The sequence below is a fragment of the Paenibacillus sp. MER 99-2 genome (assembly GCF_023714095.1).
GTDB lineage: Bacteria > Bacillota > Bacilli > Paenibacillales > Paenibacillaceae > Paenibacillus.
In genome coordinates, this window is the sequence record NZ_JAMAUZ010000015.1 from 1 (window position 1) to 57671 (window position 57671).

Sequence of the window (57671 nt, forward strand, 5' to 3'; positions counted from 1 at the left end):
AATTTTACCGTTTGTTTCTTAAATTCTTCATTGTATCGTTGCCGCTGTTCTCCCATGTGGACACACCTCCGTTAGCCTTATTATCCTTCTGTCCGTTAACGGGTGTCCACTTTTTATTCTAGTTCCAGTATAGATAGCAATCAGCACGTTTATCTTCCACTAGTTAAATTAGAATTGAATTCGACCTTAAATCTACTTAAATATCACTTAATACTTTCTTCGGTTTCAACGTCTCTTCAATCTCCTTCGCCAAGGAGCGAATCACATCTTCTATTAATTCAGAGCTATCGACTTCAGAAGCCACATCCCCTATAGCATCCGTAATTCTCTGATAGAAATCCGCTTCACCCGTTAGCCGATACCAGAATTCGTCCCCAATAATGACCGGGTACTCAGCATCAATAACTTTGTAGTGATTACTTAGATCCTCACGAGTACCGTAGAAAACACCTACGATCAAATCCTCCGTACCCACATTCAATTTATTGGTTCGAGCAAGGTTCTTAACGGCTTTGAAATGACCTTTGATCGTCTCAATATCATCTTTATTGATCGTATTGGGTCCGGCTTTGATCTGGCAGTATTTCTTCCGTCCATCCACTTTATCTATGAATTCAATATCAATACCCGATGTAGTCGAGGCGAACCCTTCCAACACTTCACTACAGAACTTCTGAAGCCGATCTCCAAAAATAGTATTAATGGATGTCCCCAACACACGAGGATATACTAAGGCTCTAGCGATACTCACCGGGTCATCCTTCCCTGTTAGAAAGCTTGCTTTATACTTATCTAGAAAAGGATTCAGATTGAATTCTTTTAATCTCCGAAGTTTCTCCGTATTCTTTTGATGACTAGGTACAATCTCTGCTTTGAAAAAGTCCTTCGCCTTCGTTATTATCTCCCTCAACGTGTCATCGTGTAGTTTCAGTTCACTCATCTGCTAGATTGCCTCCCTGATATCCGAAGTTCATATAGCATCATCCTACCATTTCCTTCCGTATCGGTCACTATGCATCTTATGCGTTACTCACTCCACCCACATTAAGATCTACGATGATATCTGTCTGATTGCCTTTGTGAACTAACTCCTGGTACAGTCCTCCAGCCGCCAGAAGCTGCTCATGACTGCCACGATCCACAATTCTTCCCTGATCTAATACGATGATTTCGTCTGCATTCTGGATTGTCGATAACCGGTGAGCAATGATGATTGTCGTTCGCCCGACCATTAATCTCTCCAACGCTCCCTGCACTAAGCTTTCCGACTTCCGATCTAGAGCAGCCGTTGCTTCATCTAATAGAAGAATTGGAGCATTCCGGAGAAGTGCTCTGGCGATAGCAATTCTCTGCTTTTGTCCCCCTGATAAAAAAGTTCCCCCTTCACCGATGTCTGTCTCGAATCCGTCTGGCAGTTCCAATATAAAATCAAGCGCATTGGCATCCTGTGCCGCAGACCTAATCTCGTCCTCCGTGGCATTCAGATTGCCATTTGCGATATTCTCACGAACCGTGCCACTGTATAGGATGTTATCCTGAGGAACAAGAGCAAAGTAACTTCGCAATTCCTCCAGTTTCATTGACTGCGTATCCGTATGATTGATTCGAATCTGACCTTCATTTTGCTGGAATAGCCCTAACAACAATTTAAAGATCGTCGACTTTCCTCCGCCACTAGATCCTACAATTGCAGTCACTTGCCCTGGCCGTACAGCGAATGAAATCTGATGTAATACGGGATGACTCGGGTTATAGGCAAATGTGAGATGATCTACCTCCAAATACGCAGGTTGCTGATTAATCGTCTGCTCAGGCAACTCTGTATACTCATGCTTCTGATCCATTAATTTGAAAATACGATCCGCCGCCCCAAGGGCTTGTTGTAGATCTCCCCAGAGTGAAGCCATGCCTGTAAATGGCCAAGTCAGGTGATTCAGGAGCTGGATAAATGCGATTAATCCGCCAATCGTCATTGAGCCATTCGAGACAAAGAGAGCCCCCATAACGAATGTGATAATAAAAGAAAAATGTCCTACCGCGATGGCTGTAGCGGACAGCGAAGCATGAATGCGCCCGCCTTCAACCTCCAAGCGACTGATGTCCTCACTGCTCTTATGGAATCTGCCGAACAATTTTTTCTCTAAGCCGAAGGTTTTGAATACAATACTTGATCCAAAAATTTCCTGCAGAAGAGATGTCATTTTCCCGACACCGGTCTGGAGTTCCTGTGAATTTCTCCTGAGGGATTTTCCATATAATGCACCGATTAGTACGGTCATGGGACCGATAATTACACAGATTAAGGCTAGTTGCCACTGGATCGTTAACAGATAGACAAAAGCTAAGATGGCAAGTAACGGACTGCGAACGAGATCAATAATCGTATCTGTGCATGCACGGCCAATCGCTTGGTTATCACTGGTCATGCGGCTCAGCAGCTCACCTGAATGATTCTCGTTATAGTGTGATTCAGGCAAACGAAGTAATTTTTTCAATGTGTCGAGACGAATACGGTTACGGATCTTGGAGGATACTCTGGTCTTGAAGTATGTATCGACATAGCTGTTAATCACATTAAGCAGAAGAATAATGACACCAGTTAAGGCAAGGGACTTCCATAAAACCTGACCATCGGCGACGGCTGCATTCGTTACTTGGTTCAGATACCAAGCCATCCCCAGATCCAGCCCTATACCCAGAATCATCGTGAAAAATAGGATAACGTAGCTACTCTTATACTGTAGGGAATAACGCATTAAACGCCAAAACGTGTGTTTCGGTTTCATATGATCCACCTTTCTCATTTTGGATTATAACTAGTCGAGAATCCGTATAGAATCCATTTGGAATCCATAGGGAGTCTCATTGGAGTATATATTATTATACAATTCCAAATATTTCAATACGTATTATTTCACCCGTCCTTGACAACATAGCTGAATTGAATGAATATGAAGAGGACGATGACTTATTTAATACACATAAGATGTACATGTACACATAACAAAGAGAGCCACCAAATATTTGGGAATACAGCGTTCTCTTAATGGAGATGATAGAATGGCAGACTTAGAGAAAGTCAGCATTAACCTCGGGCCTGTTGATTTGGGGCAGATCGACCTTCTGGTAGATCAAGGGTATTATACGAACCGTACCGATCTGATTCGCATAGCAATTCGTAACCAATTGGATAGTCATGCAGCTGATCTGAAGCAGTTCAGAGAAGAGTATTATTATGTGATGGGAATTATGGATTTTGATCGCGAACGGTTGGAAGATGTTTTGCGGAATGGAGCCAAGCTTAGTATCAAAGTCATTGGTGGATTAATTGTTTCGAAGGATGTATCGCTAGAATTAGCCCAAGCTGCATTTGGTAAAGTGAAGATTTACGGAATCATCCGCGCTCCCGAGAACATCAAGAAATTTTTGCGTCAGTTGCATGAGGAAGGTAAGGCATAATAGCAAAAAAAGAGCCGTTAACGCACCAGCTATCATCTAGCGAGTGGTTAACGGCTTATTGGCTTTACAACTTCTTATTTCCCCTCAAAGTACTGAACAATCTCATCAGGGGTCGTTGCTTTCAGTACGATTTCATTTTTCTCAAATACAAGTATGACTGGATAGGTGCTGAGATCAAATATTTTGGCATAATCAAATTTCTGCTCCACACTAACATCATAGAAGTTAATATGTTGAATCGGTTTATCCGCCCTTACGCTTGTATTAATATCTTGTATTTTCTTCAGCAAACCCTCGACAAATTCACGATCAGAATCTTGGTTAGAGAACACGATTACCGAGACATCATTCGTTTGACCGTTTACCAAATAATCGATGGCCTTCTCTTTATCATTCTGACCACAACCGGAGATTAGAAGCATTAACGCTACAGCAAGTACGAACCATTTTTTCATATTACATATCCTCTCTTGGAAAGCAATGAAACTCCCGAATTATCAACTTATTAACTGGGGGCACATCGATTCTTTCTCTTCCTCTTTGTCTTGTCCATTCTCAACATATTGAAGAATTTCCTTTGGTTCATGGAAGTGATTCAGAAGCTCATCCCCCATCTTCCCCCTTCAACAGATGAAATATCCATTTCCACATTATAATATATGTTACAATTATACTATTATGGAATAAATCACTTTACAGGAGAAGCTCGGAGACTAATCGCTGCCTCCACCCGAATCACTACCTCCGCTGTCATTCCCTGAGCTATACGAGCTATCGTTATCATATGAAGATGTATAGGTACCACTGCTGCTTGCACCACTCGTTTTGTGATAGTTAGCTTTTCTATTTCTTTTTTGGGTACCATGTTCGAATAAACCAACCTTATAGTTCAGACGTTCGTATGGATATTCGGCAGCCAACAATGGACGATATTCGCCCCGGAGAGATAGAACCAGCAGGAGCAAAGGCGTTGCCGATATGTTCTTAGATACCGCCGCCCTAGGTGTTTTCTTCTGCTCCTTCTGCAGCATCTGTCTAATCTCCGGTTCGAATTGATTCTGGAGCTGAGTCCAATCCGTTTTTCGGCTACAACGTGAGCCAATTCGTAGTACAAGAGCGGTCTGCAACACTCGTTCCAGCGACCCCGCTGCTTCTCCGAGCCGTTCCGTAGGTATTCCTTTTTTATACTTCCTACGCCAGCGGTGCAGTGATCTTGACCATTCATGAGCCATAGGTGCAATCTCTCGTCCTGGGAGAAACAAGCGAACGAATAACATGATTATGATTGCGGTCAGCACATCGGATCGAAATGCAAATTCAACGCCCTCCATCAATACAGTCGTCATGAATAAACTAAATACCGCAAGCTGGAACACCCAACGTACATACACACGCCTCCAACTCAACAGCCATAACAGCAATGCTAGGCTTAATCCAATAATATCAGCTATACCTAATCCATCTATCTGACCTAAAGCTACAACGAGTATAAAGAGAACCGGGTAAAGAATTCCTACCAATAATCGGAGTAATACTGGCGTTCGAACGATGCCTTCCCATCCTCTTGATTCACGAATCTGTGCCACCCATCGCCCTAGCCTTTTGTTGTCCAGCTTCTCTCTTTCACGGTAATAATACAAGTTCTCGGCACTTTTACTTTCCTCTGAGCTGGGACCAGCTAACGTATCTAGACGGAACTTCTGTGCTCCAAAACCATGTTCTCCAATAAACCATTGGATTAATTCACCTTCGTCTGGCATAATCTGACCGATCTGCTTCGTCTTCTGAAATTCCAACGTCACATTAGGCGCATATTGATCATCTTGATATCGTCCTTTGGTTGGTATAACGCGGAGAGATAATATCCCTGAACGGGTAAGAGCAAATAATGAAGCAAGGGTGTCTCGTAGGCGCATTTTACCTTTGTTGAACACATAAACAAGAAAAAGTGGCTCAGCCTGTTCAATCTCTTCATCGGTATAACTGCCCTTGGACATTCGATTTCGAATGGAGAGCAGTATTTGCAATACCAACACCGCTAGAATCACCCATACGAGCTGAGTTCCAATACGTTGAATCCAACCTTCTTCAAATATTCTTTCCACCGCATATCCCTCCTCCTAGCCTCCATACCAATGAATACTCTGGTGAATGCGACTCTCTAAAGCTCAATCATTGCTGACTTCAAATTCTTATAAAATTGCTGGGCATCTGCATAATCTGGTAACCCAGCCACTTGCCCATCCCCAAGCTCAAGAATGATCCATGAACCATCCGTAAGTTTGGCGAAATCCATCGTAAAGAAACGACTTTGAATCGTGCTCGCTATGCCCATGAACGAATCTAATTGAGCGACAAAGTCCTGATCCTCTCCTTCATCCCAATAGTTCGACACGTACAGCGACTTGCCATCTAGGACAAAGACTCGCATCTCTTGGGACAAAGGCATGCCACTCTGCGGATGATTCGATAGGAATGCCAGCTGGGCGTATTCTCTGAATACCAGCCCTTCATTTAAGTCAGAGCCTTGTCGTTCAAGGAAGGTCTGAACCACTTTTTGCACGTGTGCCTGATCGGATGCATCTGGGATATAACACGCTTCATGCCATTCATGCTTTCTCGATTTCACATAATCCTTGACCATAATAGGTGCTGTGCCAAACGTCTGGACTGTGTCCCTAAGCCAATCTGCCGACTTGTGCATCTCAGACTGATGAATCCACACGGAACGTGGGGTGTATTGCTTAATCAGATCATAGGAATCAGGCAGATAATGACCATGCTGATATTGCTCAGGTGTATTAATGAGATAGAGATTGATTGAAATAAGCGCATTGTACAGCGTCTCATATTCACTTGGCTTCATCATCCATCCACGGTATATCGTCAGGGTTGGCTCTATCGCGGCAGCTAGATTCTTAATTGCCCGCTTCGGCTTGCCATCCACGAGCAGTGACTCCAAGTGAATTAGACCCACATCCAGACCTAGCTGCTTCGCATATGTATACTCTTCCTCATAACTCTCATCCACTTTCCGCTCATCCAGCGGAGAACTGCAATATATTATTTTCACCTTAGTTTATCTCCTTTCAAACATGTAACACCAATATATTCCTATTAGTTTAACATATTATCTTTTCAGAGCTGCACGTATAACTTAATACCTCTAACTAACGTTATAACTTTATTACTGAAAAAATTTAAAAGAATTGAGGCGTTATCATGCGCGCAAACCTTAGCCTAAGAACGTTGGCAACTGCTACATTAATTACATCTATTGTACTCGCCGCATTTACAGATGGATCACAGGTTCTAGCGGCTGACTTGCCCCATACAACACCAACAGCTACATATGACGCCAAAACAGGCTCGACTTTTAATCAGAGCACCAACCCACTTCACTATACAGCCATCGAAGGAGCTAACCATTATACAGTTGCCTTACGAAGTGATGGATCAGTATGGACATGGGGCCGCAATCTTTTTGGAGAGTTGGGTGTTAGTGAGAACATTCGCTATCGCCATACGTACAGCCCTATTCGCATACCGAAGCTGGACAATGTAATCGCTATTTCAGCTTCTGGCAGTGGTAATAACGCGGCTGTGCAAGCGGATGGAACCGTTTGGGAGTGGGGTGGTGGCAGAATGCCTACTCAAGTGAAAGGTATCACCAACGCGAAGGAAGTTATTACAGATGCGTATTCATCGGCCGCTCTGCTCCGTAATGGAACTGTATGGACTTGGAAAAGTCCGGTTTATGGTTCAAATGTAGAACTTACACGGAAACCTCAAGTCATCAGCAGTTTAACCAACATAATTCAAATTGCAGCTTGGGGTCAGGATCTGTATGCCGTGAAAAAAGATGGTTCGGTGTGGAAGTGGACTGAGTCCAACCAACCAGGTACATCACCGTCTGTACCCACGAAAGTGAAACAACTATCCCAGATCACCTCTGTTACACCTACAGAAACCTCTCTTCTTGCTCTCGATAAGAACGGCAAGGTCTGGCGTCTAGATGATACAGGTAAAAAAACGAGTTATTATCATGAACTGGATGTTAAGAAGATTGATGCTAATTCAGGATATATACTGTTACTGACTATAGACGGATCTGTATACACCTATGGACGAACTGTAACGGGAAAAGAGGGCAAGGTGAATCAACTCTCCAATATTACAGATGTTGCAGCAGGTTACTCTCACAGTCTGGCGCTTTCCACTGAGGGAAGCGTATGGGGATGGGGTGCCGATAAATATCAGGAGGCCGGCGCACCTGCCACTTCATCAGGTGGAATGGTATACAAACCTGTACAAACTCCATTAGGAACAGATGTATACCTTAACGGAGAACGCTTCGAATCCATTTATGGTGCTGTTGTTACTTCCCAGACTGTACAGCTTCCTGTCAAAGAAATAGCAACGGCGATTGGAGCGAGGTTTGATGTACGCAAAACACAAGGAACGATTGATTCCTATATATTGAACTATAAAGGTCGAACGATCATACTTTATCCTAATATGACGCTAGCAAAGTTAACGTATGACGAAGTTACGGCAGTGAAACAAAAAGAAATTTCACTACCCGAACCGATAAATAATTATACTGGTGCAACGACGGTACCTTATGAAGCATTTGAAGCTTTAGGCTTGCAGGTGTCATGGGAAGCCACCAGAGGCATGATGACCATTGAAGATACAGAGAACACAAATACTAACGAACAATAATCTATCAACAATAAAAGATAACAACACTACCGCTACTACGAAAAGTACATTTAATACGATAGAATTCAGCATCTATATGGTGAAGTTTTCAAACGATACATCATCAAATTAATACTAGTTCTCCAATGATACAGCCCAGCAACAGATCGACCCAGCATCATGATCGATACTGGGTCAACTGTTGATCATATTCTCTAATCATTTAATCCTTTACCTTCAAGGATTGGCTTCACATACTTTTCAACCCTGGAGGCTCTCGTCTTCGATTGTTTAGCGTCCGAGAAATAAAAGAGGTATGCTCTTTGTCTCCCAGGTGTCAGAGCTTCAAATGCCGTTTTCAGTTCAGGCATTTTATCGAACTTTTGTGAAAGCTCCTCTGGAATGGCATACTCTGCCGTTTGCTTCATTTCAACCTTCTGTCCGGATTTTTCAATCTCAACCGCCTCATGGATATATGCTTTTATGAGGTGTTCCATCTCATCTATTTGCTTAACATTCGTAAATCGAATTTGGCGTGCTGCCTGTACATTATTTGTCTGTTGAATCAGAATCCCATCCGTATCCTTCAATAGCGCTCCCTTATGAAACAAAAGCGCACAGTATTCTTTGAAGCCATGGATGATCACCACGTTTTTGTTCTGGGCCGTGTAGCATGGATGCATCCACTTATAATCCTCGGTCAACCCACAGTCCAAAATAATCTCCCGGAGTCTCACCGATTCTTCCTTCCACGTCTTGGCTTTGCTTAAATACTCATCAACCTTCGGATTAAGTCTGCTGTCGGTCATCAGGACTACCCCTCTTCATCTTCATAAGGTACGTTTTCCTTACTTTATCATGAGTTCAAAAAAACACAAAGAATCCCCTTCAAGCGAGCGTCCTATACTTAAAGGAAGCCATTTAAAGGGGATTACTCTACTGCTCTACTTTAGAAGGATTTTTAATCCTCCTTTTTTTCTAGGAAATCAATAATGTCTTGAGGCTCGCTCGATTCCATGATGACCTTGTTGTGCTGAAAAACAAGAATTCGAGGGTAACTCTTAAGTTCGAAAATCTTCTCGTAATTGTAATTCTGGTCATCATTGACGTTAACCAAAGTCACATTTGTTACCGGGTTCTCTTGTCTAACGTTGTTATTCAGTTCATCCAGACCTGCCTGCAGTTCTCTAACGTACTCTTCTTCCCAGTCACGTTCTCCAAACATAACGACAGATATTTCATTCTCGCTGTGTTGTGTACGTAGCAGATGCTCGGTAGCCCGTTCCACGTTGTTTTTACCGCAACCCGCGATAAATATTACAAGCAACAATGAAAATAAAGTCTTCTTCATCACTCAAAACGGAACCAGCCAAAGTCAAACTGACTGCCTGGCAGGAAGATAAAGGTCACCTTTTGCACACCTGTCACCTGTTCAAGCTCAAACACCCGTTCCTCATACCCCTCTGACTGTGTGAACTCGACAAGCTGATTGATCTGCCCATCCGAGCCTGAGAAACGAATATGAATCGTGTTTTTGTCGATAGGCGAATGACCGCAGATCACAAGTTTGGACGTGCCGGCTACCGTAAAGTCCATATGATCGAACTCTAACGAGACATTGTTTCCGATTCCCTCAACCGATTCATCTTGAATCGTAAACGTATCTCCATACAGCTGGTCACACGATGCAGCGGCATTCTGCTCAAAGGCTCGGCTTTGGCGTTCAAAGGTAAAGCCCTTGATGTGAATTTTCTGCTTCAGTACAAAACAAATCGATGTAATTCCACGCAGCCGTTTGGATAACGTATACGTGTCTTCCTGGTACACATTCCATCTGGATTCCTTCTGATATACCACGTCGGCAATCAATGTGCTTCCCTCTTCACCAGGCATACCTTCCCAGATCTGCAACGGGTATTCCTCGTTAGATAGAGCAAAGATCGGAATTGTAATGGTATCCGAGCCATATGCACCGAAGTCGATATTGCGGAAGCCCACATGCGTCTCCCCATCTCGGCTCGTCGCTACACCACGTTCGTTTCCATTGCCCACGTCGCCCTTCGAATAATCATAGAGCCCACCGGAGATAAAAGCGTATGGATCGTGATATGCCGTTCCTAGCCCCGTGGCGGTGAATTCAAGCTGGGAGATCAGTTTAATTTTGTCCGTGCCGTTCTTACTTGTAGCCCGAAGGCGGAATGCACCATCTCCCAGCGCAGTGACCTTCACTTGACCTGCTTCATCCGAATTCTCAACCGAGTCCGAATCGAGCAACTCTACTTTTGAAATGTTCGATTCAATGCCTGCATCATTCACCACAGACCATTCGATATCTCGGTACGATGTATTCTCCGGGTATAACTTCGCTTGCACCACCATTGCTGGCGTTGAAGGGTCTAATAACTGTCCTGCTGGGCTAATCATCTCAATTTTGCGCAAAGGAATCTCGTCTGCTTTTCCGGTATGGATAGCCTGATCCTCATTGCGCTGGAAAACAGCGTGTACTTTCGTATCCTGAGCATTTATTTCTTGTACATTGATCTCCGAAACAGCAGTCTCTGAAACATTGGTTTCTGAAGCAGCGACACTTTCAGCCACATGAACAGCTTGGAACTCAGCAGATGCCCCTACTAGCCCTTCCGACGACACCTCGATCTTCACAGTTCCGGATTCATGGGTTGCGCCGATAATCGCCATTAACTTGCCACTGAACAACCTACGGCTAGTTCCCTTGTACGGATCATAATCCGTACTATCCCCGTTATCCAGCCCTAACAGACGTCCTGCCCCCGTCACGCGCACCTGTACACGATTGTTGGCATTTTGCACCGGGTTGCCATCTTCATCTTCCACATTGATCTCGACAAAAATAAGATCCTTCCCATTCGCAGTTAATTGCTCACGGTCTGCATGAAGACGAACAGCCTGTGCATCTTTGTAAGATCGCTGAACATCGGTTGCAATTACATTACCCACTTCATCGTACGCAATCGCCTTCAGCTCTCCAGCGACATAAGGAACTTTCCACCAGCCAACAAGCTGTTTTCCATGAGCATGGTCAATGTTATACGTGCCGATCGTATCACCATTCAGCTGCAGTTCAATCTTTGGCGCGTTACTGCACACGCGTACATCAATGACCTGACCAGGGCTGAAATCCCAGTAAGGGAAGAGGTGCACCATTGGAGCCTTCTTGTAATCCGTCCAAGCGGATTGGTAGATATAATAGGAATCTTTCGGGAATGTTGCCGTATCAATCTGTCCAAAATAAGAGTTCTTCGTATGATACGGTGTTGGCTCACCGATATAATCGAATCCTGTCCACAGGAACTGTCCCAGCGAATAGGGGGTATCCCGTTCTGCCAAAATACACGCCTCTGCCGACTTCGCTCCCCAGCTTGTTGTACTGTTTCCCAGCGCGGAGCACTGCTCATCATCATCAGCCAGAATGGATTGCTCGAATGGGAAATGATAGATTCCCCGGCTCTGCACCACAGATGCCGTCTCACTGCCATAGATAATCCAGTCCGGATGTTCCTCATGGTGCTTATCATAATATTTTTCCGCGTAATTATATCCCGCAAGCTTCACGATATCCGCACATTTCTGTGCATTTTCCCAAGGCATATAGTTCGAACCAATCGTAACACGCGCATTGTGCTTTGGATCGAATTCCAGCACATAATCCATCAGCATCCGGGTAACTTCCTGTCCCCGCTCATCTGCATGTGTATCATAGATTTCATTACCAATGCTCCACATCATCAAGCTTGGATGGTTGCGGTCACGCATAACCCAGCTCTTCACATCGGTATGCGCCCACTCCGGGAAGAATCTCGCATAATCGTAAGGTGTCTTGGCACGCTCCCACATGTCAAAAGCTTCTGAAACAACCAGCATACCCATCTCATCGGCAAGCTCCATGAACTCCTTGGCAGGCATATTATGAGCGGTTCGAATAGCATTAACGCCCATGCCCTGCAACAACTCAAATCTTCTACGCAGAGCAACCAGGTTGAATGCTGCACCCAAAGCTCCCAGATCATGGTGTTCACAGACACCGTTCATTTTGATTTTGACCCTATTCAGGAAGAAGCCATCCTGCGGATCAAACCTAACTTCCCGGAAACCAACATTCTGGGTGAAACTCTCTATCGTTTTATAACCTTCGCTCCCCTGATACTGTACCTGCGCCTGAGCATTCTGATTTTCTGTTGGAGTCTCAGTCTCAGTTTCAGCTTGAGTCCGGGCGTGATCCTCGTTGTGCTCCACTGACGCCACCTGTAAATCAGTCACCAATTGATAGAGATGCGGTTCCTCCGTGCCCCACAGATTCGGGTTCTCTACTACAAATTGCTGGCGATTTGTGATCATTCTAGCATTACTAGAATGACTATCGTTGCTAGCGTTGGCAATATGTCCAACCTCAGCTTGCTGAGTATCCAGCGTCACAGCTGCCGTTGTGGTTGCTACAACCTTGCCCTCATAGAGCAAAGTGTGCACAAGCTGAGCGTCCCGATCAATAACGACATCTGTATCCACCTCAACTTGCCAGCCATCGGACTGCTTCTGCATGGATACATAGGTACCATTGGTGACGATATGATTGTGATCCCTCGTTTTCAGCCATACATTACGATAGATCCCCGCACCGGAGTACCATCTGCTGTTAGGACTTTGATGCACCACCTTGACGATGATTTCATTATCCCCCTCGACCAAGGCCGCTGTGATCTCGTGTTCAAACGCAGAATACCCATACTTCCATTCCCCTACCAACTGCCCATTCACATACACGGATGAATCCATATACACCCCGTCAAAACACAACAGTCTATGCTTATCATCCTTCGTAATCTGGAACGACTTGCGATACCAGCCAATACTATCCTCATACAGATCCAATGTGTTATAAATTAACCAATCATGCGGAAGCTCCACAGGTTCGAACGTTAATCCCCCAGGCTCCGTAACATCTAGTCCACTTTTGGCGAATGCCCATCCATCATTAAAGAGTTTTCTCGAATTCATCGCTCTCTCACATCCTGTCCCAATATGATTGCGTTTACAAAAAGAATTGTGCTACACCGATAACCTTTTCGATCATCGTTACATAAACCCTTCTACTCTACCCGATTATACCATCTGATCCATCTAGTGACTGCACAGGATTGAATATAAAACCAACAATTTATACAACACCTGCATAACCGCAAAAAAAGGCAACCCGGCATAGCCAGATCACCCCAACACCCTTACCTCATCCAATGTAAAAAGGATTATGCCCCGCGCCTTTGCCCGATGGCATTGCCCCAGGCACCCCATCCGCTTCTAACAGCGGACGGACAACTAACTTCGCGGGCCATTCCCGCCTTTGGAATATCAGGCGGAATAGCTCAGCCCGGTCAGCCTCAGGAAGCTGCACGCGGTGCAACGCTTCCTTCCACACCTGCTCCGTAATGTCCCATAACTTCGCTTCAGGCAGATCGTAGACTGCAACGAGTGCCTCAATAATGGCAGCCAGGTTAACCTGTGTGCCTAGAGATTGCACATAAAAGATAAGCTTCTCAAGCGTCTCATTATACAGACTATTGGAGTATCCAGGTCTAATCCAATACGCCGGATCAGCGATACCATGCTTGTCCGAGTAAGGCTGATGCAATCGCACAGAATCATGGTCGCGGAACAACAGCCCCTTCACCTGCTGATTACGCAAGACCACACAGCAGTTCTGTCCATGAATTTCAGGGACAACCCCTACCTTGAAGAGCCGCATGACCACATCATAAAATAACGCAGCCAGCTTGGTGTAAAAGGTAATCACATCATCCTTAGATAGTTCCTCACCTAACAGCTCGGACAGCAGGTGTCGACCATCCAATGGCACCCCCAGGGCAGCCATCGGGATGACTTTCACCCCTTCCTGTAGAAGCTCTGGCGGATATATCCGTATCTGAGCCGCAAGATGGCGAGGATGATCATCGAATAAGCCCATCGTTTCGGGCATGTAGCCCCACCAATTCTGTTCTTCGCATAAGAACACTTTCCCGGCAAGGGAATCATCACAAGCGACCGCCTGCCGTAGCATCCGTTCTCCAGCCAAACCATTCAATAGCTTAACGACTGGAAGATAACGTGCCGCGCCAAGAGACAACACGCTGACAGGAAGCTTCAACATATAAGTTGACGCTGTCACAGAAGACATCGAGCGAAGAGAAGATGTCGCCTGAACCTCACCCGCTTCTACATCAAGCACAAGGATCGTACGATCCTTGAACTCCGCTGCATAACGCGGGAGAATGATATTCTCCAATTGCCACGGATGAACCGGCATAGGTATATAGGTTTTCAGATCTATTCCATTACGCTGGAATGCTTCTTCCACCATCTTTCGCTGATGCTCGTCCAATATATCCAGTGTAGAAAGACCGTTGTTATCTTCACAACCTTGTTGCACGACATCCTTACGCACTGCAACCCAGCGCAGAGGTATCTTCTCTCCGAATTCTGCTGCATAACGACGCACATCCTTTTCCGTGAAACCAATCTTTGCTTTGGATGTTGGATGAAAAGGCCGATCTCGTAATGCGGCAATTCGTTCTCCCTTAATGAACCACTCGTAGGCATTGGATGGCTTCACGTTATGCAACTGATCCACTTGTTCTAGCCCCAAGGCCAACTGCTCGGTCGCCGCCTCGATGCTATCCACAAATTCGGCTACGCCCGGATGAGCATAAGCTTCGTAAGAAAGCGCGAGCCGCAGCACAGCATGTCCAACGGCTACCGGTGTAGAGAGCATAATCCATTCACCTTCAGTATTTTGGGTATATACCGGGGAGCCCTGCACCCACTGTTTGCCCTGCCTAATACTGGACTGAACCATAAACACAATTCCTTCCAGATGAACTAGAAACTTAGGACCTTGACCAGCTTTTATGCTTCTAGCATCCTCCTTCTGTAATCCAGCATGAGACGACCTATTTCCCTCTTCTCGAAGTGACTGTTCATCGCTAAACGTCTGTTCTTCTTCCAACGTCTGCTGTCCTTCCAATGCCCCTTCTTCTGCAAACGTACGCTGGTTTCCCAATCCCAATGTGCGTTCTTGTCTACCCACCGTTTGATCCTTCTGCCAACCTACCCGCTGCCCGTACTGATACGGTTCCATCATTCGGCGGATTTTCTCTGGGGCAGCAGACAATTCAATCAAGGTATTTCCGGGAAGCGGCAGTAGTCCCTCTGCCAGAAATGCATTGATCAGATCCTCCATGATCTGGTGTTCAGCAGCTTGCAGACTGGAAAGCTTCATCACTGTTGACATGGTTGTTTCCCTCCGTCAAATAATGGAATGCCGGGTGCGGATGCCCCAGAAAATCATGGTGCGAGATCGTCCAGCAGTATGCTCCAGATTTCTCAAAAACAACGATATCCCCGACGCGGAGCAGCTTAACCTCTGCATTCGAATGCATCCGATCTTTCGGTGTACACAGCTCGCCTACAATATGTACCTCACTATGCTTCACTTCTGGTCTTGCGTATGAATGCGCCCAGCGCTCATTAGCCATAATCTGAAAAGGATGGTTATGCCCCCAAGAGGCAGGCAACCGATTATGGTGTGTTCCCCCTCTAATCACAGCAAACTGTTCTCCATGGGAAACTTTGATGTCCGTAACCTCTGTTGCATAATAACCATGATCTGCTACGAGAATTCGCCCTGGCTCGAAATACAACTGGACGCTGTCAAGTCGTTTTCTCGCCTCACTCTGTTTCAACAGAGACGTGAATAACGGCCAGTCAAACCCCGGGTTACCGTCATACGTCACACCGAATCCACCGCCTGCATTAACGACCTCAACCTGTATACCGTAAGCGTCCTGCCATGCCTTGACTTTGTTTAAATACAGATCAATCATCTCGGCATGTAATCGCGCATCGGTATTGTTCGATAACGAGTGAAAGTGAAACCCGCGCAGGTGTACGGCTCCTGCACCTTCCTCACGTATGATCAGTATCGCTTGTTCAACCCACTCCTCATCTAATCCAAACGGGCTTGGCCCACCGCCCATCACAATCTTGGTTCGTGGCAGTGTGCTGCTTCTCAGATTGATTCGCAGCAGAATACTGGCGACTCGCTTCTTCCTTCTAGCGATGGCAATCAGTCTTCGCAGCTCTAGCAAACTTTCCACATGCAACAAGGTGACCTGATGTTCCAGCGCTTGTTCTAACTCAGCTTCTTTTTTGCCGGGTCCGCCAAAGAGAATAGGAACCTGGGCACTAATACGCCTTACCTTGAGCAATTCGCCAATCGAGGCAACCTCAAATCCCTTAACCCATGGCAGAAGCGCTTCAATGATTCTTGGATCAGGGTTCGCTTTGATCGCGTAGAACAAGGAGGTATGTTGCGGTATGTACTGTAACATCTGGCTCACCTGTTCTTGGATTCCTGCAAGGTCGTAGAGATATGCACATACAGGCTCTTTACTGTCCTCTTGGATCTGGCGAATCATAGTTTCTACCTTGGATATCATACCTGGCCACCTACATTCCCATAGTCATTCCGTTTCCGTACATATGCACGAAAAGCCGTATTCCGGTCATCCCCTAACACAAAAATATGTACCCCTCGCTCTGTCCATAACGTCATATCCTTGATACCTCTCGTTACAGTTGCATACGGGACATTATACTGCTGCGCTTGTTCATGTAAGACCGTCAGTGCAGACTGGACATCTGCATGATCCGTCTGCCAAGGTACACCGAGAGATTGCGATAGATCTGCTGCTCCTTCCAACACAAAACTGACCTGTGGATGAGACAAAATGTTATCGCTCTGCTGAATGCCCTGCACACTCTCAATCATCGGAATCACCATGATCTGCTCATTCGCCTGTCCAATGTACTCGGTAAGTGGATATTTACCGAATACACCAGCACGTCCACTATTCAGACTGCGCATCCCCAGTGGATGATAGTAGGTGTGATGAACCGCTTCTTCCACCTGCTCCCGCCCTTCCACATGAGGAATCACAATGCCTTGTGCCCCGCAGTCCAGCACTTTCAAAATCTCTGCCCGCTCTACCTTCGAGATGCGTACGAGCGGTGTCATGCCACATAGATCAGCAGCCCGAATCATCTCTTCCAAAGATTCCATATTCGTGGTTGCATGCTCCAGATCAATGATGACAAAATCATATTCTGCATGTCCGATCATCTCGATGATGACCGGATGTGGAATCGATACAAACAAGCCGAATACAGGGCGCCCTCGCGATATTTTTTCCTTCAGCGTATTCGTTCTCATGCTAGTGTATCCTTCGCCCGCTTCAACGGATTGCTGACTTTACGGAAATACAGTTCCCCATCACCGTAGAGACGTCGCTTTGTCATCTCTTCGATTAATGCATCCTCGCCAAATAGGTCAAACCACGCGAATCGCTCGCTATATTCCGGATGCTTTTGCTGATAGTACACAATGATACTCGCACTCAGTTGCCAGAATGCTTCCTCGGATAATCCGAAGGGCTCCAGCGCCAGAGCAATATCGGTCATACAGATGAAGAAGAATGCATCATAGGTATAATCACGAACCTCGGATACATCATCAGCATAAATGAACGAGTACCGATTGAACTTCCGATGGGTCTCTGGTACAGGATGCAGCTCTGGTGCACGTTCTGGATGAAGCAATTTATCTGGTACATAACGAACCCCATCATGCAGATCCTTGACGATAATTCGTTTCGGCAGGTCATTCTCCAGAACCAAAATAATATTCTGAGCATGTGACTCCAGTGCAATGCCATGGGCATACAACAAATGAATGATCGGCAGTGTGATCGTGCGAACAAGTGCCTCGCTCCACTTTGCAATACCATGACGTTCAATTGCAGCCTGAATGAAAGGCGTACCGTTTGGTTGCACCAGCATCAATGCATTGAGTGGCCAAGCCGACTCACCTGGCTGCAGATGAGTGATAACATTCTCCCGCCAGATTGCACCGAAAGTTCCGTACGCACGGCGATATTGGATGACAGATAGTTGCTCATATCTGAAGGACAACCCCATGATCTCTTTCAGTATGGCAAACTGCTCCTGCTGCAACAGCTCATCCTCCTGAATGAGTTGTTCCAACCAATCGCTGATCAGCGGGGCATTCTGGGTGGTATGCTGAGCCAAAATACGTGTGCTTGATGTATTCGTAATACTAAGTGCTAGTTTGATATAAGGAGCACTAGAATTAACCCGATTGGAGAGAGAACGGATCGACTGCTGGGCGCGATATGAAGATGATGATGCCCCGAGGAAAATGATGTCCCTCTCCATTAACTGAACAGCGAATACCGACTGCAATTGGTGCTCCCATTGCCAAGGATGAACCGGGATGTACACATAAGGGTTACCGTGAGCATCAACGTAGGTAACGCCAACTCCATCACTGTTATTGCCACTACCATTACCATCGCCACTGTCACCGCCACTACTGCTACTGCTACTGCTATTATCACTGTCGCCACTACTACTATTGGTATTGCCACTATTACTGCTACTGTCAGTGATACCATCCTCAGCCACATTCATATCGCCAAGCTCTAGGGCAGTTTCTCCCTGCAAAATACGGTCAAACCGATGTACATCCGCCTTTGTTAAATGCTGTTCTATAAGGCTATCTAACGTGCAGCCTCTGGAGAGAGCCGTCTGCACCAACGACTGCTTCACCGCGAGCCAATAGAGCGGTACATCCCTGTTGAATTCGGGGCCATAGGCCAGGTTGTCTTTTAGCGTGAATCCTAACCTCGACTTATAGCTCGGATGATAGAGATGACCGTCGGTCATATGGCTTTCGAGTGCATCATAATGATGATCCGCGATCGGAATTGACTCTGCCAATACTGTTCGGCACTGACTATCCTTCGATAGCGTCTCCAGCAACTCTTGAATGAAGGAATCCACATGAGCTCCTGCAAGTTTGTTCAATATCATTTCTTCCAGAAATCGATTCAGGTCGGTAATAGGCACGCCTTCTCTTTGGATCGATCCCTTAACTACCTTCACTCGGCCGAATGAGTACTTCTGCTGTGCTTCACAGGTATATTGAACAGGCTGTCCTTGTCCATCGATTCCAGTAGTTCCCCACTTCTTGCCCTGCTTCCTACAATCAATAATGTCCTCGAACCATAACGCCTCCATTGCCTGACGCATAATGCGTTCCTGCACATCCTTGTGAACTCCCGTCTTATCTTTAATTTCAGTCTCGAATCGTATGGCTCCCACCTACTTCTTCACTCCTATTCGGTTCAATACACGGTTCATGACATTCTGGACAGGCACATAATTCGGTGTTTGACTGATTCCTCGAAGACAGCTCACCAGATTCTGCTTCGCCATAAATGCATCCGCTTCGATCAAATGCTGAACATAGGCATTCCCTGTACGCTTCAATTCTTCCTCAAGCACTTCACGCACCATCTTCCAGAAATGCTCTTCCTGTACACCCACATCCCTGGCAAGTGCATGTATAAGTGAACCCAGATGATTGACGATAAAATAGTAAGATGTCCTTGCCCACGCCTTATCCCGCGGATAAAAAAGCAGCTCAGAACGATCAAGTTCAGCTGAATTCACATGCTCAATATCTACGCTAACCCCTTCGAGATCACGCACAATAAAGGCAACAGGCCAACCTTCTTGTAAGGTCACCAGCGTATTTTGTAAATGGGCTTCAAAATGAATACCTCGCTCCCCACCTGCACGCACCAGTGGCAACAGAGATAATTGCAAGTAACGGGATAACCATTGCTCTGCCTCTACCCGTCCGCCGCCGAGCATACGCATCAACCGCGATGGCATACCTGGCAATGGTGCTTCTACTAGGCTGGACACAACGAACGTACACGTAGGGTCGAATTCAATCGGGCGATAGGCTACCGTAAACAAACTGGTCAACCCTTCGTCCGCGAAGTGACATGTCGTTACCCCCGTTTCATATGCGATGTGCGTATGCTCGTCCTGTTCAAAACAATCATGTTGGTCCAAATAACGTGAAGCATCCAGCGTTCTCCGCATCTGCTCCGCACTATTCGTACGAATCATATTCGTAATCTGCATATGTAGCGACAGCTTGATATTACAATTCATATCAGGCACATATACGGTGCGTACTGAAGATGTTGGATAGGCAAGTGGGCCGAAGCTGCCAAGCAGTACGATTTTCCGTTCCCGGATGTAAGATTGTACCTCGGCAATGCCCAAGATGTGTTTATATTGCCAAGGGTGAACGGGCAGTACGCCATATAGCTCAGATGAACTCTCCACGACTTGTGCCAGCTGTTGCCCAACACTGTCATGCCATTCGATCTGATGATGGTCGTCCACCCATTCTTCACGATACACATCCTTCCTCACGGCAATGTAACAAAGCGGGAAGGCATTACGTAGCTCCGGGCTATATCTGAGCACATCCTGTTCAGTGAACCCACGTGAATTTTTGGGAAACGGGTGAAACGGATGTCCATACAGTAGAGACTGTTCCGATGTACAGTAATCATGCATTTCGAAGGCGCCAGCCTTTTGAATGAACAGCGTCAAGTTTGCGAGGCTATTGTCTACCTTTTCGGCAAAATCACGGACGAGATCATCATGAACTTCCTCTTCCTCTTCCTCTTCCTCTTCCTGCGAGATTACCCCTTCACTTCCCTCAGTACTCAGCTCACGGATAATCCAGCGAACCAGATCCTGCACATACACCGTCTGTCCACTGAGATTTTGTATGGTATCGTACTCATGCTCACCTATTGCTGAGTAATACGATAAACGTCCATTAACGATGACATCACTCACCCGAAACGACACTCGGAACATCTTCGTCGTAGCATTAATCTGTATATCATCTTGCATCTTGTATGCAAGCTCACGAATGTACGTGTTGAGAAGCAGCTTGCACGAGTGCATATTCGCCTGCTGCTTCGCCTCAGACTGGAGCTTGTTTTCCATCTCGAACAATGAGGCCAACCTTCTTTCGTGTTATAAGTTCATGTTCAAAAAGGGCGGTTTTCAGTACCAAGAAGATGGGATGAAGATAGAAATGGAGTAGCGGAGCGTAGGCAAACCTACGTGAGCAACAGACATTTCGGCTGAATTCCATCTTCGACGCTGAGATGCCGCTCGTGCATCCTTCGTAATCAAAAGCGGACTTTTTGAACAACCTCTATAAGTAAAACAAGGGGCAGTGTCAGCAGGATCGCCCCTCCCAGCACGATACATATTTCGCGTAGCGCACCCCACTTGGCCATTTCTACCGATGCCCCTGTCTGAGCAAGCCATTGCCATCGCATATCGTAGAACAACGTCAATCCCATGATGGCAAACGATGAAGCTAAACGTTCAATCGTCGTCGACAATGCCGATCCCTCATGCATATCTTCTTCTGATAATGCCTGTAAGCCTAATGCCGAGATGCTCATACCTGACAAACCAACCCCAATTCCTCGGCAGGCCATAAGCAAGACCAGAATAATAAGTGGGGTATTCAGCGGCAGGAAGGCAAAGGATACAATCGAGAACGCCACAAGCGCGGTGCCCCATGCGATAAATTGCAATGACCGACCACGATCCATCAGACTGCCGCCGATCCACATGAACAGACTTGTGCAGATCGACAGTGGAATGAACAACGCACCGGATAAGGCTGGCGACATGTGAAAGACATCTTGGAATAAAAGCGGTAAAGCGAAGATCACCCCAAACATCACGCAATCCTGAATGGTGGAGATGAGCACGGTTAACGGAAACACCTTATTCCGACGTAATAGCTGATACCGAATTAACGGTTCTTTTCGTCTGTTCTCCGTTTGGATAAAACGGATGAGCAGCGCAATCCCTACGGCCATAAGGCTCCAAGGTACGCCGTCACCCACAATAGGACTAGCATATAGCTGAAGTCCCAGGCTAAGTGCGACTATCCCTCCGATCAACAAGATCATGCTGGATAGATGCCACCGCTTGCGGCGGGCTGGCAGATATATCTGGATGTATCTGCCGCATAAGATGAAGGAGAATACAGCGAACGGCACGTTCAGCCAGAATAAATATTCCAGTCTGCCATACTCAATGATGAATCCACCTAAGGTCGGGCCAGCCGTTGGAGCAAGCATTAGGAGCATTCCCCACGCTCCTGTGATCCTGCCTCGCACCTCCGTGCCGTAATAATCAAACAACAAAACAAGGGATAACGGAATCATCAAACCTGCCGCCACGCCATGCATGAATCGTACAATCAACAATACCTCGAAGTAGGCATGGAACAGTGCACCAACTATGGAGAATATGCCATATAGACATATGCCTAACATATAGGTCTGTTTTCTGCCCAAACGATCTACGATCAGAGAGGCCATCGGCATCGTCAGCGTCATCGCAAGCATGTACAAAACAATGATCCATCCGCCTGCTGTCGTCGAGATATTATAGTGTTGGACAAAGTAGGGTAACAGCAGATTAAATGCACTATTCGTTAGTACAAGAGCAAAGGCTCCCGTAAGAATAGCCCACAGAACGGCATGACCCTTGATTAGTGATAAATTCATGCTGTAGCTGTCGTTAAAGCAATAGCTGCCTGCACGGATTTCTCAAAAATCGCCAGTACTGCCGCTGTCTCCTGCTCTGTAATATTGAGTGGTGGCAGGAAACGGATCACAGCCGAATGACGACCACCAACTTCCACAATTAAGCCATTGTTGAAGCATTCACGCTGGATGGACGCGGCTAACGCTCCATTTTGTAAATAATGTCCTAAGCGATCCTTCGAGCCAGCAGGATTAACGATCTCTACCCCAATCATCAGTCCTCTACCCCGAACATCTCCAATCTCTGCATACTGTCCTTTTAATTGCTCCAATCGATGCATGAACTGATCACTGCGCAATTGCACGTTCTGAAGAATGTTCTGCTCTTTCATGTGGCGAAGGGTAGCAAGTCCTGCGGCCATCCCTAGCTGATTACCTCGGAAGGTTCCCGTATGCGCGCCGGGCTGCCATTGATCCAGTTCTTCTTTATAGATCACAACGGCCATGGGTAAGCTGCCACCTACCGCTTTGGAGCAGATGATTACATCGGGTACAATCCCAGCATGTTCAAATGACAACATCCGCCCTGTGCGACCAATGCCTGTCTGAACCTCATCGATAATCAGTGGAATGCCACGCTCAGACGTAATACGGCGCAATTGCCGCAGCCATTCGAGATCTGCTGGAATAACCCCACCTTCACCCTGTACGGTTTCGAGAATAATGCCACACGGCAGCGCAATACCGCTCTCGCAATCATCCAGCAGATTCTCAATGTATTGGGCGCTAAGCTTGGCGGTCATGCCCTCCCCCATCCCAAAGGGGCAACGATACTCATAGGGAAATGGTAGAAAATGTACATCGGGCAAAAGGCTCTGCAGATGTTGCTTTTTGCTTAGGTTACCGCTCATCGCCATAGTCGCCTGAGTTGAACCATGATAGCTTCCTTGAAAGGCAAGGATGGACTTGCCACCAGTCGCATTTTTGACTAGTTTAATTGCCGCTTCTACCGCATCGGCTCCGGTTGGCCCACAGAACTGAATTTTGGCCGTATCCTTCAATTCTTTTGGAAGAATGGTGAGTAGTTCTTGCATAAATGCAAGCTTAAGTGGTGTTGCTAAATCCAAGGTATGTAACGGAATCTGTTGATCAAGCACACCACGAATCGCATCCGTAACAGTCTCATGGTTATGTCCCAGAGCAAGCGTTCCTGCACCTGCAAGACAATCATAGTAGTTACGACCTTCAGTATCGGTAACCGTAATCCCTTTAGCCTTACTGATCACAAGTGGAAAGTGTCTAGGGTACGAGCGCGCATTCGATTCCTTTTCATTTTGAAGCTTCAGATAGTCGGACTGAACTTCTACTGACATTGCATATTACGCTCCTTATGATCAATTTGAGATGAACTATATAAATTGTGAAATAAAGAATAGTTACACTTGCCACTCCGATGACAGAATAACCTTCCGATCACTGTTATCCCCAGATTTTTTTGATTCCCTTTTTCAAAGGGAAAATCCGGAGATAAAGGCGAACGCTCCGCTTCTCCATGTTATTTCTGTCCTCTCCGTTCTCGTGTAAATATTTAGGTCGTGTCTGAAAACTCCCTAGTTCAATTTATCTAGAATCCATTTGTACTTATTGCTATGGTGTCAGGACTGGTTCATGCTGAACAAGATACTCTAAATACATGCGCACAACATCACGCGTAGTGCCCCCATGAGGAAAGACGTGATGCGTCATATCCGGAAGTGCATTCACTTCCAAAATGCCCCCGTTCTCTTTCGTAATCGGAACCCGAATATCCGAGCAGCGGATATCGATCCCGGCTACATCAATCTGTAGTGCGTTCGCAGCTTCGATCGCCATAAGGGCGTTATCCTCATGCATATCTTCCGTACAATCCATATAGAACTCGCTGATGTTCCCAGCGGCTGAATTACGTAGAAGGTATAGCTCAATCTGTCTGCCTAAGGAAGGCACATCCTTAGCAGTAACTCCCTGTGCACGCAAGGCTTGATGCAGTTGTGCGGAATCCTCTTCAAGCTCCAAGAATGCTTCATATTCTCCGATATGGGTCAATTGAAGTCGTTCCTGATTCAATCTCTGAATTAACTCCTTAATCGTTGAGATCCCATCTCCCTCCACGAAAACAGGACGATATTTATTTACAGCGGCAATAGCCCCGTTAATGACTAGAACCCTATAATCTATGCCTCGCACAAAGCGCTGGAGCATAATACTTCCACTATGAGCTAACGCTCCTTCAATCGCGGTCTCCATCTCCTGAACAGTTTGTACATCAAGCGTTACGCCAGCACTGCTACTTGCATCAAGAGGTTTGACAACTATCGACTGATTCACTTCTAGAAAACGAACAGCCTCTTCTCCCATTCCACTTAGGACAACAAAGGAAGGCACAGGCATTCCTTGCTGCTCTAACAGCATGTTACACACCTGCTTGTTCTTCGCCAGCAGTCCGGCAATTAGCGGTAGATGATGAGACCTCGTCTTGTTGATGATGATTCTTCTATCCTGGGATGAGAGTTCCAGAAAATCCTCACAGCCTGCAAGGAGTGGCTTGCAGGCGATTCCCATCTCCAGGGCTTTGCTAAGAATGAGTCGGTTTTGCAGATTCTGAATCCCTTTCGGAAACACTGGAAATCCTCCCCGATCCAATGAAACGTGCTCTCGCTTCTGCTTCATCCGGTTTTTAATTAGGTTTATTTTGATAATGATTATCAATATCACCTAAATCTATTTTATGGTAAATATAGTATTTATGTCAATTGAAAACTTTAAAGGAATTTTAAGTATATTCAGAGTAGGTGTTTGATGCGCAGATGGTCATAAATCTTTATGTTGATTGATTCGGTGATTGAGTTGTGATAGTGCTGAGATACGATCGTAGGGTGGGTTAAAATAAAGATTGTGGTGTGGCTAGGTAAAGTTGATTTACTCAGGCGAAGATACGGTTGAGGCTAGATATGGAGGGTACATGTCATAGTGCGTGTTCAAAAAGGGCGGTTTTCAGTACCAAGAAGATGGGATGAAGATAGAAATGGAGTAGCGGAGCGTAGGCAAACCTACGTGAGCAACGGACATTTCGGCTGAATCCCATATTCGATGCTGAGATGCCGCTCGCGCATCCTTCGTAATCAAAAGCGGACTTTTTGAACAACCTCTAATAGAGTCAGTAGGAGAAAAGAGACAAACGCCCCACTATGAAACCTAGAGACGTTTGTCAGTTTGAAAGGGAAACAAATCAAGCAGCTGCCTTAATACTTCAACTTGGGACATGTATCGGTCAATAGCATTGAGGTTGCCTGATTGGGTCAATGGTTCCTAGATCGGACGATACTAGGATATCGACACTTGTAGTTCTTCATCCTTAAGCCAGCTGGGTGTGGCGCTTCTCTGCGTTTACCTTTCTTCCCTTTCCATGTGGGATACAGGTCGGCGTCCCAAACAACGGATCAACAGCAATCTCGCATTCCATCTGAAACACAGTACGAATCATGTCCTGCGTAACGATCTGCTCCGGTTTCCCTTCTGCGTAAATGGATTTGTTATGCACGGCCACGATGTGATGTGCATATCGACAAGCCAAATTGATATCATGAAGCACCATCACAATGGTACGCCCTTCTTGCTCATTTAATTCAAATAATAAGTCTAGTATCTCAATCTGATGAGTCATATCCAAATAAGTTGTCGGCTCATCCAGCAGCAACGTTTCCGTGCCTTGAGCCAGTGTCATCGCGATCCAGGCACGCTGGCGCTGACCACCAGACAATGCATCGACTGGTCGATCCGCTAGCTCCGTTAGATGTGTCGATTCAAGTGCTAGCTTAACCATGCGTTCATCTTCCCGAGACCATTGCTTCAGCCAGCTCTGATGCGGATATCTCCCTTGTCTAACCAACTGACTGACTGTGAGACCTTCCGGTGCGGAGGGGCCTTGTGGCAGGATCGACATACGTCTTGAAATCTCTTTGGTAGGTAGCTTGGCAATCTCGTCACCATCTAACAGTACGGAGCCTGAGCTGGATTTTAACAATCGGGCCATCGTGCGTAGCAACGTCGACTTGCCACATCCGTTACTACCGATGAGCACCGTAATCTGTCCTTTTGGAATCGTCAGATTCAGATTATCTATGATTGGATCTGCTCCATAAGAGATAGTAAGGTTCTTTGCTTCCAAAATACTCACGATTCTCTCCTCCTTAAAACTGATTTCGATTCTTAAACAATAAATATAGGAAAAATGGTGCACCGATCCCTGCCGTAAATACACCTGCTGGCACATCAAGTGGAAGGAAAGCTGTACGCGCAATCAGATCGGCACTTAGTACAAGCAAAGCACCAACGAAACCTGATACTACAAGCAAGCTTCCAAACATTCTTCCTACTAACTTTCGAGCGATATGCGGTGCAATTAAACCTACAAATCCGATCGTTCCAGCCACTGCGACGGCGATACCTGCAAGCAGCACACTACATAAAAGCAATAATGAACGGTGCCATTGCACGGTTACACCAAGTCCAGTTGCCACATCATCACCGAACTCTTGTGCATTCAGACTTCTGGCAAACCACATCGCGAGCGGTACAACAATAATAATGACTGGTAGAATGGTTCGGATATCAAGCCACGATGCCCCATAGATGCTGCCTGTCAGCCAGATATAAGCTTGTCCAGCCGTATAGAATGGGCTCAGAATCAGCATAAAGGTCGTCCCTGCTCCCATAATTGCCGAGATTCCAATCCCGATCAGAACGAGGCGGATGGGGGTTACTCCCTTTTTCCATGCCAGCACATATATCACTAGCGCCGTAACCAGCGCACCAATAATGGCAAACAGCGGAAGTAACTTAATGCTGATCGTTCCACCCAGAATGGATACGAAACCAACAGCGGCAACGGCTGCGCCACCTGTGATCCCGATGACATCCGGTGAAGCGAGCGGATTACGAATGATGCCCTGTAGGATGGCACCCGACATCCCCAATGCTGCCCCTACGAGCAGAGATAACAGCACACGAGGCAACCTTAAGGTGAGCACCACAAAATCGTAATCACCTGCACCAACTTTTAAGATGGTTTGCAGCACATGTAACGGAGAAATATAATCACTGCCTATACTTGTGCCTACAATCGCAGCAATGAGAGATAATATAAACAACACAATGATGACCAATAATGATTTCCGTTCCATTTGCAGTGAGATGGCATCTTTTTTTGTGCGAAAGGTTAACATCTTTCTCATATTTTCGTCCCCCCCTTACGAGCTATGTATACAAAGAAGGGGCCGCCGATGATTGCTGTCATGACACCAAGCGGTATTTCCTGCGGCATAATGACCAGTCTTGCGACAACATCAGCCGATAACAGTAAGATGGCTCCCCCTAGAATAGAATAGGGTACTAGCCAGCGATAATCATTTCCCACCAGCGCACGCATGATATGTGGAACAACGAGACCGACCAGGCCAACCGAGCCGGCAACGGCAACTGAGCCACCAGCGAGCAGTACGGTAACAACACCCATGAGCAGCTTCACTAACAGCACATTCTGTCCCATGCCTTTGGCAATATCATCACCCGTCAACAGTAGATTGACCGCCCTTCCCATGAAGAGCGCAATAATTGCCGCAATCGTCATATAAGGAAGCACAGGGTATAACATGTCCAGCGTTCGTCCACTTACCGAACCAGCCAGCCAGAACAAGACATCCTGAAGACCCGTTCCATCTAATATAAGTACAGCTTGAGTGAAGGAGGAGAACAGTGCTGTAATTGCAGTACCTGCCAGTACAATTTTGATTGGCGTTAGCCCGTCTCGCCCAAGCGACCCCAGCCCATATACGATAGCAGCAGCAATCGCTGCACCTGCAAAACCGAACCACATCATGGTATTTAAAGATGATACCGACAGAACAACAATTGCAATTACAATAAAGAAAATGGCTCCTGCATTGATGCCGAACACACTCGGTGAAGCTAGCGGGTTACGGGTCAACGCTTGCATAAGTGCCCCCGCTACAGCCAGACTCGCCCCTACAACTGCAGCAATGACCGTACGTGGCAGACGTTCTGTTAACAGAACGATATGTTCGATGGATTGTTCATCATAGTGCCGGAATGCATCCATCCCATCCTGCAACGTAATCGCTGTACGTCCAAAGATCATACTGGACACACAGGCCAACATCAGCAAAATAAATAAACCCACAATTCCATAAATCTTTCCGCTTGTCTTTGTAAAAAGGGGAAACATATTCTCACTCTTTCATCCATGAAATGCAAAAAGACCTGCCAGCCCATACACTTTGCTTCAAATGTTGGTGCATGGCAGGTCTCGCTCCCGTTAATTCAATTTGAAATATTCATACAGATCATCCAGCATCATATTAGCGGATGTATATCCTCCTGCCATGTTCCAAGCCACTTCGTCGACTTGAACCAGCTGGTTGTTTTTGACAGCATCGAGGTTCTTCCATAATGGACTACTTGTCCAATCCTCATAGTTCTTCTGAATCGCTTCCGTCTCTGTACCTGAATTGAAGTTAAAGATCAGATCAGCATTCATATCTGGAATGCTCTCTTTGGACGTCAATTCAACACCCCAAGTATCTTCATCATGACCTGCTGGTCTTGTGAAGCCAAGTTCTTTCAGAATTTTACCTGCATAACCCATGTAGAAGATCCGAACTTGATCAGCTCTGAAGTTGGTAATGGTTACTTCGATCGGAAGACGATCACCCATTTTTTCTTTGAAATCAGCTACACGCGTATCCCAATCTGCAAGCAGCTTGTCTGATTGCTCCACCATGTTCATCGCTTCACCAGCCATTTTCACGGTTTCTTTCCAATCAAACAGCGTCTCCGTTACAACCGTTGGAGCAATCTGTGACAGTTGATCATAGATGTCCTCGTGTCTGATTTTCGTCGCAATAATGAGATCTGGCTTCAATTTGTTGATCTCTTCCATATTCGGCTGAGGCTCTTGACCCACTTGTGGTACCCCATCCAGATCAGCTCTCAGATATTCGTATACAGGTTGCTGTACCCATGATTCAACTACACCTGTGGGCTTAACACCCAGAGCAACGACAACGTCATTCGCACCTTGGAATAAGGTTACGATTTTCTTCGGTGTGCCTGTAATGGTGGTTTCACCCATAGCATGCTTGATCACTCTAGTCTGATCTTCTGTGGTATTGCTCGTTGTATCGCTTTCACTACTGCTCGTATTTCCGCTCGTAGCTTGGCTTGCCGTATTTGTTGTCTCTGCACTTCCACCCGATGCACACCCTGCCAGCAGTGAGATCATCAATAGAAGTGTAGCGTACATCAATAGCTTTTTCTTGAATCTAAACATCGTAACCCGACTCCCCTTTGTCTTCTAAATGATATTGAATCTCATTCTCATTTGTATTGTAATGTAGTTATGTGCTTTGTTCAAGCATTTATTTGGAAAAAAAATCCGAGGTATTCGGATATAATTCGGGCTCCTATTACTTATTAATATAGGGACTGTGAGCGTTCCATCTATATTCCTCATATAATTTTATTTTTATCAAACATACATTTATGTATTATTTCACTTATTAAACAATGCGTAATTTATGATTATCTAAGAGGAGCTCCCTCTTGTTTTCACATATGAACATGCTCATACCTCTTTATACCTACCTCTTGCATCCCATACGAACTGTTGATTAGGTATTATTTCGTGATTATCGTTCAGAACGATTTTATGTAAATCTATTCCTGTAATTTACTGTCGCACTATGTTAGATTACCCATTGGAATAATATACATAAATTAGATGGGGGTTATGAAACATGAAGAAATCTTGGATATTATCATTGATTATGAGTTTTGCTTTGCTTGGAGGCGTATTCCTACCTGCTGGTTCTTATGCTGCTGCAGCTGAGGATACAACACCTGCCTACTCAGAAGACAGTGAATATGGTTACGATACATCCCAAGACGAGCCGTTACCAACGGACGAAGAGATCGATTTTCTGGACTACATTGATAAATTGACAGAAGCGGCAGTATATGAAGAAAAAGCGTTCAACGCGGTAAGTGGCGGTACTATTATCACTTCTGCTAATCGCAAATCTGTGTTTCTGAAATTGACCAATACCGCAATCCCTAACTACACCAAATATGTATCTAAGCTAAAACTAGTAAAACCACAAAATGCTGAATTACAAAAAATTCATGCCAAACTGGTCAAAGGAAGCTACACACAGCTTGAAGCGTACCAGTTGTTCAAGAAGTCGGTATCCAAAACTAAAGTGAACAGCACGTTGCTGAAACAAGGTAACGCTAAACTCGCTCAAGGTGCTAAACTGATTGAGCAGTCCAACAATGAGCTGGTTAAATATGCAGCTAAGCTTGGTTATGATCTATAAGCTGTAGTGCTCATTACGGAAAAATCAAAAAAGTGAGATAAAAGTAAAAAAAAGTGTTTTCTTTTGCAGATTTAGTTCGTATAATAACGCTATAATCAAAAGGCTATGCTGCCGTAAGGTACAACCTCGTGAACATTGGGGGTTGTGCCTTTTTTGCGTTTATAGCCGGGTTCTATAACTTTTATCCATAAGGAGTGACTTAAATGCTACTCGAAGCTATTTACCATCGTCCCAAATTAAATTGGTCGTACGCTTATGACCGCTCTACAATGCATCTTCGGCTGAGATCCAAGCGCGGAGATGTAGACGCCGCCTATGCCATTATCGGGGATAAGTATGCGTGGGATCGAACGATGGAAACTCTCCCCATGCATCTGTTCACCAGCGATGCCTTGTTCGATTATTGGGAAGTTGAGGTACAGCCACCTTATCGCCGGTTACGTTACGGTTTCCGGTTAGAGAAGGATGATCAATGTGTGTGGATGACCGAACGCAGATTCGAGACAGCACTGCCGGAAAATTCGTTGGAGTTCTTCGATTTCCCATTTATGAATCCGGCAGATATTTTTGAAGCTCCTGCTTGGGTAAAAGAAGCTGTTTTTTATCAAATATTCCCTGAACGTTACGCTAATGGCGATCCCTCCATCAGTCCAGCCAATGCGGAGCCGTGGGGCGGTGAGCCTACGCCAGTTAATTTTTTCGGAGGTGACTTGCAGGGCATTATCAACCACCTCGACCATCTGGTTAACCTCGGCATTAACGCAATCTATTTCTGTCCATTGTTCCAGGCAACGACGAACCATAAATACAACACTGGCAACTATCTCAAGGTAGATCCTCATTTCGGCACGAATGAGAAACTGAAAGAACTGGTGGATGCCTGTCATAAGCGTGGGATACGAGTGATTCTAGATGCGGTATTTAACCACTCAGGCCGAGAGTTTTTCCCTTTTGCCGATATCCTTGAAAATGGTGCATTATCCCCCTATGCTGATTGGTTCCACGTTCGGGATTGGCCGGCACGGATCGAGGATGGCATACCAACGTATGATACCTTTGCCTTCGAACCCTTGATGCCTAAGTTAAATACAGAGCATCCTGAGGTGAAATCCTATCTGCTGGAAGTGGCACGTTACTGGATTCAGGACATCGGCATAGATGGCTGGCGACTTGATGTGGCTAATGAGGTGGATCATCAATTTTGGCGTGAATTCCGACAAACCGTCAAAAGCATTAACCCCGATGCCTACCTATTGGGTGAAATCTGGCATGATTCCATCATGTGGCTTCAGGGTGACCAGTTTGACGCGGTGATGAACTACCCGTTTACTAACTCTGTGCTCGATTATGCTGTACACGGTAAGCTGGATGGCCTAGGGTTCGCTGACGAGATCGGTAAACTGCTTATTGCTTATCCTCAATCGGTTACTGAGGTTTCATTTAACCTGTTAGATAGCCATGATACGCCGCGACTACTGACCGAATGTAAGGGGGATGTACGCAAAATGAAGCTCGCCCTGCTCCTGCTCTTCACCTATCCTGGCGTACCTTGCATCTATTATGGAGATGAGGTTGGGCTCGAAGGTGGCTACGATCCTGGCTGCCGTAAATGCATGGAATGGGACGAAGACAAACAAAACAAGGATCTTCTTAGTTTCTTCACAACAATCATTCATTTACGCAAACAACATCCTGCACTTCGCAGCGCTAATCTCAACATGCTCCATGCCAGTGCTGGCGATCCTTGCCTAGTTATCGAACGACATGATCCGCACACAGGGGAATATTTCGTGCTTATACTCAACGCTGGTGATCAATCCCGCTCGCTCGATCTCACGCTTTCTGTAGCGGGAACCTGGCATGATGTATTCAACAAAGATTCATTTCAAACGGATCAGACGAATAAGCTCCAGATTGAAGCTTTCGGATTCCGACTATTACAGTTGAAGAATATGAAACAATAGATTACTAGAAAATAAATGCTTTTAAATTATATATTGACAACTAAACCAATATTTAATTATTATAACGTTGTGAAGATAACTCGAGGGCTATGCTTTTGAACCAATATGGTTTAGAACAACCCCGGTAACTCCAGCAGGAGATGCCGGGGTTGTTGGCATGCCATAAGGGAGGCGATGTGCTCCATAAAATTGAGAGATTCATTATTTGTAAGCGCTATTACGGTAAGTTAGAACGATATCCAAACTACATGATGAAGGGTGGATTACCATGTTCAAATTAACCAAGCGAGTCATGCTCAGTGCCACACTGGCACTCGGCTTGATGGCGGGAAGCGCCTTCCCTTTTCTAACCACAGCGTCTGTTTTCGCAGATCCTGATACTGCCGTAACCAATAAGCAGAATTTCAGTACAGATGTCATCTATCAGGTGTTCACAGACCGCTTCTCTGACGGCAACCCCGCCAACAATCCAACAGGAGGAGCTTATGACGCAAGTTGTAGCAATCTTAAATTGTACTGTGGTGGTGACTGGCAGGGTCTAATTGACAAAATTAATGATAACTACTTTACCGATCTAGGCATAACCGCGCTCTGGATCTCTCAACCTGTTGAAAATATCTACTCCCTCATCAACTATTCGGGTGTCAACAACACAGCCTACCATGGCTATTGGGCGCGCGACTTCAAGAAAACGAACCCAGCCTTTGGCACGATGACTGATTTCAAAAACTTGGTCGACACGGCTCATGCCAAAGACATTAAGATCATCATCGACTTCGCTCCTAACCATACCTCCCCCGCCATGGAAACCGATACTTCATTTGCTGAAAATGGTAGGTTGTACGACAATGGCAACCTTGTAGGCGGGTACACCAATGATACCAACCAGTATTTCCATCACAATGGCGGCTCTGACTTCTCCACACTTGAGAACGGCATCTATAAAAATCTCTACGACCTGGCTGACATGAACCACAATAACGGTACCATTGATACGTATTTCAAGGATGCGATTAAACAGTGGCTGGACATGGGCATTGACGGAATTCGTGTTGATGCCGTGAAGCATATGCCTATGGGCTGGCAAAAGAATTGGATGTCTTCGATTTATACACATCAGCCTGTGTTTACGTTTGGCGAGTGGTTCCTGGGATCATCTGCTTCAGATGCAGATAATAATGATTTTGCGAATAAATCCGGTATGAGTCTGCTGGACTTCCGCTTCAATCAAGAAGTACGGAATGTCTTCCGTGACAATACGTCCACGATGTACGCACTAGATTCCATGATTAGCAGCACTGGAGCGGATTACAATCACATCCATGATCAGGTTACTTTTATCGATAATCACGACATGGATCGTTTCAAAACAAATGCTGTCCAAAACCGGCGTCTAGAGCAAGCCTTGGCATTTACATTAACCTCGCGCGGTGTACCTGCCATCTACTATGGAACAGAGCAATATATGACTGGGAATGGTGATCCAGATAACCGTGGTAAGATGCCTTCCTTCTCCAAAACATCCACGGCGTTCAATGTCATCAGCAAACTTGCTCCATTACGTAAGTCCAATCCGGCAATTGCCTATGGTTCGACGCAGCAACGCTGGATCAACAACGACGTGTACATCTATGAACGTAAATTCGGTAATAGCGTTGCTGTCATTGCAATCAATCGTAGTACCTCAGCGCCTGCATCCATCTCAGGTCTAACCACCTCGCTTCCTACGGGTACATATACGGACGTGCTTGGTGGCGCACTTAATGGCAGTCAGATTTCCTCTAATGGAGGAAACATCACGTCCTTCAATCTTGCAGCAGGCGCTACAGCCGTTTGGCAATATACAGCGAATGAGACCACCCCAACCATTGGTAATGTAGGTCCAACCATGGGCAAAGCGGGAAATGAAGTCACGATAGATGGTCGAGGATTCGGTCCTTCGAAAGGCACCGTACACTTTGGAACTACAGCGGTAACAGGTGCAGCCATCACCTCTTGGGAAGATACACAGATCAAGGTTAAGATCCCAGCCGTTACGGCGGGTAATTATGCGGTTAAAGTAACAGCGGGCGGCGTTAGTAGCAATGCGTATAATGATTTTACGATTCTTAGCGGAGATCAGGTTTCTATCCGATTTGTCATCAATAACGCCACCACTTCACTCGGTGAGAACATCTATCTGACCGGAAACGTGGCTGAGTTGGGAAGTTGGTCCACAGGCTCCAGCGCAATTGGGCCAGCGTTCAATCAGGTCATTCATGCATATCCAACCTGGTACTATGACGTTAGTGTTCCAGCCGGTACGCCGCTAGAGTTCAAGTTCTTCAAAAAGAACGGCTCTACGATTACATGGGAAAGTGGTTCCAACCATACCTTCACTACCCCGACGAGCGGAACAGCTACGGTTACAGTGAACTGGCAATAACATAATAATTGATTGAAGATAAACCCATCACGAAACCCGGAGTACGCTGATACAGCGTAGACTCCGGGTTTATACATAGGTACGGGTTAATTGGATTGAGGTTAGGGTCTCGTAAACTCATATTGAAGCAGAAGGCACTTCCGTAATGATGTCAGTCAACTTTAGACATAACATCACGGGAAGCGCCTGCTTGGCGTATGCTAGAGCGTTTACTTGATGTTCGACTTGATGTTCGACTTGATCTTTTGCTTTTTCTCTTACTTAATGTGCTACTTAATCGATAGTATGATGGCTACTCAACCGCTACTTAATATGTGGCCACTACTTGAACTCAGACGTGTTTCATCACTTCTTATATTTAATCGACTACGATTTCGCGGACGAAATAATGCACAGAGCACAGTTATCCTTTGGAAGCCCCTGATGTAAGACCCTGAACTAGAAAGCGCTGTAGGAAAACGAACAATAGCGTAATTGGAATGGCGATCAGTACCGCTCCTGCGGCGAACATCGTAAAGTTACTGTCCTGATAACGGTTGACCAGATCCCACATTCCTACCGCAAGTGTCCAATTCTCCTTCGTACGCAGTACCAGACGGGCAAAAATAAAGTCCATCCATGCCCCTGTGAAGCTAGTTAAAGCTACATAGGTCAGCATCGGTTTGGATAATGGCAAAATGATGCTGGTGAATACCCGCAAGTGGCTTGCACCATCGATACGAGCTGCTTCATCCAGGCTGCGCGGAATGGTGTCAAAGAATCCTTTGACGATGAACCCACCCAGTACTGCTCCTGAGGAATAGACCAGAATAAGCGCAGTATGAGTGTCGAGCAATTTGATTTGCAGCAAAATGATATAAATCGCAATCATGCTCATGAAACTTGGAAACATGCCAAGAATCAGCATGGTGGAAAGTATTGTTTTGCGCCCACGGAAACGGAAACGCGACAAGGCATACATCCCCAGTGTCACCATGAGTGTCGAGAAGATCATCGTGAAAAAGGCAATTTTCAGCGTATTCATATACCAGCGGCCATACATAAAGGATGGATTGTTAAACAGTTCACCATAATGGGATAGCGTGAAGGCTTCTGGCCACAGACGCTCACTAAACAATGCCGCACCCGGTCTTAGGGAAGAGAGAAAGATCCAGAGCACCGGATAGATGGAGACGACGGCAATGATCAGTAATAGCAGGTAACTCACAGCCAGGCGCACCGGATTATTGCGTGTCTTCATTGAATCATGTCCTCCTCCTTGAATGACTTGGAGCGGCGGAAATTCCAGATGGAGAATGAAGCGATAATCAGGAAGATAATAATACCTACCGCTGAAGCCATGTTGAACTTATTGTTATCCAGCGTGAGCTTGTAGAGCCAGGTTACGAGCAGATCCGTTGCGCCAGCATACTGATAATCCCCACGTAGCGGGTTGCCGTTAGTCAGCAGGAAGATCACATTGAAATTGTTGAAGTTACCAGCGAACTGCATAATGAGCACAGGCGTAGTCGCAAATAAAATGAATGGCATCGTAATGATTCGGAATTTCTGGAATGCAGAAGCCCCGTCCACTTCAGCAGCCTCATACAGATCACGCGGAATGGCTGTCAACACACCCAGAATCAACACCATGCTGACCGGGATACCGATCCACATGTTGACGACTATGACCGTAACCTTTGCCCAGAACGGATCGGTCAGCCAAGGTAATCCCTCTAGCCCAAAAGCTCTCATATACGTATTGATCGGCCCAAACTGACCGTTAAACAGATTACGCATCAACAACAGGGAAATAATCTGCGGGATGGCATAAGGCAGGATGAAAATTGTACGCCACAGCTTCTTAAAGCGTATGCCCCGCTGTTCAATTAATAGCGCCACGAGCACACCGCCGAAATAGGTAGTGACCGTAGCTAGAATGGCCCAGATCACCGTCCAGGTGAGGACACCATAGAACGTCTGACTCCATGACTTAAGCTGGATGAGATCCGTAAATGTCTTGAAACCAACCCAGTCTACCAGTTTAGCCGGTGGAATATGATCCGGTGCCGAATAGTTCGTAAACGCGATGGTGACCGTGAACAAGATTGGCATAATGGTGAAAAAGAGTATGCCAAGTGCCGGAATGGACAGGAACAGATATGGGAAGTTTCGATCCATCATGTTGCGGATCGTGGCTCCCGCACTTCGTATTTGCTTGCCTTCTTCTCTAGCAAGCCCGGTCATGTATGCATCCCGGATATTCAAAATGTAGATCAGAATAAACACAAAAAATACCAGCAATACGATAATTCCATCCAGCAATAAAAAGATGGAATGGTCTCCTTTTTGAAGCACGGTGGAACCATTCACTTTGACAAAACGCTGTGTATTTTCTCCCAGTGTCCATATTCCCCATACCGCATGGGACAGGCGAGGAAGCAGGTACGCAAGCCCTACTCCCTCCAGCAACAGTAGTACAATTCCTTTGATCCATTGCCGATTATACAACTGCCCCAGACCTTGCAATATGATGGAACATATGGCCGCCGTCATCCGGTGCTGCTTCTCCCTTCCGGGGCCTACAGGCACCGGGACATGCTGCTGTTGCATTCGCTCTCTCCTCTCCGACCCTTTGCTAATCTGTATAAATTGAATAACAGAGAAATACACTGATCACTCCGATAACAGCACAAGCTTCTGATCGCTGTTATCCCCGGATTTTTCCAATTCCTTTTCTAAATGGGGACATCCGGGGATAAAGTCATGTAGATGCTTCCGAAGCAAGCTTTCTTTCAGAAAGCTTTAAGTTTCACTTCTTCAGCTTGTTCTTATGCATATCTTCGTGTCGTCGTTCGTTCTTACTGCACGGTTGCAAGGCTCTCCTGGATCTGCTTCACGGCATTGTCCAGCGATGCTTTGACATCCTTGCCCGTATCCCAGATATCCGTAATGGCTGATGTGATCGGCCCCCAGACGCTGTCCATTGCAGGAAGGGAAGGCATTGGAGTCGAGTTATTGAACTGTTCAAGGAACGCATTGTTAATTGGATCTTCCTGAACCTTCGGATCAGCTGCGACGTTCTTGTTCGCTGGAAGTGTACCATTCAGTTCAAAGTTCTCCATCTGAGCCTCTTCATTCGAGAGGAACGCAGCCAGCAACTTGGAGGCATTCGGATATTGCGTGAATGCATTTACGTAATAAGCTTTGACCCCTGAGAAAGATGTCATTGGTTTGCCATCAATCGCTGGAAGTGGAGCAACACCGAAGTCGATTCCCGCATTGCGGTAATCAGCTATCGTCCACGGCCCGTTAATATCCATCGCCAGCTTGCCGCTGGAGAACAATCCTTTTTTGATATCGTAGTTCACATCACCCATCTTCAGCGGCAATACTTCAGACTTCAGTGTCTGTAGGAACTGCCCACCCTTCTGAGCGCCTTCATTATTCAAACCAAGATCTCCGCTATCCATCCCGTTATTACCGAAGATATATCCGCCCTGCGATGCCAGAAACGCATAATTGTAATAGAACTGCTGCAGTTCCCACATCAATGCGTATTGATTGGACTTGGTATCATTGAAGGTTTGGGCGAAGCTGATAATCTCATCGAAGCTTTGTGGAGCTTCCGGGTATAATGCTTTGTTATAAAAGAGGGCATATGTCTCAACGCTGTACGGATATCCGTACAAGATATCCTTGAAAGTCACCGCCTTGAGGGCATTCTCACTTGTATTCGCTACGGTTTCTGCTTCAAAAATGTCATTTGGCAAGATCAGTCCTGCTTCTGAAGCGCTACCAATTTTGTCATGTGGAAACACGACCACGTCTGCTGCCAGCCCTGCCGGTCCATCTGTCGTTAATTTCGTCACCTGATCCGTCGGAGGCAATTCCTCCATTTTGACGGTTACACCGTACTTCTCTTCGAACTTTTGCACTCTTTGCTCAATGAAGCTGCTTTGATTTTTGTCCTCCCAGATGACCAAGGTTGCTCCTTCCTCTGGTTGAAGATTCTCGGCTGTCAGTTGTACAGCTTCTTCCGGATTCTCGCCTGCTATTGTTGGAGATGTAGTTCCCCCTCCTGCCGAGCATGCGGCCAGTGTGAAAGCCATTACGACAGACATTGTTGCCCCTTGCCATTTTCTCATGTAAAATGTCCCCTTCCCTCTGTTTGGTTCAACGAAATTGCGCTCCTCACCCTTTGATCAACGTAAGATGTCAGGTACTGTGATCCTTGTTCTTTTTTGTACAAACGTTTGCTCAAACAAAAGACAGAATCACATTTTTGTTCGATATGTAGGGAGAAATGTGCTCGGAAGTATGTAAAACCAGAGATGTAAGCGCTACAATAACACTCACATCATACAATACGATACTTTCTTTGTACAAACGTTTGCACAAGCCATATCGCTTCAATTTTAACCATTTTCTCTCATTTTGCGGAAGTAATTCTCTATTCCCTTCTTCTAACTCATTCTTCCTTTATTTTACTTCCTTCGTATTCTGTATCAGGTAGGTAATAATTGATTTCTCGTATCCTTTGCATTACCATAGGGGAAAGTTGAAATGATTGTTCAGAGGGGATTTATTACATGATTACGATCAAGGATATAGCCAAATTGGCGGGTGTCTCCCCTTCTACAGTGTCACGGGTGATTTCCAACCATCCCAGAATTAGCGCCGAGACGTCTCTCAAAGTAAAGCAAATTATGAAAGAACTCAACTATCATCCCAACATTATGGCGAAAAGCCTTGTGTCCAAAACGACGCAAACCCTTGGGATTATGCTTCCGCGCCCTGCAGAGGAGTTGTTCCAGAACTACTTTTTTGGGGAATTGCTACGAGGTATTATTACACTCGCCACACGCAACAATTATGAATTGCTGCTAACAACTGAAACATCATCCGATGACGAACTTCATGCCATATCCCGGCTTGTGCACGGCCGAAGAGTAGATGGCATTCTGCTGCTAGGTTCGAAGCGAGATGATCCGATCATTTCATTTCTTGAAGAGGAAGAGTTTCCTTTTGTCCTGATCGGTCGTAGTGAAGCTCACCCAAACGCACCCATGGTGGATAATGACAATGTGCAGACTGCTTATGATGCCACGCAGCATCTGATTGCACAAGGGCATACGCGGATTGGATTCGTGAGTGGCCCGCCGGATATTACGTTATCACATGATCGTATGCGCGGATATCAGAAGGCTCTTGCCGAAGCAGAGCTACATGCCAATCGGGACTGGATTGTAGAGGGTGAATTCCTACAGGAGAGCGGATTCCGAGCGATGTCTCTATTCATGTCTTTGCCTGATAGACCAACAGCCATTGTTGTTATTGATGATAATGTGGCTTTTGGAGTGCTGAGAGCTCTTGCCGAGCTTGGGTATCAGGTACCTGAGGATATTAGTGTAGTTAGCTTTAATAATATTGCGCTATCTGAACTCGCTTCACCGCCACTCAGCTCGATTGATATCGGAACCTATCAGCTTGGTTATACAGCAGTTCAAGTGTTACTCAAAATTATAAGCGGGGAGCCGCAAACGCATAATCCCGTTATTATTCCACATCGACTGATTGTGCGAGAATCCTCACTCTTCTCCAAAACCAAGTCATCTCTGAGCTGACATAAGCTGACGTATGAAGGCTCTTGTGTGTTAGTGCAAACGTTTGTCCCAATCAGATCGGGCAAGATGCACGATGTCGACTCGTAAGTGAGGTCACAATAAAGAAGCCGCATCATGAGATGCGGCTCTTGATTAATTTTACAGAACTATACGCACGGTTGTGTATGTTCTCTTTGGACACATGAAGTACTGCAATTGCATTGAGCTTTGCATACTCCGTCCGACTATGCTTGCACTAGCGATTCTATTACTGCGCACTCGAATTAGTATGAACTCCAGCCTGCATCCGCCGTAATGACCGTTCCGTTAATGAAGCTGGACTCATCCGAGCCGAGGAATAGAGCCACTTGGGCAATCTCTTCACTCGTACCTACACGTGGGTTGATCGCCATACCTAGTTGTTGACGTCCAGCACCAAATGGACTTATTCCCGCCATCGATGAGCTAATGTTAGTTGCCACAGCTCCTGGAGCGATGGCATTACAACGAATGCCTTGCTCAGCATACATATATCCGGTATTTTTGGTGAAACCAATCACCGCGTGTTTGGAGGCTGTATAAGCGGCTCCTGCACGTCCGCCGTGCAATCCGCCCGCTGAGGCAATGTTCACAATGACTCCTTTTTGCTTCTCTTGGAAGATCGGCAGTACTTTACGCGTAGTCCGCATCACGCTGGTTGTATTTACGGCAAACAATCTCTCCCACTTCTCATCCGTAATATCTGCTGCTGGCTCCATGCCATCCATAATGCCTGCATTGTTCACCAAAATGTCCACAGTACCGTATGTGCTTACCGTCACATCAATCAGATTTTGCACATCTTCTTCTTTGGCTACATTAGCCAAAACCACGATCGCTTCTCCGCCTGATTCCTTGATCTCACTAGCTACCGTCTGAGCAGATTGCTCGTTAATGTCTGACACGACTACTTTGGCACCTTCTCTAGCATATAGTGTAGCAATCGCTTTTCCCATGCCTGAACCCGCACCTGTCACAACGGCAACTTTATCTTGAAGTTTCATATCTTGAATCCTCCTTTTTGTATTCGTTTACAATAAGTTAACAAACAAATGTTCATTAACTTGTATCCTTAGTATAATAATTCATAGCTTTTGGTATCAATCAGTAAAAGCTTGTCCTTTTGTACGTTAAGCAACAATTCAGACGTCTATTGTACGTTTATTGAATCGGACTCTTTGAACAACTGCTAAAATACGAGTTCAAAAAGTTCGCTTTTCAGTACCGAGAAGATGGGATGAAGATAGAAATGGAGTAGCGGAGCGTAGGAAAACTACGTGAGTAACGGATATTTCGGCTGAGTCCTATATTCGACGCCGAGATGCCCTCAGGCATCCTTCGTAATCAAAAGCGTACTTTTTGAACAACCTATATAAGGGAGGAAATTCGATGTCAGACCCTACTGAATCCACGGATCGAAGAATTAAAAAATCCAAAGCTGCCCTGAAAAATGCACTCATTAAGCTTATGCAAAAGCAAGCGTTCCGAGAAATATCCATCACCGATATTGTGAAGTTGGCGGATCTGAATCGTGGAACCTTCTATAAGCACTATCAATACAAAGAAGATCTGTTTAATGAGATCATAGATGATGTCATTCAAGATCTAGTCACCTCCTACCGTGAGCCGTATCAAGGTAAAGAAATATTTGAAGTGATTCATATGCCATCATCAGCCATCCGCATCTTTGAGCACGTCTATCAGCATGCTCCATTCTATACTCTTGCCGTCAAATCCGAGGCATCCTCCAGCTTCCAACAGATGATCTGTAATGTTCTTCGTGACCTCGCCTTACAGGATCTGAACGAAATATTCCCGACGCATATCAACCGCGAGCTGCTTGCAAGTTATCAGGCGCATGCCATCTTCGGCATGATTATTGAGTGGATTCATCAGGAGTTCAGACACAGCCCTGGCTATATGGCCGAGGAATTGTTCAAAATTATTAATTATAAACCTGCTAATCTGGTCTATCATTCGACTCATCAACAATCCGCAGCACAATATGTACAAAAAAATGGAATGACCCTGGAATGAATGATTGTCATTTGCCTCATATTAAGTAAGGTGTAGCTGAATAGATTCGTAGGATATGGTTAAAAGAACATAGACGACATATTCAACTTTTTACATGTAAACCTAATTTGATATGAGGAGGAATCATGATGACATCTTTTAAATATCGGCTTGAACAAAAGGAACCTCGGACAGGCTCTGGCGGAATTACCCGCGGCGCTTCGGTTAAAGATTTCCCTGCTTCAATCGGCATTGCTGGCGTATCCATGCGATTAGAGCCGGGAGGCATGCGTGAACTGCATTGGCATGCAAACGCAGCAGAATGGGCTTACGTCATCAGTGGCTCCTGTCGTACAACGGTGATTCATCCGGATGGACATGCCTACACGGATACGTTCGAGCCCGGTGATGTCTGGTACTTCCCGCGCGGATATGGACATTCCATCCAGGGTCTCGGCCCAGACGAATGTCATTTTATTTTGATTTTTGATAATGGCGATTTCTCGGAGGATCATACATTCAGCATCACAGATTTCATTACACAAACGCCAAACAACATTGTCGCTCAAAATCTTGGCATCACCGAAGAACAGGCAGCCAAGCTGAATCAGGGCGAGGCCTACTTTGCCAAAGGGCCCGTACCCAACGATAGCTCATCTTCCGGTACATATCGTCGTAACTCAGAGCTGACAACGATTCACCGGTATCCACTCCTTGCCAAACAACCTCGACGAGCACCAGGAGGAGGTACGCAACGCACAGTGACCGTTGAAGATTTCCCCATCTCTACCACGATGGCTGGCTCGCTCATTGAACTACAGCCGGGTGCGCTACGAGAGATGCATTGGCATCCTAATGCGGACGAGTGGCAGTACTACATTAGTGGTCAGGCTGAAATGACGGTATTCCTGGCAGAGGGTCATGCGGTCACAGAGCATTTCGAAGCAGGCGATGTCGGCTATGCACCTATGGGGGCTGGTCATTATATCAAAAATACCGGAGACGACGTCTGTCGTGTGTTAATCGGCTTCAACAGCGGGCACTATGAAGCCATTGATCTGAGTGAATGGATTGCAGGTAATCCAGACGATCTATTGTCCACGAATTTGGGTATGTCTAAAGAAGAAGCGGCTCAGCTTCCAAATGATACACTTTTTATTGCACCAGACCAGCATAAGGATAAGAATCATTCCTGAATGACAACTAACATGTATTGCGTTTCCCTTTGTGTAGAACCCGTCTAGCTAAAACAAGTGATCTATGTTTTACCTACGATGTTCACACAAGAGTGGGAAAAGTACATGCCAACATATGTGGTTACACTCCTATCGTATCGGATAGACTGATCTGCCATCACTGCTTTCACGCCCCAGAAGAGAGGTTGCGTCTATGTCCTTAACGCCTGATTCGACCAATGCTCATCAAGATACAACTGAACATATTGGACATACTTTAGAACGCTTAGAGCCGGGATTATCCCGGCTTTTGTTATCATTAGCTCTAGTGTTGATTGCCGGATTCATTGATGCCATTGGCTATCTAGGATTAGGCAAGGTTTATTTATCTTTTATGAGCGGTAATAGCACCAAGCTAGGGATTGCACTCTTTAAAGGGGACTACTCCGCATGGGCAACGACAGGGGTTGTCGTGCTGCTATTTATTGTGGGGGCATTTATCGGCACCTTGATAACGGATCTATTCAGGCAATATCATTTGACGTTAATTTTAAGTGCGGAATCTATCTTATTCGTTATTGCGATCACCTTGGTCTTATTGCTCCACACCAACAGCATTCTCTTTCCACTCGCAGTGGCGATGGGCATGCAGAATACGATGCACCAGATGGTTGCACATGCGGACGTGGGGAAAGGTTTCGTGTCAGGAACGTTGTACGGCATTGGACAAGCCATCGCTAAGGCAGTACGTGGCAAAGCCCCTGCATCCGAATGGGCTGTGTTGGCCTTATCCTGGATTACATTTGTCATCGGTGCCGCTCTGGGAGCACTCCTGTTCACTCAGGCGAGTCTATTGATTTCCCTGTTCGTCGCCTTATCTGCTCTTGTGCTGCTGATTCCATATGCACTCTACATGCAACGACAAAGAACGGTTAACCCTGGATAACTCGGGGTCAACCGTTCAAGCCATCATATTCTGTACCGTTCTATGCAGCTAAGAAGCACACGTTATAGAGGTTGTTCAAAAAGTCCGCTTTTGATTACGAAGGATGCGCGAGCGGCATCTCAGCTTCGAATATGGGATTCAGCCGAAATGTCCGTTGCTCACGTAGCTTAATCTACGCTCCGCTACTCCATTTCTATCTTCATCCCATCTTCTTGGTACTGAAAACTGCCCTTTTTGAACACGCACTTATAGAAAATTACAGACCCAGCTTCTGCCCTTTCTCCAATCGCTGAATCTGCTGCTCTCCCGTATCCGCGAGTTCACGGAACTGTGAGATCGTCTCCCTCATCCGCGGTAATGCTTCCTGTTTATACACACTGATCGAATCCAGTGCAGACAGGACATCCGTGAACGCTTGCTTCATCGTATCGACCGAAATGCTCGCATCATACGCCTGCTTTTGAATGGCGATGCCCTGATCCTTGAGCATTTTGGATGTGCCTGCGATGAGGTCATTCGTCGTCTGGTTCAGTAGTTCAATTTTCTGCAAAACAATCTTCTGATTATAGAGCGCACTTGCTACGGTTACGGCAATTTTCAGTGCCGATATGGTTACATTTTTCGCCCGATCTACCCCGCGAATGAGTTCCTTATTGTTACGGATGACCACTTCAATCGCCATGATCCCCTGCTGGTTCACCACCAGCATCTGCTGTAAATCCATCACCCGTTGCCGAAGCGGGAATAACACTTCCTCTGTGATAAAGCGAACCTTCTCAGGATCTTCATTGCGTACTTTCGCCGCCTCAATCTGTCCATCAATGGATTCGTCCATCAGCACACCTAACTGGATCTCTTTCTGTAATCGCTTCGTTAAATCGCGCAAATTCTGCTGTTCAATCTCTAAGGTGGTATTGTCATTGCGTAAAGTCGCTCGCCCTTTGTCCAGCGAGGTCACGATGTCTGCAATAACTGCATCTGCTTTCTGGTACTTCAAGAAATACGCGCGCAGCGGATTAAATAACTTGCCCAGAAAGCCGGTCTTGGCAAAGTCGACCACGCTCGGGTCGAGATCCTTCAGTTGCATATGCAGCTCAGTTAAGCCTTTGGCTACCTGACCGCCCTCGTCTCCCGTCTTGGACAGATGTCCAACGGAGACTTGAAGCAACGCGTTTTTCTCCGAAGAGGATCTCATCGTGTTCATACCAAAGCCCTCAATGGATTGCAGAATCTCCTTGCGCTTCTCCAACGATTCAAGGTCCAGTGTCATGATCATCTCTACGTTGGCACTCGCGACTTGTTGCAGCTCGGCGATCTCTGCAGGCACTGGCTTCACTTCTTCCTCAATTACCTTCTGAATTTCCTTCTGACTAGGTATCTCCATGGAAAATGACATTGACGTTCCCCCTTAAAATATTACATCTGTACGTTGAACAGGTTCCCAATCTTGTACACGACATCGTCGGTATCGGCATTAATACTTGCGGCTTCGTTAATGCTGGAGATGCTCTCCAATGCTTTGATATCTGCGTTATAGCCAATGGTATAGATCGGCACCTGATACGTCTCTACCAACTCACGGATATCCTGCAACGTATGTCCCTCATTGGTCTCACCATCACTTAGGACAAAAATCAGCGGCTTCACGTTGGGATTAGCAGCCCTGTAATCTTCCAGCATCTTCATTGCCACAACGATCCCGTCAAAGGTCGCTGTTCCTCCACCTGCTTGCAAGCTATCCACCGTGCCCACAAACATCGATTGCTGGTTCGTATCATACTTGGCAATAGGTAAGTTGACGGTAACTCCACTGGAGTAGGATACTAAGCCGATACTGTTGTCCGTACCCAGATACTTCTGACCTTTGTGCAGCGACTCTTTAAGCCGGTTAAGCGGTTCGCCATCCATGCTTCCAGATACATCGGTAACGAACACTGCGGCAATAGGTTTGCTGCCATTTTTCTTCTCTTTCCATACTTTCTGCGCGGACAACAGCGTACCGCCATCTACCGCTGCTACCTCTGATTTATAATCCGGGAGGCCGTTAAAACCGAACTCCTCGGCTGATTTCTGGTATTTATCTTGCGTGACGAATTCCGCAAACTTCTGGATGATCTCCTGCTTGTTCTGCGGCAATTGACCGAGAGCATATAGCGGGCTGTCATGCCTTACTCCAAATGGTGTGAACACATATCCACTCTTCAGATCGGCGGTATTCACAAATGTCTGGTATTCAAGTACAAATGCATCCAAACGGCCTGACTTGGCAGCTTCCCGCATCTGAATAGTCGTGGACGCGGTAAACGGTACATTCGCCTGGAATTTCTCAAAGCCTTGGATCGCCTTCTCACCAAGCGGATTCGAGCTGTCATACGTATTCAGTGCTGTCACGAGAAAGTTCAGCCCCGTGGAGCTCGCAAATGGATCGGTATACCCCATCGCAAGTTCGTTTTTCGCAATCGCTTCGGTAACTGTCTTCACATTGACAGAGCCATACGTGTCAACCAGTGCATCATATTTCGCTTTGGAGATGACGATCCCAGGCACGTTACCGACGAGTCGTTCGGATACTTTCTCTGTCTTCACTCCACTTGCTTCTACCATTTCGCCCCACAGTTCATTAGAAGGTGTGAAGGCATCGGGTACATACTTGCCTGACTTGATATAGTCGGTAGCTGTTCCAGAAGCAATATTACGAATCTTCACCGACACTTGTTTACCACCTACGCTGATATTCGCTTGGTTGAATTCTTGCGCTACTTCCGTTAACCAACCATCTACCCCGCTGCCCGACTTCTCTGTGGAAGAGAAGATTTCAACATAATCATTCGTTGTATTCTCTACCGCAATCGGGAATTTGGAAATGTCCGGCAGTGATTCTGCGACATCAACCGGATCCAGATCAATCTGACCCTTGACCGGTTCTGCTGTTGCAGGTGCAATGTCTGCATACAACTTACCTAGTTCCTTACCTGCGTTCTCCGTGCTGACCTGTGAAGATGACTTACCGAAGTTTGACGTTAGCGTAATTCCTGCATAGACTAGGCCGAACACAAGCACCAGCATTACAATGGATATGAAAAAAAACTTCCCCTTCTTCGCCATACGAGCAACCCCTCACTGTCTATATAATTTGGTGTGCTTAATTAATTGATCAATCTCCTGCATACAAGGCATCTGTTCAATATCTCCGGCTTCGTAACTGTCTAGGCGTGAAATTTCTAGTAGTAACTGATCCAGCTTGAGCAGAATTTCCTCATTGGTGTGGAGTGAATCTTTTACGTAGGTTAGATAGTCGTTGTACACTTTCGTTTTTTCCTGAAAAAGCTTCTGCGGCAGGCTCGCGGATTTGGATTTCATCATATTGGCATAATCCGCTTCATCAAATACATTCAATCGATTTAACACGCTGCGAATGTTCAGGTACAACAGCTTCTCTACTTCTAGCGTGACAGAAGCAAATTTCTTGAAGCTCAGTTCTCCGGGATCAAATCGTTGATGCAATACGTTCAGGAGTGTCTCTTTCTTTTTTTTCATCCGACTAAGTTGGGATAAGCCCAGCGTAATATCTTCTTCAAGCACTTTGATGCGTCTATAAAAAGATAAAGCCTCCACATAATCCTCATGTGTTTCGATATGCCTCACAGGCAGAACAACCGGTTGCTTGAACAACAAGGTATAGCTGCCATAGAACAGAGCGAGTGCGCTACCAAACAGCAGCGTCACCGAAAGTGCTGTCGTGAATGCACTCTCCCCAAATTCCAGTCCGATAAAGCCCGGTGAGAATGCGAGAACATTCACCGCCACAATGCCGAGGATCAGTCCGAGAAACTTTATGTATTTGGTCATGTTCAATCATTCGACCTCCTTTCATGTTAGATATTAGGGAGTGCCTGAAAACTCCGAAGGACGCAGATTTTGCCGAATTTTTGTTTCAAGCCAGGAAGTTTTCCGCAGGCGTGCCGGGGCACGTCAAGGGAAAGTGACGCAGTAGGGGGCGAAAAGGCGGTAAAAGATGCACTTCAGCGAGTTTTCAGACACGACCCAGGTCTTGATGTCGTTTTTTTCCTGTTTATCTCATTATCATTGTACATGATGTTAACGCTCTCAGGTGGATATGATTGGATATTCCGATACTATAACTATACGTGGCTTGGGCTTATCCCATTTCATCTTTAAGGGACAACATTGAAACGAATTGGGTAACTTGTGGTCAAACTGTAGCGGTATGTTGCCTGAAAATAGCAGATTGTGGATGATTAGATGTTAATCGGTAATACGCGGAAAATTGGTACGCGTGTCATTTTTTATATAAATGCGTATTCAACTAGCTCTTTGTAACTTGCTCTACACCGTTTGGTAGCGGCTTTGATCCTAGTCATTCCAACGATCTCCGCATGTGAAGGAATCTTGTTTACTAAAGCTGGCGATAATAGCGAATTTGCACCACTACAAAAACGCCTCTACGATTTCTATCTTCGTAGAGACGTTTTATTTAATAATTAAAATATTCCACACTTCACTTCATCTTCAATTCCGTCTACTTGCTTTATGTATCAGTCATGTATGACTCAAGCTCTGTTTGCAACCAACCAATCTCCTGCAACCAATGTTTTATATCACTCATGAACTGATTATAATCAAGCCCCTGGACTTTGTATTTTTTCAGTTTTCCCCTAAAGAAAGCATAGAAAGCATGACTTAATTCATACCGCTGACGATTTTTAGTCAACGTTTTATATTCATCTTCACTTGTTACGATATCGAAATAGAGCACATTCTCTGCTTTAGCGTACCGAACTCTTGAGTTCCGTTCATATGTATCCGGAAGACAACGAAACACAAAGAACAATTCTATTTCACAAACAGCATAATGCTGCTCCATTTTTTCAAACACAGGAAGAAGTTCATCAGATAGTGCTCCCACCCACGTTAATGTTGAAGTATCCGATGATTTCCCGACTCTCACAACGTTCACTTCCTTTCATTACTCGCTTTGCTTTTGTTGACGTGATGCGGATTGAAGATGACGACTTGGATATCATTCGCTTTTAGAAAAGCTACCAGAGGGAACCAGTGGTGCCCTGTTGGCTCCTCCCATGGAAATCGGCAGCTCTTGCCACATGAATTTCTTGGAAATGTCTGCCCCAACGACCAGCGTCTTTCCGTAATTGTTGTAATACGTTGTTTCTGTTTCATTACAGGAATGGTTCCTACTCTTTTATCATCCGTATTATGCTTGTATTATAACATTGCCTCTATGAAAATCATCACCGCTTCCCTGCTCAAATAATCAGAAATTCCGGTTTGCTTCGTGTGGTGCGAACCTCTGTGACTTTACCGGCACAACCATTGTCACCCAGCGCCTGGAACGTCACCTTAACACTGTCTTTGCCCGACGTGATTTCCTGCGGAATATCATAGGCAACATAGAACGTCTCGCCAATCTTGTTCATATGAATCCGCTGCTCTCCAATAACGGCTCCATCGACGATGATACTGAAGTGCCGATCATACCGAATGCCCTCACGTTCAAAAGGAGAATGATCTCCGCCCCAATAGGCTACGCACAGATAATTAAGCGCTCCCGGCTGCACGGCCAGTCGATAACTGAAGTGAGCATCATCATTACCGTACGCTTCTCGCCACATGTGCAGCTTGTTGCGACCGTCCGTAGACGAGCCGTTATACTGCGCCTCACGGCAGTTGCCGTCCAGCTGGTGTCCGATCTCATCCTGCTGACCGTCCGGCTGAACTCTGTCGATGGTGATATCATTCAATACCTTCTCCAGTGCATCGCCTTCATCGTTAAGCGGCCAATACACCGTATAGAACTGATGATGCACATCATAGAACGGAATGAGCTTCACAGCCTCTCCCGTGGAAGTTACCTCTCCGCTCAGCTCGAAGGTTAACTTGCTCTGATCGAGAACTCGAATCCATTTCCGTACATCCCCTTCCTCTGTCCAGATGACAGGTACAGGCGCCGTCTTAGGATTCAGCGCAGTCTCGTCTACGATCGTATCCACAGGAAGCCCTTCGCTACCAAGTGCACCGGCAAGTACAATAGGCCCGTACAGGAATGCTACCTTATGTTCATCATCTCGGGATGTATACCGACTGAGCGCCATTGGAAGAGTAAAGGTAACCACATCGCCCTCGTTCCAGTGACGGGAAAGTGTGATGTATCCCGGCTCGCTCTGGGACACGATCTGTTGCGTGTCCCCATTCACCATGACCGTCATCGGCTCTTGGAGCCAGGATGGTACGCGCAGCTTCAGATTCGCCGAGGCATTGCCTCCGGTAATCTTCAGGGTTCCTTTTTCCGAATAAGGGAAATCGGTGTGCAGCTTCAATGACAATCCTTGTGAAGTCCAGTCTAGCGTAGAGGCAATGTACAGGTTCACATACAGGTTATCGTCTTCCTCGAAATAGATTGCTTCGGCATACTTGCCCGGATTCTCCATGCCTGATCCTGTGCAGCACCACCATGCGGTATCATGAGTTCCGTAGATTTTGTAATGTCCTTGGAGCGTGGAAGCAAAGTACGTTTTGTTCCCAGTATCCGGATCTTGTGTGCCTAAAATGTGATTGTAGACAGCGTTCTCATAATAATCCATGTATGCATGATCTGGGTTCCAAGTGAAGAGTTGTTTCGTTAACTGCATCATGTTGTGGGTACAGCAGCTCTCTCCTGTTTTGATCCCCAGGCTCTCCATGCCCTTGGCCTCGTAATGCTCCGAAATACTCGTTGCACCAAAGACATAAGAACGGTGATGTATGGTCGTATCCCAGAAAAATTCAGCCGCTGTGCGGTAGCTCTCGTGGGAGTGATCTTGATTATAAATCTCCGCTGCTCCGATCACTTTCGGAATTTGAGTATTGGCATGCATTCCCTGTAGCTCATCCTTCTGCTGCTCTAGAGGTGCCAAAATGGTCTCATGAGTAAAGCGTTTCGCTGTCTCCAGATAGACCGCTTTGCCCGTCATGCCATACAACTGTGCAAATACCTCATTCATGCCCCCATGCTCGCACTGAAGCATCTTCTGTACCTGCTCATCCGTCATGCCCTGCAGTCCTGCCACTGCCCAATCTGCAAAACGAGTGACTACCTGAAGTGCCTCTTCATTCGCTGTCAGCCTATACGCATCGATAAGTCCACGATAGATTTTATGCACACTGTACCAAGGAACCCAATACTCCCCGATGTTAAAACCGCCAATGTGTTCAGCTTGGAATCCGATGATAAATGCTTCCTCCGGCAGTCCGCCAATAAAACCACTACCTGTCGCCTGCTGAATACCAGCCAATTCACTGACTGCATAGTCTAATCTACGCTTCAACTCCTCGTTGCCCGTCGCCTGATAGGTCACAGCAAGCGCTGACATGTAATGTCCTAAGGAATGCCCACTAATGGAACGAGCCTCCCAACCAGCGTAACGTTCCTTGCGTGCATTTAATCCATGCGCCTCATAACATGGGGCAAGGAATCGATCCATTTCCAGTGATAAGAGATACTGTTCTCCCACCTGCTGTGACGTATGGAACACCCCATCCGATAGATCAACCTGTGCAGGACTCAAAAATCCTCTGTTCGTTTGTGTAATCAATTGATTTCCTCCTCATGAACTATATAGCGAACTGTGATCATATATTTTCCATCTAAATAAAAAGGGTAAAATCCGTCGTTCTATCTCTCGTATCGATTAGCCAGCTATCTCTGGTAAACCTTGTACTTCCTCATGTTATCAAATAAAATACAAATGAATCAGACTCAGAATCCAAGAAAAGGTGGATAAATCCGTCCTATGCCAAAGCTATTGGAACATTACCTCTGCGGGAAATTTATTTCGGAAGGTAACTGGACACACATGAAGCGTAGCATGCCCTTTCAAGAGATCATTTTGATGTTAGAGGGAGAGATGTATATTGCGCAGGAAGATCAGAAGTTTGTGATGCGCCCTAACGATATGCTGTTTCTTCGATCTGGGCTCACCCACTATGGGTATCAGACCAGTGATGCACCGGTAAGCTTTTACTGGGTTCATTATGATACGCAGCAGCAGGAGTTTCTGACGTATCCCACCTATTCTACAATCCAGGTACCGTCAACGGCGAATCAGTTATTCAAGCAGTTACTGCATGTCTCTTCGTTCTCATCGGAGGAATCCGACGCTGCGTTATTGCTGTTATTGAAAGAGCTAGCGCGTAATACGAATTCCGACTATCGTGCACACAATGCCATTGTGGATCACATCTGCAAATGGATCGATCTTCATATCCATACGGATGTGACGGTAGCGAAGGTAGCTGAGACGTTTAACTTCAACAAGGACTATATCTCCAAAATGGTAAAGCGCGAAAAAGGTGTAGGTCTCAAAACGTATATTCTGACTCAACGCATCAATCGAGCCAAACAGATGCTGCTAATTACCAATGCAAGTGTGAAGGAAATCGCTGGCGCGTGCGGATTCTCAGACTACAAACTATTTCTACGAATGTTTAAGCAATATGAGGGGCTTACCCCTTCGGAATATCGCAACCATCTCTACCTCACGCAATTGAATCGCAAGTAGGGCAAGTATGGAGAATATGGTCTTCGTACGCATGACAAAAAACCACCTCCTATTTCGCTGTCCCCCTGGCTAGAATGCAGTCTAACATTTGGGAGAACCGTTCATAGGTGGTGGCTTCTGGTGTGACATATGATATTGAGAGGTCAGCTTTTGTGAAATGTGTTCAAGATAACTGGGTTTATCTGTTACTTACACTTACCTACTCATTACCCGTTAATTTCGATGAGGATTTTGGCGTGGCTCTTATCGGACATAAGCAACTCAAGCCCTTCTTCCACGATATTGTCGAGTTTGATTTTCTTCGTAATAACCTGCTTCACATCCAATGCTCCTTCTGCGATCAAAGAAACCACTTCTGGGAAAATGTGACGATACGCCAGCGTAGAAGTCAGATTCGCTTCCTTCACCAACAGCTCGAAGAAGTTCACTTGAAGTGGCGTTGGAATAGCCGCAATGACTACGACTTCTCCGCCTTTCTTAATAACGGAAATGGCGCTGTCCATCGTTGGCTGCACACCTGCAGCTTCATAAGCAATATCAATCCCGCCAGACTGTTGTAGAATAGTCTCGGTTGCGTTCACTTGAGCACTATTTACCGGAATAGCGCCCAGCTTCGCTGCCAGGTTCAGACGCTCATCAAATACATCCACCGCATAGATTTCGGATGCTCCAGCCGCTTTTGCTGACAAGATCGTCAACAGTCCAATTGGACCAGCACCGTATACGGCAACCTTCTGTCCCACTTTCAGTTTGCTGTGACGTACAGCATGAAGGGCAACGGCTGTAGGCTCAACAAGCGCTCCTTCTTCAAAGGATACGTTATCTGGCAGAGCATGTACCATGTAGGATTCGACCACAACATATTCTGCAAAACCGCCGTCTCCATTCAAGCCAACAAAGCCGAATTGTGTACATTGATTGTAACGTCCTTGGATACAGTACTCGCATTTTCCGCAATGATACAACGGCTCTACAACGACACGGTCTCCAATATTGATTCCGCTTACATTATCCCCCAGTTCACTAACCACTCCGGCAAACTCGTGACCAAGTGTGAGCGGCGCATTCTGACCGGATAGCGGATGTTTATCCCCTTCTTGTATACCAACACCATGATGATACGCATGCAAGTCACTGCCACAGATTCCTGCATACTGTACTTTAATTTTCACTTGTCCCGCTTGCGCTGCCTTTACCTCACGCTCTTCTACGCGGACATCTTTTTTTCCATACCATACTGCTGCTTTCATTGAATGCATCCCCTTTTTATCGTTTATGAGATGAGTAAAACTTCTACTCTTAGTATAGCCCTGTTCAAACATTATTCATATTTATAGATACTAATGTTAATATTAGTTATAGTAATACAAATACGGAGATGAATATATGAACCTTGAACAGCTTGAATACGTTGTTGAAATTGCCAAAACGAAATCATTCTCTGCTGCTTCTGCGAATCTGCACATCACCCAGTCCGCGATTAGCCAATCGATTCATCGACTTGAAAATGAGCTGGATTTAACGCTTTTCGAACGCTCACGCAGCGGCACATTCCCTACGGTAGAAGGCAAACGTTTTATCGCCAAAGCAATGGATATCCTTCAGCGTGTAGATGATCTGAAAACGATGAATATTGAGGCTTCCGCCTTAACAGGCGAGCTTCATGTAGCTACTTTCCCCAGTGTCATGCCCTACTTGGTTCAGGCTACAGCCGAGATGAAAATTGAACATCCCCAATTGGATATCTCGATTGAAGAGAAAGGTTCCATGGAGATTATCAAGGATATTCGCAGCAACAAGACACATCTCGGATTCATCGCAATCTATACGAAACAGCTTCGTGAGTTCGACGGACTACACTTCATCCCCATGTACTCAGGCAAGCTTGTCGTCTGCACCCATCACCACTCTGAGCTGGCGAAGCTGAACCGGGTCACGCCTGAACAACTCAAGCTTCATAAGCTGGCATTGTACCGCGATGGATTCATCGATGATTTCATCCAAGATTTCTCCTATGATCACGGCTCACTCTCCATTTTGTTCCGCACGAATAATTCCGAAGCTATTACAACGGTTCTTGGGAGCAATATGGCAGCTACTATCGGGCATGACTTCTCCTTCTACCAACATCCCTTGTGGAAAGAGGGTGTACTCAAACTTATTGAAATTACAGGCATTGATCAACCCAAGATGCAGATTGGATTCGTGCAGGCAGAGTCGAAGGAAATTGCTCTGGCAGCAGAGCGATTTACGTTAAAGTTCAGACAGGCTATTGAGCTGGGACATTTATAATAAAAACTAAAAAACACCCTACTTTTCAGTCGATGTCTGTGGGCACAGCTCGACTAAAGAGTAGGGTGTTTCAATAACATTACATATATTGCGTTTATTTCATTCTATACTTTGACTTTCTTCACGGCTTCACTCATTTCATGCGTCTGTTGCTGCAGTACATTGGATGCCTCGAGCACCTTTTGGAACATCGCAGATTGTTCACGGGTCAAACGATAGATATCGTCCGAATGATCCGAAACGCCGGATGAAATCTCGGAGATGGTGTTCACAGATGCGGCGGCTTCCTCAGATCCTGCGGATATTTCTTCTGCTGCAGCAGAGACTTCCTGGATTCGCTGAGTAACGAGTCGCAATGCGTCGACCACCTGTGTAAAGGCAACCTCCGCATCTGCAGTCAGAGTTACCCCCTGACCTATCTCCTGTGCCGTTACATTCATCTGTGTCCCAATCTGTTCAGACTCTTGCTGAATGCCCGTTAGCAAATCCGATATGGTCTGTACAGATGAACTCGAAGCTTCTGCCAGCTTTCTCACCTCATCTGCTACGACTGAAAAGCCTCTCCCATGCTCTCCAGCATGAGCAGCTTCAATTGAAGCATTGAGTGCGAGTAGCTTCGTCTGGGAGGCAAAATCCCGCAGCGTATGCAGAGCGCCACCAATCTCCTGTGAGTAGTTGCTCAGCACTTGAACGAGCGCTACCACTTCTCCCGCAACGGCGGATATATTCTCCATCTGCTTCTTCATGTCTGTCATGCTCTGCTTACCCAATTGTGCTGTAGCAAGCGTCGTAGTCGAAGCGTCCGACACCGCTGTAGAAGACTCGGATATGTCCGTGATGCCTTTCGCGATCTCTTCCATTGCGTGAGCACTATCACTTGCGCCTTGCTTCTGCGTGTGCGCGCCCTGTCTAATCTGCTGAACTGCATGATCCACTGTTTTATTCATCACCAGCATCTCTTCTGCGTTCCGATTGAATTCCTCAGTCGATTCGGCAAGAAGTTCTGTAGTCACAGACACACCCGCGACCATGTCACTCACGATTTTATTCAGATTCCCAGACATTTGGGTCATTGCTGTAAACGTACTACCAATCTCATCTTGGCTGCGAAGTGGGTATGCTGTCAAAATCCGGTTTGCTTCTGCCAGCTCACCTTGCGCCATTCGTTCTACACTTGCTTTTAGTGGTTGCAACGGTCTCAGACCTCTTACGATAAACCATAGTACAATGGCAATTCCTGCGAGTGTAATGAACAGCAGCACTGCATAGAACGGAATACTTGATGTCATAATATCCGACTCGATTGTTCCGATGACCGATACAGCCGTATCAATGCCGATTACACCTACTAGACCACCGTTGTTATCCATGATTGGAGCATAGGAGGATATGTATTCGCCATATTCTTCGTTGTTAATAATCGATGAACTCGCTGTGTTCCCCTGCCGCAATTCGGCCACAGCATCTGGAGGAATGTCCGTTACTTCATTGATTGCGGAG

Annotated in this window: 42 protein-coding genes and 1 pseudogene (1 of these 43 running past the window's edge); 11 read left to right on the forward strand and 32 right to left on the reverse strand. The window is 46.0% G+C overall.

Annotated features, from left to right (window positions below; translation table 11 throughout):
• Nucleotides 1–196 precede the first annotated feature (196 nt).
• On the reverse strand, nucleotides 197–940 hold the full coding sequence (locus M3636_RS28185; RefSeq protein WP_251384657.1) for a PmeII family type II restriction endonuclease: 744 nt from the start codon (nucleotides 938–940) through the stop codon (nucleotides 197–199).
• 79 nt (nucleotides 941–1019) lie between these two features.
• Nucleotides 1020–2786 (reverse strand): ABC transporter ATP-binding protein, encoded by a 1767-nt coding sequence (locus tag M3636_RS28190; RefSeq protein ID WP_251384658.1) that lies wholly within the window; start codon nucleotides 2784–2786, stop codon nucleotides 1020–1022.
• Between the two features lie 274 nt (nucleotides 2787–3060).
• On the opposite strand from M3636_RS28190, the gene M3636_RS28195 reads away from it, so the two are divergent.
• Nucleotides 3061–3459, forward strand: coding sequence for a CopG family transcriptional regulator (locus M3636_RS28195; protein ID WP_128100465.1), 399 nt, complete (start codon nucleotides 3061–3063; stop codon nucleotides 3457–3459).
• Between the two features lie 74 nt (nucleotides 3460–3533).
• On the opposite strand, the gene M3636_RS28200 is transcribed toward M3636_RS28195, so the two are convergent.
• From M3636_RS28200 to M3636_RS28210, 3 genes are all read right to left on the reverse strand, one after another.
• Nucleotides 3534–3914, reverse strand: coding sequence for a hypothetical protein (locus M3636_RS28200; RefSeq protein ID WP_251384659.1), 381 nt, complete (start codon nucleotides 3912–3914; stop codon nucleotides 3534–3536).
• A 258-nt stretch (nucleotides 3915–4172) separates the two neighbouring features.
• Nucleotides 4173–5564, reverse strand: coding sequence for a hypothetical protein (locus M3636_RS28205; RefSeq protein ID WP_251384660.1), 1392 nt, complete (start codon nucleotides 5562–5564; stop codon nucleotides 4173–4175).
• A gap of 56 nt (nucleotides 5565–5620) precedes the next feature.
• Nucleotides 5621–6532 carry an ATP-grasp domain-containing protein gene (locus tag M3636_RS28210; RefSeq protein ID WP_128100462.1) on the reverse strand — a complete coding sequence of 304 codons (912 nt, stop codon included), beginning with the start codon at nucleotides 6530–6532 and terminating at the stop codon, nucleotides 5621–5623.
• 149 nt (nucleotides 6533–6681) lie between these two features.
• Between M3636_RS28210 and M3636_RS28215 the strand changes: the two genes are divergently transcribed.
• Nucleotides 6682–8184 carry a stalk domain-containing protein gene (locus tag M3636_RS28215; RefSeq protein ID WP_251384661.1) on the forward strand — a complete coding sequence of 501 codons (1503 nt, stop codon included), beginning with the start codon at nucleotides 6682–6684 and terminating at the stop codon, nucleotides 8182–8184.
• Between the two features lie 194 nt (nucleotides 8185–8378).
• On the opposite strand, the gene M3636_RS28220 is transcribed toward M3636_RS28215, so the two are convergent.
• From M3636_RS28220 to M3636_RS28290, 15 genes are all read right to left on the reverse strand, one after another.
• Nucleotides 8379–8972 (reverse strand): YdeI/OmpD-associated family protein, encoded by a 594-nt coding sequence (locus M3636_RS28220; protein ID WP_251384662.1) that lies wholly within the window; start codon nucleotides 8970–8972, stop codon nucleotides 8379–8381.
• A gap of 152 nt (nucleotides 8973–9124) precedes the next feature.
• Nucleotides 9125–9493, reverse strand: coding sequence for a hypothetical protein (locus tag M3636_RS28225; RefSeq protein WP_251384663.1), 369 nt, complete (start codon nucleotides 9491–9493; stop codon nucleotides 9125–9127).
• 20 nt (nucleotides 9494–9513) lie between these two features.
• Complete coding sequence (locus tag M3636_RS28230) at nucleotides 9514–13194, reverse strand: glycoside hydrolase family 2 TIM barrel-domain containing protein (protein ID WP_251384664.1); 3681 nt, start codon at nucleotides 13192–13194, stop codon at nucleotides 9514–9516.
• A 229-nt stretch (nucleotides 13195–13423) separates the two neighbouring features.
• Nucleotides 13424–15481, reverse strand: a complete 2058-nt coding sequence (locus M3636_RS28235) for an IucA/IucC family protein (protein ID WP_251384665.1) — start codon at nucleotides 15479–15481, stop codon at nucleotides 13424–13426.
• Nucleotides 15441–16688, reverse strand: a complete 1248-nt coding sequence (locus tag M3636_RS28240) for a type III PLP-dependent enzyme (protein ID WP_251384666.1) — start codon at nucleotides 16686–16688, stop codon at nucleotides 15441–15443. Before M3636_RS28240 ends, M3636_RS28235 begins: the two co-directional genes overlap by 41 nt.
• Entirely contained in the window at nucleotides 16685–17461 is a 777-nt protein-coding gene (locus M3636_RS28245) for an HpcH/HpaI aldolase family protein (RefSeq protein ID WP_251384667.1), read from the reverse strand. The genes M3636_RS28240 and M3636_RS28245 overlap by 4 nt, the downstream gene beginning before the upstream one ends.
• The gene (locus M3636_RS28250) at nucleotides 17458–19359 is read right to left on the reverse strand and encodes an IucA/IucC family protein (protein ID WP_483311551.1); all 1902 of its coding nucleotides are present in this window, start codon (nucleotides 19357–19359) and stop codon (nucleotides 17458–17460) included. Before M3636_RS28250 ends, M3636_RS28245 begins: the two co-directional genes overlap by 4 nt.
• A gap of 72 nt (nucleotides 19360–19431) precedes the next feature.
• On the reverse strand, nucleotides 19432–21150 hold the full coding sequence (locus M3636_RS28255; protein WP_251384690.1) for an IucA/IucC family protein: 1719 nt from the start codon (nucleotides 21148–21150) through the stop codon (nucleotides 19432–19434).
• 188 nt (nucleotides 21151–21338) lie between these two features.
• Nucleotides 21339–22742: an MFS transporter gene (locus tag M3636_RS28260; protein WP_251384669.1), complete on the reverse strand. Its 1404-nt coding sequence runs from the start codon at nucleotides 22740–22742 to the stop codon at nucleotides 21339–21341.
• Nucleotides 22739–24094, reverse strand: coding sequence for a diaminobutyrate--2-oxoglutarate transaminase (locus tag M3636_RS28265; RefSeq protein ID WP_251384670.1), 1356 nt, complete (start codon nucleotides 24092–24094; stop codon nucleotides 22739–22741). Before M3636_RS28265 ends, M3636_RS28260 begins: the two co-directional genes overlap by 4 nt.
• A 274-nt stretch (nucleotides 24095–24368) precedes the next feature.
• Nucleotides 24369–25382, reverse strand: coding sequence for an ATP-grasp domain-containing protein (locus M3636_RS28270; protein WP_251384671.1), 1014 nt, complete (start codon nucleotides 25380–25382; stop codon nucleotides 24369–24371).
• 733 nt (nucleotides 25383–26115) lie between these two features.
• Nucleotides 26116–26937 (reverse strand): ABC transporter ATP-binding protein, encoded by an 822-nt coding sequence (locus M3636_RS28275; RefSeq protein ID WP_145410418.1) that lies wholly within the window; start codon nucleotides 26935–26937, stop codon nucleotides 26116–26118.
• Between the two features lie 13 nt (nucleotides 26938–26950).
• Nucleotides 26951–27994 (reverse strand): FecCD family ABC transporter permease, encoded by a 1044-nt coding sequence (locus M3636_RS28280; RefSeq protein ID WP_145410416.1) that lies wholly within the window; start codon nucleotides 27992–27994, stop codon nucleotides 26951–26953.
• Nucleotides 27991–29004 (reverse strand): FecCD family ABC transporter permease, encoded by a 1014-nt coding sequence (locus M3636_RS28285; RefSeq protein WP_251384672.1) that lies wholly within the window; start codon nucleotides 29002–29004, stop codon nucleotides 27991–27993. The genes M3636_RS28280 and M3636_RS28285 overlap by 4 nt, the downstream gene beginning before the upstream one ends.
• A gap of 90 nt (nucleotides 29005–29094) precedes the next feature.
• Entirely contained in the window at nucleotides 29095–30108 is a 1014-nt protein-coding gene (locus M3636_RS28290; RefSeq protein ID WP_251384673.1) for an ABC transporter substrate-binding protein, read from the reverse strand.
• A gap of 466 nt (nucleotides 30109–30574) precedes the next feature.
• Here M3636_RS28290 and M3636_RS28295 point away from each other — a divergent pair, with 466 nt between their 5' ends.
• The 3 genes from M3636_RS28295 (at nucleotide 30575) to M3636_RS28305 (ending at nucleotide 35542) form a co-directional block, all read left to right on the forward strand.
• A complete protein-coding gene (locus M3636_RS28295; RefSeq protein ID WP_128100449.1) occupies nucleotides 30575–31153 on the forward strand; it encodes a hypothetical protein in 579 nt (192 codons plus the stop codon).
• A 203-nt stretch (nucleotides 31154–31356) separates the two neighbouring features.
• The gene (locus M3636_RS28300; RefSeq protein WP_128100448.1) at nucleotides 31357–33117 is read left to right on the forward strand and encodes a glycoside hydrolase family 13 protein; all 1761 of its coding nucleotides are present in this window, start codon (nucleotides 31357–31359) and stop codon (nucleotides 33115–33117) included.
• Between the two features lie 268 nt (nucleotides 33118–33385).
• The gene (locus M3636_RS28305) at nucleotides 33386–35542 is read left to right on the forward strand and encodes an alpha-amylase family glycosyl hydrolase (protein WP_251384674.1); all 2157 of its coding nucleotides are present in this window, start codon (nucleotides 33386–33388) and stop codon (nucleotides 35540–35542) included.
• Nucleotides 35543–35945: 403 nt separating this feature from the next.
• On the opposite strand, the gene M3636_RS28310 is transcribed toward M3636_RS28305, so the two are convergent.
• The 3 genes from M3636_RS28310 to M3636_RS28320 form a co-directional block, all read right to left on the reverse strand.
• Nucleotides 35946–36782, reverse strand: coding sequence for a sugar ABC transporter permease (locus tag M3636_RS28310; protein ID WP_056695093.1), 837 nt, complete (start codon nucleotides 36780–36782; stop codon nucleotides 35946–35948).
• Nucleotides 36779–38134 carry a sugar ABC transporter permease gene (locus tag M3636_RS28315; protein ID WP_128100445.1) on the reverse strand — a complete coding sequence of 452 codons (1356 nt, stop codon included), beginning with the start codon at nucleotides 38132–38134 and terminating at the stop codon, nucleotides 36779–36781. Before M3636_RS28315 ends, M3636_RS28310 begins: the two co-directional genes overlap by 4 nt.
• A gap of 248 nt (nucleotides 38135–38382) precedes the next feature.
• Nucleotides 38383–39669, reverse strand: a complete 1287-nt coding sequence (locus tag M3636_RS28320) for a sugar ABC transporter substrate-binding protein (protein WP_251384675.1) — start codon at nucleotides 39667–39669, stop codon at nucleotides 38383–38385.
• Between the two features lie 444 nt (nucleotides 39670–40113).
• Here M3636_RS28320 and M3636_RS28325 point away from each other — a divergent pair, with 444 nt between their 5' ends.
• Nucleotides 40114–41148 carry a LacI family DNA-binding transcriptional regulator gene (locus tag M3636_RS28325; protein WP_251384676.1) on the forward strand — a complete coding sequence of 345 codons (1035 nt, stop codon included), beginning with the start codon at nucleotides 40114–40116 and terminating at the stop codon, nucleotides 41146–41148.
• A gap of 263 nt (nucleotides 41149–41411) precedes the next feature.
• Here M3636_RS28325 and M3636_RS28330 read toward each other — a convergent pair whose 3' ends face one another.
• A complete protein-coding gene (locus tag M3636_RS28330; RefSeq protein ID WP_251384677.1) occupies nucleotides 41412–42170 on the reverse strand; it encodes an SDR family oxidoreductase in 759 nt (252 codons plus the stop codon).
• Nucleotides 42171–42555: 385 nt separating this feature from the next.
• On the opposite strand from M3636_RS28330, the gene M3636_RS28335 reads away from it, so the two are divergent.
• The 3 genes from M3636_RS28335 (at nucleotide 42556) to M3636_RS28345 (ending at nucleotide 45303) form a co-directional block, all read left to right on the forward strand.
• Nucleotides 42556–43203 (forward strand): TetR/AcrR family transcriptional regulator, encoded by a 648-nt coding sequence (locus tag M3636_RS28335; protein ID WP_251384678.1) that lies wholly within the window; start codon nucleotides 42556–42558, stop codon nucleotides 43201–43203.
• 125 nt (nucleotides 43204–43328) lie between these two features.
• The gene (locus M3636_RS28340) at nucleotides 43329–44378 is read left to right on the forward strand and encodes a cupin domain-containing protein (RefSeq protein ID WP_251384679.1); all 1050 of its coding nucleotides are present in this window, start codon (nucleotides 43329–43331) and stop codon (nucleotides 44376–44378) included.
• 193 nt (nucleotides 44379–44571) lie between these two features.
• Entirely contained in the window at nucleotides 44572–45303 is a 732-nt protein-coding gene (locus tag M3636_RS28345) for a YoaK family protein (protein WP_251384680.1), read from the forward strand.
• Between the two features lie 256 nt (nucleotides 45304–45559).
• Here M3636_RS28345 and M3636_RS28350 read toward each other — a convergent pair whose 3' ends face one another.
• From M3636_RS28350 to M3636_RS28375, 6 genes and pseudogenes are all read right to left on the reverse strand, one after another.
• The gene (locus M3636_RS28350; RefSeq protein WP_251384681.1) at nucleotides 45560–46699 is read right to left on the reverse strand and encodes a toxic anion resistance protein; all 1140 of its coding nucleotides are present in this window, start codon (nucleotides 46697–46699) and stop codon (nucleotides 45560–45562) included.
• A gap of 20 nt (nucleotides 46700–46719) precedes the next feature.
• Complete coding sequence (locus M3636_RS28355) at nucleotides 46720–48408, reverse strand: vWA domain-containing protein (protein ID WP_128100439.1); 1689 nt, start codon at nucleotides 48406–48408, stop codon at nucleotides 46720–46722.
• Nucleotides 48409–48420: 12 nt separating this feature from the next.
• The gene (locus M3636_RS28360) at nucleotides 48421–49152 is read right to left on the reverse strand and encodes a hypothetical protein (RefSeq protein ID WP_353056325.1); all 732 of its coding nucleotides are present in this window, start codon (nucleotides 49150–49152) and stop codon (nucleotides 48421–48423) included.
• Nucleotides 49153–49852: 700 nt separating this feature from the next.
• Complete coding sequence (locus tag M3636_RS28365; RefSeq protein ID WP_251384682.1) at nucleotides 49853–50272, reverse strand: hypothetical protein; 420 nt, start codon at nucleotides 50270–50272, stop codon at nucleotides 49853–49855.
• A gap of 26 nt (nucleotides 50273–50298) precedes the next feature.
• Nucleotides 50299–50502 (reverse strand): annotated as a pseudogene (locus tag M3636_RS28370) (IS110 family transposase); the annotation flags it as partial.
• A gap of 86 nt (nucleotides 50503–50588) precedes the next feature.
• Entirely contained in the window at nucleotides 50589–52913 is a 2325-nt protein-coding gene (locus M3636_RS28375; RefSeq protein ID WP_251384684.1) for a beta-L-arabinofuranosidase domain-containing protein, read from the reverse strand.
• Between the two features lie 198 nt (nucleotides 52914–53111).
• On the opposite strand from M3636_RS28375, the gene M3636_RS28380 reads away from it, so the two are divergent.
• On the forward strand, nucleotides 53112–53879 hold the full coding sequence (locus M3636_RS28380) for an AraC family transcriptional regulator (protein WP_251384685.1): 768 nt from the start codon (nucleotides 53112–53114) through the stop codon (nucleotides 53877–53879).
• A 206-nt stretch (nucleotides 53880–54085) separates the two neighbouring features.
• On the opposite strand, the gene M3636_RS28385 is transcribed toward M3636_RS28380, so the two are convergent.
• On the reverse strand, nucleotides 54086–55129 hold the full coding sequence (locus M3636_RS28385) for a 2,3-butanediol dehydrogenase (protein WP_251384686.1): 1044 nt from the start codon (nucleotides 55127–55129) through the stop codon (nucleotides 54086–54088).
• A 136-nt stretch (nucleotides 55130–55265) separates the two neighbouring features.
• Here M3636_RS28385 and M3636_RS28390 point away from each other — a divergent pair, with 136 nt between their 5' ends.
• Nucleotides 55266–56171: a LysR family transcriptional regulator gene (locus tag M3636_RS28390; protein WP_128100435.1), complete on the forward strand. Its 906-nt coding sequence runs from the start codon at nucleotides 55266–55268 to the stop codon at nucleotides 56169–56171.
• Between the two features lie 104 nt (nucleotides 56172–56275).
• Here the strand turns inward: M3636_RS28390 and M3636_RS28395 are convergent, their stop codons facing one another.
• Nucleotides 56276–57671: the 3' portion of a methyl-accepting chemotaxis protein gene (locus M3636_RS28395; RefSeq protein WP_251384687.1), read on the reverse strand. Its footprint extends 359 nt past the window's final position; 1396 of the gene's 1755 nt are visible here — the last part of the coding sequence; its start codon lies off the right edge, out of view; the stop codon is at nucleotides 56276–56278.

Coding starts and splice junctions, on each gene's coding strand:
- M3636_RS28335 (WP_251384678.1), top strand. CDS start 42,556: ATGTCAGACCCTACTGAATCCACGGATCGAAGAATTAAAAAATCCAAA.
- M3636_RS28360 (WP_353056325.1), bottom strand. CDS start 49,152: ATGACCAAATACATAAAGTTTCTCGGACTGATCCTCGGCATTGTGGCG.
- M3636_RS28220 (WP_251384662.1), bottom strand. CDS start 8,972: ATGACCGACAGCAGACTTAATCCGAAGGTTGATGAGTATTTAAGCAAA.
- M3636_RS28310 (WP_056695093.1), bottom strand. CDS start 36,782: ATGAAGACACGCAATAATCCGGTGCGCCTGGCTGTGAGTTACCTGCTA.
- M3636_RS28240 (WP_251384666.1), bottom strand. CDS start 16,688: ATGATATCCAAGGTAGAAACTATGATTCGCCAGATCCAAGAGGACAGT.
- M3636_RS28295 (WP_128100449.1), top strand. CDS start 30,575: ATGAAGAAATCTTGGATATTATCATTGATTATGAGTTTTGCTTTGCTT.
- M3636_RS28245 (WP_251384667.1), bottom strand. CDS start 17,461: ATGAGAACGAATACGCTGAAGGAAAAAATATCGCGAGGGCGCCCTGTA.
- M3636_RS28380 (WP_251384685.1), top strand. CDS start 53,112: ATGCCAAAGCTATTGGAACATTACCTCTGCGGGAAATTTATTTCGGAA.
- M3636_RS28315 (WP_128100445.1), bottom strand. CDS start 38,134: ATGCAACAGCAGCATGTCCCGGTGCCTGTAGGCCCCGGAAGGGAGAAG.
- M3636_RS28340 (WP_251384679.1), top strand. CDS start 43,329: ATGATGACATCTTTTAAATATCGGCTTGAACAAAAGGAACCTCGGACA.
- M3636_RS28385 (WP_251384686.1), bottom strand. CDS start 55,129: ATGAAAGCAGCAGTATGGTATGGAAAAAAAGATGTCCGCGTAGAAGAG.
- M3636_RS28350 (WP_251384681.1), bottom strand. CDS start 46,699: ATGTCATTTTCCATGGAGATACCTAGTCAGAAGGAAATTCAGAAGGTA.
- M3636_RS28355 (WP_128100439.1), bottom strand. CDS start 48,408: ATGGCGAAGAAGGGGAAGTTTTTTTTCATATCCATTGTAATGCTGGTG.
- M3636_RS28185 (WP_251384657.1), bottom strand. CDS start 940: ATGAGTGAACTGAAACTACACGATGACACGTTGAGGGAGATAATAACG.
- M3636_RS28305 (WP_251384674.1), top strand. CDS start 33,386: ATGTTCAAATTAACCAAGCGAGTCATGCTCAGTGCCACACTGGCACTC.
- M3636_RS28330 (WP_251384677.1), bottom strand. CDS start 42,170: ATGAAACTTCAAGATAAAGTTGCCGTTGTGACAGGTGCGGGTTCAGGC.
- M3636_RS28200 (WP_251384659.1), bottom strand. CDS start 3,914: ATGAAAAAATGGTTCGTACTTGCTGTAGCGTTAATGCTTCTAATCTCC.
- M3636_RS28230 (WP_251384664.1), bottom strand. CDS start 13,194: ATGAATTCGAGAAAACTCTTTAATGATGGATGGGCATTCGCCAAAAGT.
- M3636_RS28190 (WP_251384658.1), bottom strand. CDS start 2,786: ATGAAACCGAAACACACGTTTTGGCGTTTAATGCGTTATTCCCTACAG.
- M3636_RS28255 (WP_251384690.1), bottom strand. CDS start 21,150: ATGGAAAACAAGCTCCAGTCTGAGGCGAAGCAGCAGGCGAATATGCAC.
- M3636_RS28285 (WP_251384672.1), bottom strand. CDS start 29,004: ATGTTTCCCCTTTTTACAAAGACAAGCGGAAAGATTTATGGAATTGTG.
- M3636_RS28260 (WP_251384669.1), bottom strand. CDS start 22,742: ATGAATTTATCACTAATCAAGGGTCATGCCGTTCTGTGGGCTATTCTT.
- M3636_RS28235 (WP_251384665.1), bottom strand. CDS start 15,481: ATGTCAACAGTGATGAAGCTTTCCAGTCTGCAAGCTGCTGAACACCAG.
- M3636_RS28215 (WP_251384661.1), top strand. CDS start 6,682: ATGCGCGCAAACCTTAGCCTAAGAACGTTGGCAACTGCTACATTAATT.
- M3636_RS28195 (WP_128100465.1), top strand. CDS start 3,061: ATGGCAGACTTAGAGAAAGTCAGCATTAACCTCGGGCCTGTTGATTTG.
- M3636_RS28250 (WP_483311551.1), bottom strand. CDS start 19,359: ATGCGTCAGGCAATGGAGGCGTTATGGTTCGAGGACATTATTGATTGT.
- M3636_RS28345 (WP_251384680.1), top strand. CDS start 44,572: ATGTCCTTAACGCCTGATTCGACCAATGCTCATCAAGATACAACTGAA.
- M3636_RS28320 (WP_251384675.1), bottom strand. CDS start 39,669: ATGAGAAAATGGCAAGGGGCAACAATGTCTGTCGTAATGGCTTTCACA.
- M3636_RS28265 (WP_251384670.1), bottom strand. CDS start 24,094: ATGTCAGTAGAAGTTCAGTCCGACTATCTGAAGCTTCAAAATGAAAAG.
- M3636_RS28280 (WP_145410416.1), bottom strand. CDS start 27,994: ATGAGAAAGATGTTAACCTTTCGCACAAAAAAAGATGCCATCTCACTG.
- M3636_RS28390 (WP_128100435.1), top strand. CDS start 55,266: ATGAACCTTGAACAGCTTGAATACGTTGTTGAAATTGCCAAAACGAAA.
- M3636_RS28300 (WP_128100448.1), top strand. CDS start 31,357: ATGCTACTCGAAGCTATTTACCATCGTCCCAAATTAAATTGGTCGTAC.
- M3636_RS28290 (WP_251384673.1), bottom strand. CDS start 30,108: ATGTTTAGATTCAAGAAAAAGCTATTGATGTACGCTACACTTCTATTG.
- M3636_RS28325 (WP_251384676.1), top strand. CDS start 40,114: ATGATTACGATCAAGGATATAGCCAAATTGGCGGGTGTCTCCCCTTCT.